63 protein-coding genes and 1 pseudogene (2 of these 64 cut by a window edge) are annotated in these 53,471 nt (G+C 72.7%); 29 read left to right on the forward strand and 35 right to left on the reverse strand.

Annotated elements, in window-relative coordinates; all coding sequences use genetic code 11:
• From BUS84_RS20525 to BUS84_RS20550, 6 genes are all read right to left on the reverse strand, one after another.
• On the reverse strand, window positions 1-294 hold the start of the coding sequence (locus tag BUS84_RS20525) for an efflux RND transporter periplasmic adaptor subunit (RefSeq protein ID WP_143728467.1). The gene continues 1,098 nt to the left of window position 1, outside the view; only the first 294 of its 1,392 coding nucleotides appear in the window; the start codon lies at window positions 292-294; its stop codon lies beyond the left edge, outside the window.
• A gap of 41 nt (window positions 295-335) precedes the next feature.
• Entirely contained in the window at window positions 336-1,625 is a 1,290-nt protein-coding gene (locus BUS84_RS20530; protein WP_074314814.1) for a hypothetical protein, read from the reverse strand.
• A 107-nt stretch (window positions 1,626-1,732) separates the two neighbouring features.
• On the reverse strand, window positions 1,733-2,071 hold the full coding sequence (locus tag BUS84_RS20535; protein WP_159451054.1) for a YrdB family protein: 339 nt from the start codon (window positions 2,069-2,071) through the stop codon (window positions 1,733-1,735).
• A complete protein-coding gene (locus BUS84_RS20540; protein WP_074314816.1) occupies window positions 2,068-2,667 on the reverse strand; it encodes a TetR/AcrR family transcriptional regulator in 600 nt (199 codons plus the stop codon). The genes BUS84_RS20535 and BUS84_RS20540 overlap by 4 nt, the downstream gene beginning before the upstream one ends.
• The gene (locus BUS84_RS20545) at window positions 2,660-3,460 is read right to left on the reverse strand and encodes an alpha/beta fold hydrolase (RefSeq protein WP_074314818.1); all 801 of its coding nucleotides are present in this window, start codon (window positions 3,458-3,460) and stop codon (window positions 2,660-2,662) included. Before BUS84_RS20545 ends, BUS84_RS20540 begins: the two co-directional genes overlap by 8 nt.
• 106 nt (window positions 3,461-3,566) lie before the next feature.
• Window positions 3,567-4,487: a proline dehydrogenase family protein gene (locus BUS84_RS20550; RefSeq protein ID WP_074314820.1), complete on the reverse strand. Its 921-nt coding sequence runs from the start codon at window positions 4,485-4,487 to the stop codon at window positions 3,567-3,569.
• Window positions 4,488-4,572: 85 nt separating this feature from the next.
• On the opposite strand from BUS84_RS20550, the gene BUS84_RS20555 reads away from it, so the two are divergent.
• The 3 genes from BUS84_RS20555 to BUS84_RS20565 are packed head-to-tail and all read left to right on the forward strand — an operon-like array spanning window position 4,573 to window position 6,619.
• Window positions 4,573-4,845 (forward strand): hypothetical protein, encoded by a 273-nt coding sequence (locus tag BUS84_RS20555; RefSeq protein ID WP_244298657.1) that lies wholly within the window; start codon window positions 4,573-4,575, stop codon window positions 4,843-4,845.
• Between the two features lies 1 nt (window position 4,846).
• A complete protein-coding gene (locus BUS84_RS20560; RefSeq protein ID WP_074314822.1) occupies window positions 4,847-6,013 on the forward strand; it encodes a glutathionylspermidine synthase family protein in 1,167 nt (388 codons plus the stop codon).
• Window positions 6,014-6,031: 18 nt separating this feature from the next.
• Complete coding sequence (locus tag BUS84_RS20565) at window positions 6,032-6,619, forward strand: CGNR zinc finger domain-containing protein (protein ID WP_074314824.1); 588 nt, start codon at window positions 6,032-6,034, stop codon at window positions 6,617-6,619.
• Window positions 6,620-6,658: 39 nt separating this feature from the next.
• On the opposite strand, the gene BUS84_RS20570 is transcribed toward BUS84_RS20565, so the two are convergent.
• A complete protein-coding gene (locus BUS84_RS20570; RefSeq protein ID WP_074314826.1) occupies window positions 6,659-7,465 on the reverse strand; it encodes a sugar phosphate isomerase/epimerase family protein in 807 nt (268 codons plus the stop codon).
• A gap of 77 nt (window positions 7,466-7,542) precedes the next feature.
• On the reverse strand, window positions 7,543-8,487 hold the full coding sequence (locus BUS84_RS20575; RefSeq protein WP_074314828.1) for a Ppx/GppA phosphatase family protein: 945 nt from the start codon (window positions 8,485-8,487) through the stop codon (window positions 7,543-7,545).
• 80 nt (window positions 8,488-8,567) lie between these two features.
• Here BUS84_RS20575 and BUS84_RS20580 point away from each other — a divergent pair, with 80 nt between their 5' ends.
• Genes BUS84_RS20580 through BUS84_RS20590 form a run of 3 tightly spaced genes read left to right on the forward strand, consistent with a single transcriptional unit; the run spans window position 8,568 to window position 9,992 of the window.
• Window positions 8,568-9,365 (forward strand): DUF3109 family protein, encoded by a 798-nt coding sequence (locus BUS84_RS20580; protein WP_074318958.1) that lies wholly within the window; start codon window positions 8,568-8,570, stop codon window positions 9,363-9,365.
• Between the two features lie 43 nt (window positions 9,366-9,408).
• Window positions 9,409-9,609 carry a ribbon-helix-helix domain-containing protein gene (locus BUS84_RS20585; RefSeq protein WP_074314830.1) on the forward strand — a complete coding sequence of 67 codons (201 nt, stop codon included), beginning with the start codon at window positions 9,409-9,411 and terminating at the stop codon, window positions 9,607-9,609.
• On the forward strand, window positions 9,609-9,992 hold the full coding sequence (locus tag BUS84_RS20590) for a type II toxin-antitoxin system death-on-curing family toxin (RefSeq protein ID WP_074318959.1): 384 nt from the start codon (window positions 9,609-9,611) through the stop codon (window positions 9,990-9,992). Before BUS84_RS20585 ends, BUS84_RS20590 begins: the two co-directional genes overlap by 1 nt.
• 89 nt (window positions 9,993-10,081) lie before the next feature.
• Here the strand turns inward: BUS84_RS20590 and BUS84_RS20595 are convergent, their stop codons facing one another.
• Together BUS84_RS20595 and BUS84_RS20600 are read right to left on the reverse strand one after the other, a co-directional pair.
• On the reverse strand, window positions 10,082-10,765 hold the full coding sequence (locus tag BUS84_RS20595) for a response regulator transcription factor (RefSeq protein ID WP_074314832.1): 684 nt from the start codon (window positions 10,763-10,765) through the stop codon (window positions 10,082-10,084).
• Window positions 10,766-10,788: 23 nt separating this feature from the next.
• Complete coding sequence (locus BUS84_RS20600) at window positions 10,789-12,072, reverse strand: sensor histidine kinase (protein ID WP_074314834.1); 1,284 nt, start codon at window positions 12,070-12,072, stop codon at window positions 10,789-10,791.
• Between the two features lie 203 nt (window positions 12,073-12,275).
• On the opposite strand from BUS84_RS20600, the gene phoU reads away from it, so the two are divergent.
• On the forward strand, window positions 12,276-12,929 hold the full coding sequence (phoU, locus tag BUS84_RS20605) for a phosphate signaling complex protein PhoU (protein ID WP_074318960.1): 654 nt from the start codon (window positions 12,276-12,278) through the stop codon (window positions 12,927-12,929).
• A gap of 58 nt (window positions 12,930-12,987) precedes the next feature.
• Here the strand turns inward: phoU and BUS84_RS20610 are convergent, their stop codons facing one another.
• The gene (locus BUS84_RS20610) at window positions 12,988-13,755 is read right to left on the reverse strand and encodes a phosphoglyceromutase (RefSeq protein WP_074314836.1); all 768 of its coding nucleotides are present in this window, start codon (window positions 13,753-13,755) and stop codon (window positions 12,988-12,990) included.
• Between the two features lie 152 nt (window positions 13,756-13,907).
• Between BUS84_RS20610 and BUS84_RS20615 the strand changes: the two genes are divergently transcribed.
• Both BUS84_RS20615 and BUS84_RS20620 read left to right on the forward strand, forming a co-directional pair.
• Complete coding sequence (locus BUS84_RS20615; protein ID WP_074314838.1) at window positions 13,908-15,194, forward strand: MDR family MFS transporter; 1,287 nt, start codon at window positions 13,908-13,910, stop codon at window positions 15,192-15,194.
• A 117-nt stretch (window positions 15,195-15,311) separates the two neighbouring features.
• A complete protein-coding gene (locus BUS84_RS20620) occupies window positions 15,312-16,592 on the forward strand; it encodes an MFS transporter (RefSeq protein WP_074314840.1) in 1,281 nt (426 codons plus the stop codon).
• A gap of 388 nt (window positions 16,593-16,980) precedes the next feature.
• Here the strand turns inward: BUS84_RS20620 and BUS84_RS20625 are convergent, their stop codons facing one another.
• The 3 genes from BUS84_RS20625 to mshA all read right to left on the reverse strand — a co-directional run bounded on the left by BUS84_RS20625 (window position 16,981) and on the right by mshA (window position 20,199).
• Window positions 16,981-18,000: a hypothetical protein gene (locus tag BUS84_RS20625; protein ID WP_084757539.1), complete on the reverse strand. Its 1,020-nt coding sequence runs from the start codon at window positions 17,998-18,000 to the stop codon at window positions 16,981-16,983.
• Window positions 18,001-18,261: 261 nt separating this feature from the next.
• The gene (locus BUS84_RS20630; protein WP_074318961.1) at window positions 18,262-18,777 is read right to left on the reverse strand and encodes a type III secretion system chaperone family protein; all 516 of its coding nucleotides are present in this window, start codon (window positions 18,775-18,777) and stop codon (window positions 18,262-18,264) included.
• 57 nt (window positions 18,778-18,834) lie between these two features.
• On the reverse strand, window positions 18,835-20,199 hold the full coding sequence (gene mshA, locus BUS84_RS20635; RefSeq protein WP_074314843.1) for a D-inositol-3-phosphate glycosyltransferase: 1,365 nt from the start codon (window positions 20,197-20,199) through the stop codon (window positions 18,835-18,837).
• Between the two features lie 215 nt (window positions 20,200-20,414).
• Here mshA and BUS84_RS20640 point away from each other — a divergent pair, with 215 nt between their 5' ends.
• Together BUS84_RS20640 and BUS84_RS20645 are read left to right on the forward strand one after the other, a co-directional pair.
• Window positions 20,415-21,182, forward strand: coding sequence for an SDR family oxidoreductase (locus BUS84_RS20640; protein WP_074314845.1), 768 nt, complete (start codon window positions 20,415-20,417; stop codon window positions 21,180-21,182).
• 10 nt (window positions 21,183-21,192) lie between these two features.
• Window positions 21,193-21,993, forward strand: a complete 801-nt coding sequence (locus tag BUS84_RS20645; RefSeq protein WP_074314847.1) for an SAM-dependent methyltransferase — start codon at window positions 21,193-21,195, stop codon at window positions 21,991-21,993.
• 16 nt (window positions 21,994-22,009) lie between these two features.
• On the opposite strand, the gene BUS84_RS20650 is transcribed toward BUS84_RS20645, so the two are convergent.
• Window positions 22,010-23,092: a UDP-N-acetylmuramate dehydrogenase gene (locus BUS84_RS20650; RefSeq protein WP_074314848.1), complete on the reverse strand. Its 1,083-nt coding sequence runs from the start codon at window positions 23,090-23,092 to the stop codon at window positions 22,010-22,012.
• A 68-nt stretch (window positions 23,093-23,160) separates the two neighbouring features.
• On the opposite strand from BUS84_RS20650, the gene BUS84_RS20655 reads away from it, so the two are divergent.
• From BUS84_RS20655 to BUS84_RS20675, 5 genes and pseudogenes are all read left to right on the forward strand, one after another.
• Complete coding sequence (locus BUS84_RS20655; RefSeq protein ID WP_074314850.1) at window positions 23,161-23,919, forward strand: maleylpyruvate isomerase family mycothiol-dependent enzyme; 759 nt, start codon at window positions 23,161-23,163, stop codon at window positions 23,917-23,919.
• Between the two features lie 65 nt (window positions 23,920-23,984).
• Window positions 23,985-24,221 (forward strand): annotated as a pseudogene (locus BUS84_RS20660) (sugar ABC transporter permease); the annotation flags it as partial.
• Window positions 24,218-25,051: a carbohydrate ABC transporter permease gene (locus tag BUS84_RS20665; protein ID WP_074314852.1), complete on the forward strand. Its 834-nt coding sequence runs from the start codon at window positions 24,218-24,220 to the stop codon at window positions 25,049-25,051. The pseudogene BUS84_RS20660 and the gene BUS84_RS20665, both read left to right, overlap by 4 nt.
• On the forward strand, window positions 25,048-26,454 hold the full coding sequence (locus BUS84_RS20670; protein ID WP_074314854.1) for a GH1 family beta-glucosidase: 1,407 nt from the start codon (window positions 25,048-25,050) through the stop codon (window positions 26,452-26,454). Before BUS84_RS20665 ends, BUS84_RS20670 begins: the two co-directional genes overlap by 4 nt.
• Before the next feature lie 20 nt (window positions 26,455-26,474).
• Window positions 26,475-27,482 (forward strand): LacI family DNA-binding transcriptional regulator, encoded by a 1,008-nt coding sequence (locus BUS84_RS20675; protein ID WP_074318962.1) that lies wholly within the window; start codon window positions 26,475-26,477, stop codon window positions 27,480-27,482.
• Between the two features lie 72 nt (window positions 27,483-27,554).
• Here the strand turns inward: BUS84_RS20675 and BUS84_RS20680 are convergent, their stop codons facing one another.
• Window positions 27,555-28,244: an LPXTG cell wall anchor domain-containing protein gene (locus tag BUS84_RS20680; RefSeq protein WP_074314856.1), complete on the reverse strand. Its 690-nt coding sequence runs from the start codon at window positions 28,242-28,244 to the stop codon at window positions 27,555-27,557.
• Window positions 28,245-28,407: 163 nt separating this feature from the next.
• On the opposite strand from BUS84_RS20680, the gene BUS84_RS20685 reads away from it, so the two are divergent.
• Window positions 28,408-28,821: a RidA family protein gene (locus BUS84_RS20685; RefSeq protein WP_074314858.1), complete on the forward strand. Its 414-nt coding sequence runs from the start codon at window positions 28,408-28,410 to the stop codon at window positions 28,819-28,821.
• A 1-nt stretch (window position 28,822) separates the two neighbouring features.
• Window positions 28,823-29,719, forward strand: a complete 897-nt coding sequence (locus tag BUS84_RS20690) for a GNAT family N-acetyltransferase (RefSeq protein WP_074314859.1) — start codon at window positions 28,823-28,825, stop codon at window positions 29,717-29,719.
• A gap of 74 nt (window positions 29,720-29,793) precedes the next feature.
• Here BUS84_RS20690 and BUS84_RS20695 read toward each other — a convergent pair whose 3' ends face one another.
• Window positions 29,794-30,309, reverse strand: coding sequence for an O-acetyl-ADP-ribose deacetylase (locus BUS84_RS20695; RefSeq protein ID WP_074314860.1), 516 nt, complete (start codon window positions 30,307-30,309; stop codon window positions 29,794-29,796).
• Between the two features lies 1 nt (window position 30,310).
• Window positions 30,311-31,141 carry an EI24 domain-containing protein gene (locus BUS84_RS20700; protein ID WP_074314861.1) on the reverse strand — a complete coding sequence of 277 codons (831 nt, stop codon included), beginning with the start codon at window positions 31,139-31,141 and terminating at the stop codon, window positions 30,311-30,313.
• 242 nt (window positions 31,142-31,383) lie between these two features.
• Between BUS84_RS20700 and BUS84_RS20705 the strand changes: the two genes are divergently transcribed.
• The 5 genes from BUS84_RS20705 to BUS84_RS20725 are packed head-to-tail and all read left to right on the forward strand — an operon-like array spanning window position 31,384 to window position 35,951.
• The gene (locus BUS84_RS20705) at window positions 31,384-32,292 is read left to right on the forward strand and encodes an ABC transporter ATP-binding protein (RefSeq protein ID WP_074314862.1); all 909 of its coding nucleotides are present in this window, start codon (window positions 31,384-31,386) and stop codon (window positions 32,290-32,292) included.
• Between the two features lie 12 nt (window positions 32,293-32,304).
• Window positions 32,305-33,039, forward strand: coding sequence for an ABC transporter permease (locus BUS84_RS20710; protein WP_074314863.1), 735 nt, complete (start codon window positions 32,305-32,307; stop codon window positions 33,037-33,039).
• 10 nt (window positions 33,040-33,049) lie between these two features.
• Window positions 33,050-34,321, forward strand: coding sequence for a sensor histidine kinase (locus BUS84_RS20715; protein ID WP_074314864.1), 1,272 nt, complete (start codon window positions 33,050-33,052; stop codon window positions 34,319-34,321).
• Entirely contained in the window at window positions 34,318-34,959 is a 642-nt protein-coding gene (locus BUS84_RS20720; protein ID WP_074314865.1) for a response regulator, read from the forward strand. Before BUS84_RS20715 ends, BUS84_RS20720 begins: the two co-directional genes overlap by 4 nt.
• 23 nt (window positions 34,960-34,982) lie before the next feature.
• The gene (locus BUS84_RS20725; RefSeq protein WP_074314866.1) at window positions 34,983-35,951 is read left to right on the forward strand and encodes a helix-turn-helix transcriptional regulator; all 969 of its coding nucleotides are present in this window, start codon (window positions 34,983-34,985) and stop codon (window positions 35,949-35,951) included.
• Here the strand turns inward: BUS84_RS20725 and BUS84_RS20730 are convergent.
• Together BUS84_RS20730 and BUS84_RS20735 are read right to left on the reverse strand one after the other, a co-directional pair.
• Window positions 35,942-36,856, reverse strand: coding sequence for an SDR family oxidoreductase (locus BUS84_RS20730; RefSeq protein ID WP_074314867.1), 915 nt, complete (start codon window positions 36,854-36,856; stop codon window positions 35,942-35,944). The two genes, BUS84_RS20725 and BUS84_RS20730, sit on opposite strands and share 10 nt — an antisense overlap.
• A gap of 335 nt (window positions 36,857-37,191) precedes the next feature.
• Entirely contained in the window at window positions 37,192-37,641 is a 450-nt protein-coding gene (locus BUS84_RS20735; protein ID WP_074314868.1) for a VOC family protein, read from the reverse strand.
• Between the two features lie 70 nt (window positions 37,642-37,711).
• Here BUS84_RS20735 and BUS84_RS20740 point away from each other — a divergent pair, with 70 nt between their 5' ends.
• On the forward strand, window positions 37,712-38,347 hold the full coding sequence (locus BUS84_RS20740) for a CGNR zinc finger domain-containing protein (RefSeq protein WP_074314870.1): 636 nt from the start codon (window positions 37,712-37,714) through the stop codon (window positions 38,345-38,347).
• A gap of 85 nt (window positions 38,348-38,432) precedes the next feature.
• On the opposite strand, the gene BUS84_RS20745 is transcribed toward BUS84_RS20740, so the two are convergent.
• From BUS84_RS20745 to BUS84_RS20765, 5 genes are all read right to left on the reverse strand, one after another.
• The gene (locus BUS84_RS20745) at window positions 38,433-39,170 is read right to left on the reverse strand and encodes an alanyl-tRNA editing protein (protein WP_074314872.1); all 738 of its coding nucleotides are present in this window, start codon (window positions 39,168-39,170) and stop codon (window positions 38,433-38,435) included.
• Window positions 39,171-39,181: 11 nt separating this feature from the next.
• Window positions 39,182-40,069: an alpha/beta fold hydrolase gene (locus tag BUS84_RS20750; RefSeq protein ID WP_074314874.1), complete on the reverse strand. Its 888-nt coding sequence runs from the start codon at window positions 40,067-40,069 to the stop codon at window positions 39,182-39,184.
• Window positions 40,066-40,380 carry a DUF2516 family protein gene (locus tag BUS84_RS20755; protein ID WP_030327754.1) on the reverse strand — a complete coding sequence of 105 codons (315 nt, stop codon included), beginning with the start codon at window positions 40,378-40,380 and terminating at the stop codon, window positions 40,066-40,068. The genes BUS84_RS20750 and BUS84_RS20755 overlap by 4 nt, the downstream gene beginning before the upstream one ends.
• A 71-nt stretch (window positions 40,381-40,451) precedes the next feature.
• Complete coding sequence (locus BUS84_RS20760) at window positions 40,452-41,135, reverse strand: hypothetical protein (RefSeq protein WP_074314876.1); 684 nt, start codon at window positions 41,133-41,135, stop codon at window positions 40,452-40,454.
• Window positions 41,132-41,764: a helix-turn-helix domain-containing protein gene (locus tag BUS84_RS20765; protein WP_074314878.1), complete on the reverse strand. Its 633-nt coding sequence runs from the start codon at window positions 41,762-41,764 to the stop codon at window positions 41,132-41,134. The genes BUS84_RS20760 and BUS84_RS20765 overlap by 4 nt, the downstream gene beginning before the upstream one ends.
• A 113-nt stretch (window positions 41,765-41,877) precedes the next feature.
• Here BUS84_RS20765 and BUS84_RS20770 point away from each other — a divergent pair, with 113 nt between their 5' ends.
• On the forward strand, window positions 41,878-42,675 hold the full coding sequence (locus BUS84_RS20770; RefSeq protein WP_208869703.1) for an alpha/beta fold hydrolase: 798 nt from the start codon (window positions 41,878-41,880) through the stop codon (window positions 42,673-42,675).
• 54 nt (window positions 42,676-42,729) lie between these two features.
• Here the strand turns inward: BUS84_RS20770 and BUS84_RS20775 are convergent, their stop codons facing one another.
• From BUS84_RS20775 to BUS84_RS20790, 4 genes are all read right to left on the reverse strand, one after another.
• The gene (locus BUS84_RS20775) at window positions 42,730-43,689 is read right to left on the reverse strand and encodes an asparaginase (RefSeq protein WP_074314881.1); all 960 of its coding nucleotides are present in this window, start codon (window positions 43,687-43,689) and stop codon (window positions 42,730-42,732) included.
• 94 nt (window positions 43,690-43,783) lie between these two features.
• On the reverse strand, window positions 43,784-44,611 hold the full coding sequence (locus BUS84_RS20780) for a beta-keto acid cleavage family enzyme (protein WP_074314883.1): 828 nt from the start codon (window positions 44,609-44,611) through the stop codon (window positions 43,784-43,786).
• Window positions 44,612-44,634: 23 nt separating this feature from the next.
• Window positions 44,635-45,747: a CAF17-like 4Fe-4S cluster assembly/insertion protein YgfZ gene (ygfZ, locus tag BUS84_RS20785; RefSeq protein WP_074314884.1), complete on the reverse strand. Its 1,113-nt coding sequence runs from the start codon at window positions 45,745-45,747 to the stop codon at window positions 44,635-44,637.
• Entirely contained in the window at window positions 45,744-46,175 is a 432-nt protein-coding gene (locus BUS84_RS20790) for a Fur family transcriptional regulator (protein ID WP_074314886.1), read from the reverse strand. Before BUS84_RS20790 ends, ygfZ begins: the two co-directional genes overlap by 4 nt.
• 66 nt (window positions 46,176-46,241) lie before the next feature.
• Between BUS84_RS20790 and BUS84_RS20795 the strand changes: the two genes are divergently transcribed.
• Window positions 46,242-47,123: an aminotransferase class IV gene (locus tag BUS84_RS20795; RefSeq protein ID WP_074314887.1), complete on the forward strand. Its 882-nt coding sequence runs from the start codon at window positions 46,242-46,244 to the stop codon at window positions 47,121-47,123.
• Window positions 47,124-47,126: 3 nt separating this feature from the next.
• On the opposite strand, the gene BUS84_RS20800 is transcribed toward BUS84_RS20795, so the two are convergent.
• Both BUS84_RS20800 and mtfM read right to left on the reverse strand, forming a co-directional pair.
• Window positions 47,127-47,717 carry a heme-binding beta-barrel domain-containing protein gene (locus BUS84_RS20800; protein ID WP_074318963.1) on the reverse strand — a complete coding sequence of 197 codons (591 nt, stop codon included), beginning with the start codon at window positions 47,715-47,717 and terminating at the stop codon, window positions 47,127-47,129.
• Between the two features lie 5 nt (window positions 47,718-47,722).
• Window positions 47,723-47,827 (reverse strand): small membrane protein MtfM, encoded by a 105-nt coding sequence (gene mtfM / locus BUS84_RS40720; protein ID WP_030327764.1) that lies wholly within the window; start codon window positions 47,825-47,827, stop codon window positions 47,723-47,725.
• Between the two features lie 12 nt (window positions 47,828-47,839).
• Here mtfM and BUS84_RS20805 point away from each other — a divergent pair, with 12 nt between their 5' ends.
• The 3 genes from BUS84_RS20805 (at window position 47,840) to BUS84_RS20815 (ending at window position 50,722) form a co-directional block, all read left to right on the forward strand.
• Window positions 47,840-48,214, forward strand: a complete 375-nt coding sequence (locus BUS84_RS20805; protein WP_074314889.1) for a DsrE family protein — start codon at window positions 47,840-47,842, stop codon at window positions 48,212-48,214.
• A gap of 79 nt (window positions 48,215-48,293) precedes the next feature.
• Window positions 48,294-48,674 (forward strand): SCP2 sterol-binding domain-containing protein, encoded by a 381-nt coding sequence (locus tag BUS84_RS20810; protein ID WP_074314890.1) that lies wholly within the window; start codon window positions 48,294-48,296, stop codon window positions 48,672-48,674.
• Window positions 48,671-50,722: an amylo-alpha-1,6-glucosidase gene (locus tag BUS84_RS20815; RefSeq protein WP_074314892.1), complete on the forward strand. Its 2,052-nt coding sequence runs from the start codon at window positions 48,671-48,673 to the stop codon at window positions 50,720-50,722. Before BUS84_RS20810 ends, BUS84_RS20815 begins: the two co-directional genes overlap by 4 nt.
• An 18-nt stretch (window positions 50,723-50,740) precedes the next feature.
• On the opposite strand, the gene BUS84_RS20820 is transcribed toward BUS84_RS20815, so the two are convergent.
• From BUS84_RS20820 to BUS84_RS20835, 4 genes are all read right to left on the reverse strand, one after another.
• Window positions 50,741-51,601 (reverse strand): hypothetical protein, encoded by an 861-nt coding sequence (locus BUS84_RS20820; protein WP_074314893.1) that lies wholly within the window; start codon window positions 51,599-51,601, stop codon window positions 50,741-50,743.
• Between the two features lie 58 nt (window positions 51,602-51,659).
• Window positions 51,660-52,172 (reverse strand): winged helix-turn-helix domain-containing protein, encoded by a 513-nt coding sequence (locus BUS84_RS20825; RefSeq protein ID WP_074314895.1) that lies wholly within the window; start codon window positions 52,170-52,172, stop codon window positions 51,660-51,662.
• A gap of 199 nt (window positions 52,173-52,371) precedes the next feature.
• Window positions 52,372-52,692 carry a DUF1416 domain-containing protein gene (locus BUS84_RS20830; protein WP_074314897.1) on the reverse strand — a complete coding sequence of 107 codons (321 nt, stop codon included), beginning with the start codon at window positions 52,690-52,692 and terminating at the stop codon, window positions 52,372-52,374.
• A gap of 2 nt (window positions 52,693-52,694) precedes the next feature.
• On the reverse strand, window positions 52,695-53,471 hold the 3' portion of the coding sequence (locus tag BUS84_RS20835; RefSeq protein WP_074314899.1) for a sulfurtransferase. Its footprint extends 72 nt past the window's final position; 777 of the gene's 849 nt are visible here — the last part of the coding sequence; the start codon falls outside the window, past its right edge; it ends in the stop codon at window positions 52,695-52,697.

Genomic DNA, 53,471 nt, shown 5'->3' on the forward strand with positions numbered 1-53,471 from the left:
GACCACGGCGAGCACCTGGCCTCGCTTCACCCGCTGGCCCGGCTCGACGCGCAGGCTGGACAGGGTGCCGTCGGCGGGGGCGGTCAGGGTGGCGGCGGCGCGGGCGGTCACCGTCGCCGGCGCGTCGATCACCTCGGTGACCGGGTTGCGGGCGGCCGAGGCGAGCGTGACGGGCGGCTGGTCGTCGCCGCACGAGGCGGCGGTGGTGGCGGTGAGGACGGCGACGGCGGTCAGGGCGGTGAGCAGGCGGGGCCGCGTGACGTGGGTAGGCCGCGGCGACTGGGTGCGGCGCACCCATCGATCGTACGGCGCACCGCCACGACCCCCACGGGCCGTCAGGCGGCGGCGGCGCGGACGTACGCCACGCACTCGTCGTGCAACGTCGACCACTGCTCCCCGAACGCCTGCTCGGCGGCGACCGCGAACGTCTTGCGCTCGTGCACGACGGCCTCGAAGAAGGTGAGCAGCCGCTGCGGCCCGTACCGGTCGACGAGATGCCGGACGGCGAGGTAGCCGACGCCGTAGCTGCCGCCGACCCGATCGGCGGGGGCGTCGTCGGCGGGGGTGACGCCCTCCAGCCGGCCGTCCCAACTGCTCCGGACCAGCTTGCGCACCTGGGCGAGCCCCTCGTACCGGTCGACCGGCTGGCCACCGGCGCCCGCGTACTCGGCCAGCCCCTCCACCAGCCACCAGGTCGTCTTGCCCGGATAGCCGCGCTCGGGCAGCGAGGCGGCGTGGGTCAGTTCGTGCCGGAGCAGGTCGTCGGCGCCGCTGCTGGGCAGCCCGTCCGCGTTGAGCACCACCTCGTGGTGACCGCCGCCCACCGTCACCGCGTAGCCGCCGGTCCACTGTGGCCGTCCGCCGCCGTACCAGCGCTGCCACTCGCTGCGCCCGGCGTAGAAGATCCGGTACCGGTCCGGTGGCGACCCGTCCACCACGTACCCGTCGGCGACCTTGGCCGCCGCCTCGGCCTGCGCGAGCAGGCCGGGCAACTTGCCGCGCAGCGCCGGAGTGGTGGCCACGATGGTCCGCGGGCCGATCGCCACGGCCAGGTCGCTGATCTCCCAGGGCCGGGTGCCGGTCTCCGCCGACCTGGACTCTTCCAGGGCGACCAGCAGGAGTTGGGCACCGTTCTCCCGCCAGCGGGTGCCGATCAGCACCGGGCTGGGGCGGCAGTCCGGGGTCACGAAGCAGTACTGGAAGCGGACCGGCAACCGCCACTCGCCCGGTTTGCCGACGACCGGCGCCGGCAGGCCGCTCGGCTCGGCCCGCCAGACGGTGACCTTGAGCGCGCGCAGCGCGGCGAAGCGGCGGCGCAGGTCGGCCTGAGCGGCGGGCTCGGCGACGGCGAGGAAGCCGGCCCGGTCGCCGCCCAGCAGCGCCGTGGACTGGCGCTGAAGTTGGGCGGTCATCCGGTCGGCCAGCCCTCGGGCGACCGCGGTGGCCGGGTCCTCGCTCGCCGAGGCGCCGATGCGTCCAACGGTGGCCCGGCCCCCGGCCTCCCGTACCACTCCCACCACGAGCAGCGCCGGCATGCCGCAGCCCAGCAGGAGGACGATCACCACAAGCCCGGTCCACAGTGGCCAAAGCCGCCGCAGTGATGGCTGATGCACCCCGTCGGTCACCCGGCGAAGGGTACGACCTGCCGGCCGATCGGGCGAGGCCGGCACGACCCCGACCCACTCCGCGGACCACGGCCAGGGACGCCGCCGGGCCCGGCCAGGGGTGCCACTCAGGCCGGGCGGCCGGCGCGGCGGAGCAGGATGGTGACGACCGCCCAGACGACGACTAGGGCGAGGCCGAGCCACGGCTGCCCGAGCAGGGCGAGCATCCCGCCGCCCAGCACGAACCAGCCGGCCTGGAAGGCGTGCTTGGCCGGTGGGCGCAGCGGGACCCGGGCACGAGGTGAGCCGAGGACGCCCCAGAGCCCGGCGAGCAGCAGCGGCACACCGACAGCGGCGAGCAGTCGGACGGCGGTGGGTACGTTCAGGGACCAGCCCCACCGAGCGCCGATGGCCAGGACGGCCAACTCCAGCAGGAAGACCAGGAGCAGCCCGAACGCCCGGATCACGGCTGGTCCGCCTGGTCGACGATGCCGCGAGCGCGGGGCCAGGACCGGAACGCGAGATCCATCCCGGCGACCAGTTGGTGGTACGAGCGGTCCACCTCGCGGGGCAGACCGAAGCCGCCCGCGGCCTCCAGCGACACGAATCCGTGCAGGGCGCTGCGCAGCGCCCTGGTGGCGTCCACCGCTTCTTCGCCGGTGAGCCCGTACCCGCGCAGCACCGCGTAGATGGCACCGACCGCCCGCTCGCCCGCCACGACGTGCTCGGGGTCGGCCGGGTCGGGCACCCGCTGGGTGGCCGGGTAGCGACCGGGGTGCCGGCAGGCGTAGTCGCGGTACGCGTCGGCGACCGCCCGCAGGGCCTCCCCGCCGGAGCGGCCGACGGCGGCGTTAGTCAGCTCGGTGGCCAGCTCCGCGGTGGCCAGCGCGGAGAGCTTCTGGGTGAGCGCGTCCGCACCCCGGACGTGCTTGTAGAGGCTGGGCAGCGCGACACCGAGTCGGCTGGCGAGCGCGGCGAGGGTGAGCTGCTGGTAGCCGACCTCGTCGGCGAGCCGGGCCGCCTCCCGCACCACGGTCTGCTGGTTGAGGCCGACCCTAGGCACCGGCGCACACCGCCAGGAACCCGAGCAGCTCGTCGGCGGTGCGCTGCGGCCGGTCCGCGTGCGGGTAGTGCCCGGACTCCTCGATCATCCGGGCCTCGGCGGTGCGGAACAGCCGGCGGGCCGCCCGCGCCTCGGCACCCGGGTCGGGAAAGTCCGGGTCCTTCGCACCCATCAGCACCAGCACCGGTTGCCCGACCTGCGGGGCGCGGGCGGTCCAGTGCGGCTCGACCGGCACCACCACGCCGCGCACCGCGGCCATCCGCCCGGGCTCGCGCAAGTTGGCAACCATCGACCGGCGGTAGACCGCGTCGTCGGCGGGCCGGTGCACCGGGAAGAGCGTCTTGTGGAACATCCCGAACAGTTGGGGGCTGCGCAGCACCAACGCCAGCGCCACCCGCATCACCGGGTTGAGTTTCGACTGACCGACGAACGCGCCGATCTGCACGATGCCGGCGACCAGCTCGGGCGCGTCGGTCGCGGCGAAGACCACCGCCGCCGCGCTCGACGAGCTGCCGACCAGCACGGCCGGCCCGGCGTCGAGGTCGCGGACCACAGCCAGCAGGTCTGCGCCGACCTCCGCCGGGGCGTACGTGGGCCAGCCGACGCTGGACTCCCCGTGCCCCCGAACGTCGACCGAGGCGACCCGGTGGCCGGCCGCGACCAGCAGCGGCACCAGGTGCCGGAAGCTGCCCCGGTTCTCCCCCATGCCGTGCGAGAGGACGACCAGCGGGCCTTCCCCGTGCACCTCGTACGCGATGTGTCCGTTGCCCCGCCGCACCTGGCTAACTGTCATAGCCGTAAAGCTAGTCTCATTAGCCAGGATCGTCAACCCGGACACGCGAAACGGGCCGGCGGGACCACACGGGTCACCGCCGGCCCGTCGGCCCGGTCCGTCCGGATTACTTCTTGGAGATCAGGGCGCGGCCGAAGAAGACGAGGTTGGCCGGGCGCTCGGCGAGCCGGCGCATCAGGTAGCCGTACCACTCGTCGCCGTAGGGGACGTAGGTGCGCACGGTGTAGCCCTCGTCGACCAGCCGCTTCTGCTCGTCGGGGCGGATGCCGTAGAGCATCTGGAACTCGAAGCGCTCCGGCCCCCGGTCGAACCAGCGGGCGCGGTCCTCGCCGATGGCGATCATGCGGGGGTCGTGGGTGGCCAGCATCGGGTAGCCGTCGCCGGACATCAGGATGTTCATGCAGCGGACGTAGGACTTGTCCACCTCGCGGGCCGACTGGTACGCCACCGACTCCGGCTCCTTGTAGGCGCCCTTGCACAGCCGCACCCGTGACCCGGCCGAGGACAGCTCCCGGCAGTCCGACTCGGTCCGGCGCAGGTACGCCTGGAGCACCGCGCCCGTCGACGGGAAGTCCTTGCGCAGCTTCTCCAGCACCTCCAGCGTCGAGTCGGTGGTGGTGTGGTCCTCCATGTCCAGGGTGACCGTGGTGCCCGCCGTGTCGGCGGCCGCGCAGATCGCCCGCGCGTTGTCGTACGCCAGCTGCTCGTCGAACATCTGGCCGAGAGCGGAGAGCTTCACGCTCACCTCGGCGGCCGGGGTCAGCCCGGCGCCGCCGAGCATCTTCAGCAGCTTCAGGTATTCGTCCCGGGTGGCGGTGGCCTGCTCGGGAGTGACGGTGTCCTCACCGAGGTGGTCGAGGGTGACCGCCAGACCGTCGTCGACGAGTCCGCGGGTCGCGCGCAACGCGTCGTCGGTGGCGGCGCCGGCGACGAACCGGCGAACGACGTCCCGGGTGAACGGGGCGGTCGCGACGAGCCGCTCGACCTGGGATGACCGGGAGGCGGCGAGGATGACGGAACGGAGCATGAGCCGAGCGTAACGCCCCTGCCAGTGCCCCCGCCGAGGGGCGGCCGGGGCTGCGGCGGTGGCGTCGATCGGCTACAACGATGCCGTGGACCAACGCCCCCGCCGCCGGCTCCGGTCGGCCTCCGTGCAGCTCGGCGCGCTCACCGCTCTCGCGCTCGCCCTCTCCGGCTGCAACATGACCTCGGACGACGATGATGACGACGACTGCGCCCTCGGGCCGGTCGGCGGCGGCGACACGGTCGCGCTCGCGATGCGGGTCGCCGACCCGGCCGCCGGCCGCGCCGTCCCGGAGCCGACGGTCGCGGCCCTGCCCGAGCGCGGGGGATTCGGCACCCACCTCGCCGCCTGCGGCGGCTGAGGTGCGCCGCGAGCAGTTCACGCCACGACCCGACTGGGACGCCACCATCCGGGCTCAGGGGCTGGTCTACGTCGACACCGAGCTACCCGACGGCGGGGTCATGTCGTACTGGGACGAGACCGCCGCGTACGCCTTCGACCTGGACGAGGTGCTGCGACTGGAGGAGGCCACAGAGGAGCTGCACCGGATGTCGGTCGCCGCCGCCGAGCACGTGGTGGCCCACCGCCGGTACGCCGAGTTCGGCATCCCGGCCTGGGCGGCCGAGGCGGTGGCTCGCTCGCTGCGCGAGGCGCCACCCACCCTCTACGGGCGCTTCGACCTCGCCTACGACGGCGTCTGGCCGCCGAAGCTGCTGGAGTACAACGCGGACACCCCGACCGCGCTGGTCGAGGCGAGCATCATCCAGTGGTACTGGCTGGAGCAGACCCGGCCGGAGCTGGACCAGTGGAACAGCCTGCACGAGCGGCTGGTCGCCGACTGGGCGAAGATCGGGGCCGGCCTGCACGACCCCCGCGTGCACGTGCTCTGGTCGAACGAGGAGGAGTCGGGCGAGGACCAGATGACCGCCGGCTACCTGGCCGAGACCGCCCGGCAGGCCGGCCTGACCGTCGAACTGCTGCCGATCCAGGACATCGGCTGGGACGGCCGGCGCTTCGTCGACGCCGCCGACCGCCCGGTGACCACCTGCTTCAAGCTCTACCCGTGGGAGTGGATGCTGGCCGAGCCGTACGGGCCGCCCGCCCTGGCCCCGGGCACCCCGACGACCTGGATCGAGCCGGCCTGGAAGCTGCTGCTGTCCAACAAGGCGCTGCTCGCGGTCCTGTGGGAGCTGTACCCCGGTCACGAGTACCTGCTGCCGGCGTACCTCGACTCGCCGCGTGACATGCCGGAGTACGTGGCCAAGCCGCTGCTGGGCCGGGAGGGCGGCTCGGTGCGCATCGTCACCCCCGATCAGGAGATCACCAACCCGGGGATCTACGGCGACGAGGGCTGGTGCTACCAGGAGTTCCGGGCGTTGCCGCAGTTCGATGGCAACCGGATGGTGTTGGGCAGCTGGATCGTCGACGGCGAATCGGCGGGGGTGGGGGTGCGGGAGAGCGCCAGTCTGATCACCGACGGCTACGCGCGGTTTTTGCCGCACTACATCGACGCGCCGCGCACCCCGTGAGTCGTCTACCGTTGGGGCGTGAACTTCGACGCGTACGCCCGGACCGGCGTTGACCTGGTCAACGCCCGCCTGGACGACCTCGACGACCTGCGGGCCCTCTTCCCCGACGAAAACGCCTGGATGCGCGACGAGGTCGCGGACCGGGATGTCGCAATTTTCCGGCGGGCACAGAAGCGGTTGCGCGACGTCTTCGAGTACGGCACTTCGGGGCGGGACGCCCAGGCGGTGACGGAGCTGAACGCGATGCTCGAGGCGTTCCCGGTCCAGCCGCGCATCTCCGGGCACGACTCCAGCGACTGGCACATGCACGTGACCAGCCGGGGCGCGTCGGTCAGCGCCGAATACCTGGCCGGCGCGGTCTGGGGACTGTCGGTCTGGCTCTGCGAGTACGGCAGCGCCCGGTTCGGCGTCTGCGCCGACGAGCGGTGCGGCAACGTCTACCTGGACACGTCGTCCAACTGCTGCCGGCGGTTCTGCTCCGAGCGCTGCGCCACCCGCTCCCACGTGGCGGCGCACCGGGCCCGTAAGCGGGCCGCGGTCGGCGAGCAGGTGACGGTCGCCGCACAGCCGACGGCCGGCGCCGACTCGCTCACCCCGGTCAGCTGACGTCGTACCGGTCGACGCCGCGGCGCCCTCGTCGAGGGGTCAGGCGTCGACCGGAGACGGCGCGGTCAGGTGCTGGCGGGCGAACTCCAACGCGGCGCGCAGGTCCGCCTCGCGCACCGCGCGGCTCTTCGCGCCCCGGGTCGCCACCTCCACCGCGACCGCACCGGTGAAGGCCCGCCCGGCCAGCGAGGAGAGCAGCTCCCCGCAGGGTTGGGTGCCGCGCCCGGGCACCAGGTGCTCGTCGCGGCCCTCGCCGGTGCCGTCGCCGAGGTGCACGTGGGCCAGCCCTGCGCCCATCCGGTCGGCCATCTCCAGCGGGTCGCTGTGCGAGGCCGCGCAGTGCGACAGGTCCAGGGTGTACGACGGGTACCCGGTGTCGGTGGGATCCCAGCCGGGCACGTACGGGACGAACCGCCGGCCCGCCATCCGCACCGGGTACATGTTCTCCACCGCGAAGCGGAGCCCGGTGAACCGGTCCGCCACGGCGGCGAGCCCCTCGGTGAACCGGCGCGCGTAGTCGCGCTGCCAGGTGAACGGTGGGTGCACCACGACGGTCGGCGCCCCCAGCGTCTCGGCCAACTCGGCGGCCTTGCGGAGCCGCTCCCACGGGTCGGGGCTCCACACCCGCTGGGTGACCAGCAGGCAGGGCGCGTGCACCGAGAGCACCGGCACGTCGTAGTGCGTGGAGAGGCCGCGCAGCGCGCCCGCGTCCTGGCTGACCACGTCGGTCCAGACCATCACCTCGACGCCGTCGTAGCCGAGCGCCGCGGCCAGCTGGAACGCCGCCGCGGTCGGCTCGGGAAAGACCGACGAGCTGGACAGGAGGACGGGAACGCGGGAAGTCACATCAGCCAGGGTAGCCCGGCGGCGCCCACACCATCGTGACGAGCGCCGGCAAACCACCCGGAACCACCCACCCCGGTTTACACCGGTTCGAGTTGATCGAGCCGGCGGAGGATGACCCCCTCCCGCAGCGCCCAGGGGCAGATGTCCAGCGACTCCAGATCCAGACGGCGCATCACCGCCTCGGCGACCACCGCGCCGGCCAGCAGCTGGTGGGCCCGGCCCGCGCTGACCCCTTCCAGCTCCATCAGTTGGGCCGGCGGAATGTGCCGGATGAAGCCGATGACCTGCCGCAACCCGGCGCGGGTCAGACTGCGCCGCGTCCAGAGCCCGGCCCCGGACGGCGCCGCCCCGGCCAGCCGGGCCAGGGTGCGGAACGTCTTCGAGGTGCCCACCGCCCGGTCCCAGCCGACCTCGGTCATCTGGTCGATCACCTTGTCCAGCCGGCCGTTCACGTACTCCCGCAGCTTGTCGACGGCCTCCGCGGACGGCGGTGCCGCGCTGGTCGGGTCGACCCGCAGCCGCTCCCGGGTCAGCCGGCCGGCGCCGAGTGGCAGCGAGATCGCGGCGTCCGGGTCCTCGTCGATCCCGGCGGCGACCTCCAGCGAGCCGCCCCCGATGTCCAGCACCAGCAGCCGCCCCGCCGACCAGCCGAACCAGCGCCGCACGGCCAGGAAGGTCATCCGCGCCTCGTCCGCACCGGAGAGCACCGCCAGACGTACGCCGGTCTCGTCGCGGACCCGGGCCAGCACCTCGGCCGCGTTGGTGGCGTCCCGAACCGCGGACGTGGCGAACGCGATCAGGTCGTCGGCCTCCAGCCCGGCCGCCGCCGCCTTCGCCATGCCGACCGCCTTGACCAGACCGTCCGCGCCCGCGTCGGTCAGCGCTCCGTCGGGGCCGATCTGCTCGGCCAGCCGGAGCACCACCTTCTCCGAGTGCGCCGGCCACGGGTGCGCGCCGTGGTGCGCGTCCACCACCAGCAGGTGCACCGTGTTGGATCCGACGTCGAGGACACCCAGTCGCATGGTGAGAACCCTAGGTGCAAGAGGTTTGCGCGGCTCGCCGGCCCGCGAAGGGGACCGCGCGTAGGCTGGGCCGGGTGACGATGGAGCTCCGCGTACTGGTGGACGATCCGGGTGACCCGCGCAGCCGCGAGGTGCCGCTGGACTTTCCCCGGGAGTGGATCGAGTTCGCCGACCCCGCGGACGAGACCCACCTGATCCGGGCCGACCTGACCTGGTTGCTCTCCCGCTGGACCTGCATCTTCGGCCGGGGCTGCCACGGCATCATCGCTGGCCGGTCCGCCGACGGCTGCTGCTCGCACGGGGCGTTCTTCACCGACTCGGACGACGAGAAGCGGGTCCGCACCGCCGTCAAACTGCTCACCCCGTCGACCTGGCAGCACTTCCGGCGCGGGGTCAAGAACTGGACCGACAACGACACCATCGACGGCAAGAACCCGGCCCGCCGGACCGCCACCCAGGGCGCCGACGGGCCGTGCGTCTTCCTCAACGACGCCGACTTCCCAGGTGGGGGCGGCTGCGCCCTGCACGCCCAGGCGCTGCGCGACGGCGTGCACCCGCTGGAGTACAAGCCGGACGTCTGCTGGCAGCTGCCGATCCGACGGGACCAGGACTGGGTCAAGCGTCCGGACAACAGCAAGGTGCTGGTCTCCACCCTGTCGGAGTTCGACCGGCGGGGCTGGGGTGCCGGCGGGCACGATCTCGACTGGTGGTGCACCTCCTCGACGGACGCGCACGTCGGCACCGAGCCGATGTACCTCTCGTACGGGCCCGAGTTGACCGCGCTGATCGGCGCGGCCGCGTACGAGCGGCTGGCCGAGCTGTGCGCGGCCCGGACGAAGCAGGGCCTGGTCGCCCCGCACCCCGCCGACGAGGTCTGACCACTTCCGCTGATCTTGGTAGCAATCTTGCTATCATTTTCGGATGGCCATGACACTCCGGCTTGACGACGAACGCGAACGGCGACTACGTCTCGTCGCGGACGAGGAAGCGCGGTCGATGCACGCCGTCGTCGTCACAGCGATCGACGACTACCTCGCACGGCGGAACGCCAAGGAGTTCGGTGACCTCGCCGACGAGATCATCGAACGGCATGCCACGCTGCTCGCTCGCCTGGCTGAGTGATGGCGGAGGTCCGTTACCCGACGCTCGCCGACGTGGCCGGCATCGCCCGTAAGCTCAGCGTCGGGATCAGGGACGCCGGCCTCGTGGAGTCGGCCGTGGCCCGACCGCAGACGAGTGTGTTCGGCGAGGACGCGTACCCCGACCTGTGGACGAAGGCGGCAGCACTGCTGCACTCACTGGTCAGCAACCATGCATTCGTGGACGGCAACAAGCGGATCGGCTGGATCGTGACGGTCGCCTTCCTGCTCCAGAACCGAGCCGTCACCGTGGACCAGCTTGACGAGACCGACCAGGACACGGCCTACGACCTGGTGATCAGCGTGGCGGAGAGCCGGTTGACGGAGGTCGCCGAGATCAGCGTCGCGTTGCGCAAGCTGTTCTGATTCGGTCTGCCGGCCGGCTGTCGTCCGCTGGCCGAGCGTCGACATGCCGAAGGGGCCCACGCCGAGCCCGGGCCCCTTCGGTACGCCGATCACGGCTCGAACTTGTAGCCCAGACCCCGGACGGTGACGATGAAACGCGGCGCGGACGGCTCCGGCTCGATCTTGGAGCGCAGCCGCTTGACGTGCACGTCCAGCGTCTTGGTGTCACCGACGTAGTCGGCGCCCCAGACCCGGTCGATCAGCTGACCCCGGGTGAGCACCCGGCCGGCGTTGCGGAGCAGCAGCTCCAGCAGCTCGAACTCCTTGAGCGGCAGCTGTACGGCACCACCGTCGACGGTCACCACGTGCCGCTCGATGTCCATCCGCACCGGGCCGGCGGCCAGGGTCGGGGCACCCGAGTCGGCCACCTCCGGGCTCTGCCGGCGCAGCACCGCCCGGATCCGGGCCACCAGCTCGCGGGGCGAGTACGGCTTGGTGACGTAGTCGTCGGCGCCGATCTCCAGGCCGACCACCTTGTCGATCTCGCTGTCGCGGGCGGTGACCATGATGATCGGAACGGCCGACCGCTGCCGGAGCTGCCGGCAGACCTCGGTCCCCGACATCTCGGGCAGCATCAGGTCGAGCAGCACGATGTCAGCGCCGGTTCGGTCGAACTCGGTGAGGGCGTCGGTGCCGGTCGCGGCGACCGAAACCTCAAAGCCCTCCTTACGGAGCATGTACGACAGGGCGTCGGAGAACGACTCCTCGTCCTCGACCACCAGAACGCGGCTCAACGGGGATTTCCTTTCCATTGCTGTCAGACCTGCCGTAGCTCGGCCGGACCGGCCTCGATCCCAGCCGGCGGCAGTGTCGCCAGCAGGTCGTCCGGTGGACGGGCGGGCAGCCGGAGGGTGAACGTCGATCCACCACCAAGAGTGCTCGACACCTCCACCCGTCCGCCATGGTTGCTCGCGATGTGTTTGACGATGGCGAGGCCGAGCCCGGTGCCGCCGGTGGCACGCGAACGGGCCTGGTCGGCCCGGTAGAACCGCTCGAAGATCCGGTCCACGTCCGTCGGCGCGATGCCGATGCCCTGGTCGGCGACGGCGATCTCGATGTGCTCTTCGTCGCCGTGGATGGTGACCCGGACCGTGGTGTCCGCACCCGAGTAGTTGATGGCGTTCTCCACCAGGTTCGCCACCGCGGTGGCGAGTTGGGTGTCGCTGCCGTACGCGGTGAGGCCGCGCTCCCCGGTCACCGACACCTCGACGCCCCGGGCGGAGGCCGTGGTGCGGGTCCGGTCGACCACCTCGGCGATCACCCAGTCCAGCGCGACCGGTTCCGCTGGCGGCTGCGGCTCGGCGCCCTGCAACCGGGTCAGCTCCAGCAACTCCTGCACGAGCCGACCCAGCCGGGTCGACTCGTGCTGGATTCGTTCGGCGAACCGGCGGGCGGCGACCAGGTCCTCGGAGAGGTCGGGTGCCGCGGCCTCGGCCGGCTCGGTGGCGTCGAGCAACGCCTCGGCGAGCAGCTGAAGCGCCCCGATCGGTGTCTTGAGCTCGTGGCTCACGTTGGCCACGAAGTCACGTCGCACCCGGGTCAGGCGGTGCGACTCGGTCACGTCGACCGCCTCCACGGCGATGAAGCCGTTGCCGAGGCCCATCGCCCGCAGGTGCACGCCGAGCGGGTTCTCCCCCGCGCTGTCGCGACCCCGGGGCAGGTCCAGCTCGATCTCGCGCCGCACCCCGGTGCGCCGCACCTGGCCGGCGAGGGTACGGATCAGCGGGTGCGCGGCGATCGAGCCCTGGGTGCTGCCGGTGCGCAGCAGACCCATCGCGCGGGCGGCCGGGTTGATCAGCACGGGCACGTCGTCGTTGTCCAGCACCACGACACCGGCCCGGAGCGAGTCGATCGTCCGGCGGCCGAGCCCGGCCTGCTGCTCGTCGGCTATCGCGGGCCTCCCCCTGCTCCAGCGGGAGCCTGCGCTCCCCGTCGATGTGGAGAGGCCCTCTCGCGCCGGCCGGAACCGGGACAGCAGGAAACCGGCGGCCAACCCGGCCACCAACGCCACGGCCACCACGACCGCCACCGCCCACTCCACCCGGCGATCGTAGGGTCATTGTTAACCTGGCTACCACACAGACCGGGACGAATCACCCTCACTTTCGCAGATGTTCACCCCCGCGTCTGGCGTCGTTCACCGGGGTTCATCAAGGGTCCGCCCGCGCCACCTACCGTTGGCGGCGCACCTGCTCAACCCCTGCGCCGGCACCCGTCGGCGGCGACCGACCACAGGACGTGATGATGCGCGACGAGTTCCGGGCCGACCTCCAGATCGTCAGCCAACTGCTGGTGGACATGGCGGAGGGCGTCCGCGCCGCCATGCGCCAGGCCACCCGGGCCCTGCTCACCGCCGACCGGCAGGCCGCCGAGACGGTCATCGAGCGGGACGCCGAGATCGACGACCTCTACCGGCACGTGGAGGAGCGGGTGTGTGACCTGCTCGCCCGGCAGGCGCCGGTCGCCTCCGACCTGCGGGCCATGATCACCGCACTGCACGTGGCCGCCGACCTGGAGCGGATGGGCGACCTCGCCGACCACGTGGCGAAGACCGCGCTGCGCCGGCACCCCTCGCCGGCCGTACCGGCTGAGCTGCGGGCGATCTTCACCGAGATGGCGGACATCGCCGACCGGATGGCGGTGAAGATCGGCTCGGTGCTGGCGAAGCCCGACGCCGACCTCGCCGGCGAGCTGGACCGCGACGACGACGCGATGGACGAGCTGCACAAGAACCTGTTCGCGGTGCTGCTCGGCGACGACTGGCCGTACGGGGTGGAGACCGCGATCGACGCCACCCTGCTGGGCCGCTTCTACGAACGCTTCGCCGACCACGCGGTCAACGCCGGTGAGCACGTGGTCTACCTGATCACCGGGGAGACCTCCCCCACCAGCAGCTGACCTGCAAGGAAGGGCCCCTTGTTGTCGCAGAGCGACAACAAGGGGCCCTTCCTAACGTCTAGCGGCCCTGGTTGGCCACGGCGGCGGCCGCCGCCTTGGCGGCGGTCGGGTCGAGGTAGGTGCCGCCCAGGGTGAGCGGGCGCAGTTGCGGGTCGAGGTCGTAGCGCAGCGGGATGCCGGTCGGGATGTTCAGCTTGGCGATCGCCTCGTCGGAGATCTGGTCGAGGTGCTTGACCAGGGCCCGCAGCGAGTTGCCGTGCGCGGCCACCAGCACCGTCCGCCCAGCCAGGATGTCCGGCACGATCGAGTCGTACCAGTAGGGCAGCATCCGCTCGACGACGTCCTTGAGGCACTCGGTACGCGGCATCAGCTCGGTCGGCAGCAGCGCGTACCGCGGATCGCCCACCTGCGACCACTCGTCGTCGTCGGCGATCGGCGGCGGCGGGGTGTCGTACGACCGGCGCCAGAGCATGAACTGCTCCTCGCCGTACTCGTCCAGGGTCTGCTTCTTGTTCTTGCCCTGCAGGGCGCCGTAGTGCCGCTCGTTGAGCCGCCACGACCGACGCACCGCGATCCAGTGCCGGTCGGCGGCGTTGAGCGCCAGCTCGGCCGTGCGGATCGCCCGGCGCATCACGCTGGTGTGCACGACGTCCGGCAGGAGGCTGTGCTCGCGCATCAGCTCGCCGCCGCGCCGCGCCTCACCCTCGCCCTTCTCGGTCAGGTCGACGTCCACCCAGCCGGTGAAGAGGTTCTTGGCGTTCCAGTCGCTCTCGCCGTGCCGCAGCAGGACCAGCGTCCCGACGGTGGGCCCCTCGCTCGCAGTCATGCGGATCATCCTGCCTCAACCGCTGCCGGGACACGCAGGCACCCGTCGTGACGACCACCACGTGAAAAAGCTGGTGACCAGCGACTCTGCACCCGACTAGGTTGTAAGGCGCTGAAGTCACATCGGTCATTACTTGCAAGCGGGGGCGCCACATGCGGACGATGCGGAGCTGGTTCCGGGACACCACCGGCGGCCTGCCAACCACTTTCTGGTACCTGTGGACCGGCACGCTGATCAATCGGCTCGGCTCGTTCGTCCTCGTCTTCCTCGCCATCTACCTGACCCAGGAGCGCGGCTTCTCCGCCTCCCAGGCCGGTCTGGTGCTCGGGCTGTGGGGTGTCGGCGGCGCGGTCGGCACCACCGCCGGCGGCACCCTGGCCGACCGGTGGGGCCGGCGACCCACGTTGCTCACCGCGCACGTGGGCGCGGCCACCATGATGCTCGCCCTCGGGCTGGCCAAGGACCTCTGGGCCGTGGCGCTGGGTGCTCTGCTGCTCGGCATGTTCGCCGAGGCGGCTCGGCCCGCGTTCGGGGCCATGATGATCGACGTGGTGCCGGCGAAGGACCGGTTGCGCGCCTTCTCGCTCAACTACTGGGCGATCAACCTGGGCTTCGCCTGCGCCGCCGTCCTCGCCGGCCTCGCCGCGCAGGCCGACTACCTGCTGCTGTTCGTGGTCGACGCGGCCACCATGCTGATCACCGCGCTGATCATCTTCACCCGGGTGCCGGAGACCCGGCAGAGCGGCCGCGCGGCCGCCGCGGCGAAGGCCCCGCGCGGCGCCCTGCGGACGATCCTCAGCGACCGGGTCTACCTCGGCTTCGTGGCACTGAACCTGCTGGCCGCCCTGGTGTTCCTCCAGCACATCTCGATGCTGCCGATCGCCATGAGCGACGACGGCCTCAGCCCCGCCACCTACGGCTCGGTGATCGCGCTCAACGGCGTCCTGATCGTGATCGGCCAGCTCTTCGTGCCCCGGCTAATCCGGGGCCGGAGCCGCTCGCACGTGCTCGCTCTGGCCGCCGTGGTGATGGGCGCCGGGTTCGGACTCACCGCGTTCGCCGGCACCGTCTGGCTCTACGGGCTGACCGTGTTGATCTGGACGGTCGGCGAGATGCTGAACTCACCGTCCAACTCCACGCTGATCGCCGAACTCTCCCCAGCCGAGCTGCGCGGGCGCTACCAGGGCGTGTTCTCCCTGTCGTGGCAGATCGCCGGTGCCTGTGCGCCGATCCTCGGCGGCCTGGTGCGCGAGCACGCCGGCAACGCCACGCTCTGGCTCGCCTGTGCCGGGATCGGCATCGTGACCGCGGTGGCACACCTGGTGTCCGGCCCGGCCCGGGAGCGGCGCGCCACCGCCCTGCGCCGCACCGGCGAGGCGCTGGCGCCGGTCAGCGCCACCCCGCCGCCAGCGGCGCAGCCCGAGCCGGCGGCCGCCTGACCGTGGCCTGATTGCCGCGCCGCCGGGTCCATGATCAGGTAATCGAGTGGCGGGACCCGTGCCGATTTCCTACCGTTCACGGGAAACAGTTAGGAAACCGAAGTGTCGGGAGGTCGGGTGCACGCCCTGCGGCGCTGGTGGCACGACACCGCGGGTGGGCTTCCCGCCACCTTCTGGTACCTCTGGGCCGGCCTGCTCATCAACCGAGCGGGCGCGTTCGCCATGCTCTTCCTGTCGCTGTACCTCACCGCCGCGCGAGGAGCCAGCGAGGCGCTGGCCGGCACGGTGGTCGGGGCGTACGGGGCGGGCGGGGCGGCCGGCGTGCTGCTCGGCGGGGTGTTGGCCGACCGGTGGGGCCGTCGGGCCACTCTGCTCGCCGCGCACCTGGTCACCGCCGTCCTGATGGTGGCGCTGGCCTTCAGTCGACCCCTGCTGTTGATCGCGGTGCTCTCGGCACTGGTCGGCGTTGTGCACTCCATGCCGAGCCCGGCCTTCGTCGCGGCGATCGTGGACGTGGTGCCCGCGCAGCGCCGCTCACGCGCGTTCAACCTCCAGTTCTGGGCGTTCAACCTGGGCATGGCGGTCGCCTCGGTGCTCGCCGGGGTGCTGGCCGAGGCGAGCTTCACCGCGCTGTTCCTGGTCGACGCGGCCGCCACCCTCGCCGCCGCCGCCGTGATCGGGTGGAAGGTGCCGGAAACCCTGCGGCGGAGTGCGCGCCAACCCACGCGGCCGACGAAGAGTCGCGCCCGAACCCGGGGCCCGGGGTTGCACACCGCGCTCACCGACCGGACCTTCCTGGTCTTCGTCGGGCTCACGTTCGTGCTGGCCATGCTCACCCTACAGACCCAGACGATCATGCCCCTGGCGATGCGCGCGGACGGCCTGGGCCCCTCGGCGTACGGGCTGGTCGTGGCGCTCGGCGGCGCGCTCATCGTGCTCGGGCAACTGTTCGTGCCCCGACTGATCGACCGGCACCGCAAGGACGTCGTGCTGGCCGCCTCCACCGCCCTGCTCGCGGTCGGCTTCGGCGCGCTCGCGGTCGCCGACGAGCTGGCCGTCTACCTGGGCGCCGCGGTGGTCTGGACGGTCGGCTCGATGCTCGCCGCCCCGCCCAACGCGCAGATCAACGCGGACCTGGCACCGCCGCAGCTGCGCGCGCGGTACCAGTCGGTCTTCTATCTGACGTTCCCGGCCGCGGCGTTCGTCGCACCCACGCTCGGCGGGGTGAGCCTTCAGTACCTCGGCGACCGGCACTGGCTGATCGTGGGTGGGCTCGGCCTGCTGGCCGCGCTCGGGCACCTGCTGGCCGGGCCGCCCCGGGAGCGGCACGTCGCCGCGCTGCGCCGGGTCGCCGACCGAGAGCCGACACCGTCCGGGGACCGCGTACCGGCCGCCTGACCGGCTCACCGACCACGGGGTACGACACACGCAAAGCGCCCACCACGGCCTGATGGTCGTGGTGGGCGCCCGCCGGCGGGGCCGGCGGCGGCGGGCAACACTCACCCCCGTAAGCGTCGCCCGCTCGCGCCGCCGGTCCAAACAGGTGGCACCGTCCCCCAACGGTTGATCCACCCGTCCCCTCGCGCCTCGCCTGGTGCGCGGATCTGATCGATCCGCCGCTCCCCCGAACGTTTCCAAGCGTGGCGCGGTGCAATAAAGTTAGTTCGCCCGGATTCTGGATTCAACCCAGATCGCTGTCTCGCCGATCACAACTGACGAGTATTCGCAGTTCGGGCCTCGGTCTGTGGCAACAGCCGCATACCCCTCGCGCATTCCCGCAAACACCTCAACCGTCCTCCCGATCGGGTGATTCGGTCCGGAAGAAGTTGCTCTGCCGGCCGTCGCGCATCTGCTCCTGGTAGATCAGGTTCAGCCGGCGCAGGTCGAAGGTGTGGAACCACTCATCCCAGGTGATCTCACGGATCCGGCTGCTCTCCCGGTAACCGGGGATGTTGAAGGTCAGAACTCCCGCGCGGCCCTCCCGCTCGGTGCCGGCGATGGTCGCCGGCTTCGCCCCGCGCTCCTGCGCCCAGCGCTGGATGACCTCGTGATTCGCGGTGATCAGGCTCCGTCCCGGGCGCTCCGGCCGGTCCGCGATCGACGAGATCACCTGCGAGCTGCGAGCCGACCGTCCGGTGTCCCGGCCCGTCCGGATCCCGACAGCCGCCGTACCGCCGCCGGCCGGTTTGGTCGTCGCCGCCGCCGCCGGCTTGGCAGGCGCGGTCCGCTTCGCCGCCGGCTTGGCAGGCGCCGTCCGCTTCGCCGCCGACGGCCGGGCCGGAGCCTTCTTTGCCGGCGCCTTGCGCGCGGGGGCGGTCCGGGCCGTCGTCGTCTTGCGCGCGGCCGTCGTCTTGCGCGCGGCCGCTGTCTTGCGGGCGGTCGCTGTCTTCGCCGCTGTCGTCTTCTTCGCCGGCGCCGTCGTCTTCTTGCCGGCGGCCGTCTTCTTGGCCGCCGCCGTCGTCGTCTTCTTCGCGGCCGTCGTCTTCCTGGCCGCCGCCGTCGTCTTCTTCGCGCCCGTCGTCTTCTTGGCCGCGGCCCGCTTCGCGGGGGCGCTCTTGTTCGCCGGTGCGGCCTTCGCACGGCTCGGCGCCGCCCGGGCCGCCGACTTCTTCGTCGCGGCGGCGCGACCCGCCGACGCCCGGGTGCCGGCGGCCCGGCCGGCCGGCCCGGTGCTGCCCCGGCCCGCGCCGCCGCCCTCGGCACGCAGCGAGCGCACCAACTGTTTCACCAGGTCGGGCTTACGCAGGGCGGAGATCCCGGAGACCCCGCGCTTGCGCAGTTGCCCGCGGATGTCGTCCACCCGCATCCCGGAGATATCCGACTCGGAAATTCCGGGAGTGTTCGGCGTCTGGTTGCCGGTCTGTCGTTTCGTCCTGGTCGCAGTCCCGCCGCGACCTGAGCTGTTCCGCTGAGCCATGGGACGCTCACGCTCCTCGACACTCCGTCCTCGGCGCGCGGGGGTCCCTTGCCGCACCGCGCGGTGCGGCATACCCGTCAGGATCGCTCCGAACCACCAGCCGGCAACCCGCCTCGTGGCGCTGCGGTCAGGCCGAGGTGCGACGGGCGGTCAGGCCGGGTCAGGGCCGGAGCCGGAGGGCTCGAAGAGGTGCGCGAAGGCGGCCAGGTTGGCGGTCGACTCGCCGCGCTTGACCCGCCACTCGTACTCCCGGCGGATGGAGCTGCCGAAGCCGATCTCCAGCATGGTGTCGAAGGACTCGTCGGCGTACGTGAGCACCGCACCGAGGAGCCGGTCCAGCTCGTCGGCGTCCACCCCGGCCGGGTTGACCCGCCCGGTCAGGTACACGTCGCCGACCGCGTCGGTGGAGAAGGAGACCCCGTACATCCGGGCGTTGCGCTGCAACAGCCAGGCCCACAGCGCCTCACGCCGCTCGTCCGGCTGGCGCATCACGAACGCCTCGATCCGCAGCGCGTGCTCGCCGACGATCAGGTTGCAGACCGTCTTGAGCTTGTGGATGCCCGGCAGGGTCACCGCGTACGAGCCCGGTCCGGTCGACTCGCAGGCCAGCTCGCGCTCGGCACAGACCGACTCGATCAGGGTCGCAAGATCGCTCCTCGGGCTCACCGGACCCACTCTACGACCGGCCCGGCCGGAGCACCGGGTGGCGACCAACGCCTCCGGTCACCAGGAGCAGGAGAGCGCCGGGTTGCCCGCGAGGTCGGCGACGAGGCGGGCGCGGTGCGCGGCGGTCGCCTCCCCGTAGACGGCGAGCAGGCCGGCGACGGTGCGGTCCCAGGAGAAGTGCCGCGCGTGCTGCTCGGCGCCTCGGGCCAGCGCCGCCCGCCGGGCCTGATCCGGCAGCAGGCGGGCCAGCGCGAGGGCCCAGTCCGCCGGGTCGTGCCCGTCGATCAGCACCCCGCTGACCTGGTCCCGCACGGCGGTGACCAGCCCGCCGACGGCGGCGGCGAGCACCGGCGTACCGCAGGCCTGCGCCTCCAGGGCGACCAGCCCGAAGGATTCGTTGTGCGACGGCACCGCGACCAGGTCGGCGGCCCGGTACAGGGCCGGCAGGTCGTCCCCGGTGAGCGGCGGCAGGAAGCGCACCCGGTCGGTGACCCCGAGCGTGGCGGCCAGCTCGATGAGCGCGGTCGGCCGGTCCAGCCCGCTGCCGCTGGGCCCACCGCAGATCGCCACGGTCACCTGGTCGGCCAGCGCCGGATCGCGCTCACGCAGCGCGGCGACCGCGCGGATCAGCACATCGGGCGCCTTGAGCGGCTGGATCCGACCGACGAAGGCCACCACGTACCCGTCGACCGGCAGCCCCAGCCGCTCGCGGGCGGCCCGGGCGGCCGCGGACCGGTCACCCGGCGCCGGCCGGAACCGGTCCAGGTCGACGCCCGGCTGCACGACGGCGACCTGGTTGGGGTCGGCGTCGTACCGCTCGACGAGGTCGCGGGCCTCCACCCGCGTGTTGGCGACCAGCCGGTCCGCCTCGGCGACCACCTGCTCCTCGCCGATCACCCGGGCCTTGGGCTCCGGCCGGTCACCGGCCGCGAGCTGGGCGTTCTTGACCTTCGCCAGGGTGTGCGCGGTGTGCACCAGCGGCACCCCCCAGCGCTCCTTGGCCAGCCAGCCGACCTGGCCGGAGAGCCAGTAGTGGGAGTGGATCAGGTCGTAGTGCCCGGGCGGGCGGGACGCCTCGGCGCGCAGCACCCCGGCGGTGAAGGCGCAGAGCTGGCCGGGCAGCTCTTCCTTGGTCAGCCCCTCCAGCGGGCCGGAGGTGATGTGCCGGACCTGCACGCCGGGTGCCATCTCGACCACCGGGGGCAGGTCGCCGGAGGTGGCGCGGGTGAAGATCTCCACCTCGACGTTGGCCTCGGCGAGCCGCCGGGCGACCTCCAGGATGTAGACGTTCATCCCGCCTGCGTCACCCGTGCCGGGCTGGTGCAGCGGCGAGGTGTGCACCGACAGGGTGGCGATGCGGCGGGGCCGGGGCCAGGGTCGGGCACCTCGCTGACGACCGACGCCGGTGTGCAGTTCCGCCACGTCCGCTCCTTCTGTCACGGTTAATGCCGTCTCGCACGACCGGCGCTTCTCGGTCAACCTGTACGCCGGATCTCATCTTCCCCATCGGCCTACGGAAATTCGTCGGCGCGGGCCCCCGGCGTGACGGACCTCATTACCGCCCACCCTCTTGCCCGCCTGCGACGGCCGCCACGCCCGCCCGGACCGGGTCGGAGGGCCGGGGTGACAATGACGGGATGACCTCTGTCGCCATCGTGACCGGAGCCTCCAGCGGGATCGGCGCGGCCACCGCCCGCCGGCTCGCCGCCGAGGGTTTCCACGTGCTCGCCGCCGCCCGCCGCGCCGACCGGCTCGCCGATCTGGTCGCCGAGATCACCGCCGCCGGTGGGCAGGCCACCGCGGTGACCTGCGACGTCACCTCGGACGAGTCGGTGGCCGGGCTGGTCGAGGCCGCCGCGCGGGCACCGGGGCCGGTGACGCTGCTGGTCAACAACGCCGGCGGCGCGCGCGGGCTGGACCCGGTGGAGTCCGGTTCGATCGACGACTGGCAGTGGATGTACGACGTGAACGTGCTCGGCACGCTGCGGGTGACCCAGGCGCTGCTGCCGGCGCTGGAGGCGTCCGGCGCGGGCACGATCGTGGTGGTCTCCTCCACCGCCGGCCTGACCGTGTACGAGGGCGGGGGCGGCTACGCCGCCGCGAAGCACGCGCAGACCGCCATCGCCGGCACGCTCCGGCTGGAGCTGTGCGGGCGACCGCTGCGGGTGATCGAGATCGACCCGGGCATGGTGAAGACCGACGAGTTCGGGCTGGTCCGCTTCGACGGCGACGCGGATCGGGCCGCCGCCGTCTACGCCGGCGTGCCCGGGCCACTGGTCGCCGAGGACGTGGCGGACTGCATCGCCTGGTGCGCCACCCGCCCCGAGCACGTCAACGTGGACCGGCTGGTGGTCCGGCCCCGGGCGCAGGCCGCCCAGCACAAGGTGCACCGGGTCGGGCAGTGAAGCGCGAGGAGTGAGCGGGGCGGCGCGGCGGCGGCCGCTCGGCGTGGTCACCCGGGGCACGACCAACCCCAACCGACTCCGCCGAGTGGACAACTGGATCGTCTCCACCTGCGCCGACCGGCTGCTGGCGGCGTCCGATCCCCTGGTGGTCGACCTCGGCTACGGCGCCACCCCGGTGACCGCGGTCGAGCTGCGGGCCCGGCTGGCCGCCGGGGTCCGCCGGGACGTACGGCTGGTCGGGCTGGAGATCGACCCGGCCCGGGTGGCAGCCGCGATGCCGGCCGCCGATCCGCCCGGGCTGACCTTCGCCCGGGGCGGATTCGAGCTGGCCGGGCTCCGGCCGGTGCTGGTCCGCGCGTTCAACGTGCTGCGCCAGTACGACGAGCGCGAGGTGCCGGGCGCCTGGCGGACGATGACCGCCGCCCTCGCCCCCGGCGGGGTGCTCGTCGAGGGCACCTGCGATGAGCTGGGCCGCCTCGCGGGCTGGCTGCTGATCGACGCCGGCGGCCCGCGGACGCTGACCCTGGCCGCGAAACTCACCACCCTGGGCAGCCCCGCCGAGCTGGCCGAGCGGCTACCCAAGGCGCTGATCCACCGCAACGTCCCCGGCGAGCCGGTGCACGACCTGATCCGGGCGCTGGAGGGTGCCTGGCAGGCCGCCGCCCCGTACGCCACCTTCGGCCCTCGTCAACGCTGGCTGCGCGCCGTGACCCACCTCAGGGACAGCGGCTGGCCCGTCCTGGACCGCCCGCACCGCTGGCGCCACGGCGAACTGACCCTCCCCTGGCCCAGCGTCGCCCCCCGCACCTGACCAGGCGGGGCCGGGGTCAGAGGATGCAGTTGATCAGCACGGGTTCGGGGTGGAGGGTCACGCCGAAGCGGGTCTGCACGGTGTCGCGGATGTCGGCAGCGAGGGTGAGCAGGTCGGCCGTACTGGCCGTGCCGCTGCGGTTGGTGAGGGCCAGGGTGTGCTTGCCGGAGATCGCCACGCCGTCCGGGCCGGGGTGCCCCTTGGTGAACCCGGCCTTGTCGATCAGCCAGGCCGCGCTCACCTTGACCGTGTCGTCGTGGCCGGGCCAGGCCGGCGGCTCGCCCAACTCGGCGGCGCGCTCGCGGAGCAGCTCGTACGTCGCCCGGTCGAGCACCGGGTTGGTGAAGAAGGAGCCGACCGAGCGAGTGTCCGGGTCGGTGGCGTCGAGCACCATGCCCTTGCCGGCGCGCAGCCGCAGCACCGTCGCTCGGGCATCGGCCAGCGACACCCGCTCGCCCACCTCGACGCCGAGCGCCCGCGCCAGTTCGGCGTAGCGCACCGGGCCGGAGAGCGGGGACCGGGCGAGCCGGAAGTCGACGGAGAGCACCACCATCCGATCCCGGTACTTGAAGATGCTGCCCCGGTAGGCGAACTCGCAGTCGGCGGCGGGGATGAACTGGCGGCTGTCCTCGGCCCGGTCGTACACCTCGACCCCGGTGATGGTCTCGGAGACCTCCTGGCCGTACGCGCCGACGTTCTGGATCGGGGTGGCACCGGTCGAGCCGGGGATGCCGGAGAGGCACTCCAGCCCGGCCCAGCCGTTGGCCACCGTCGCGGCGACGAGGTCGTCCCACGGCTCGCCGGCCTCGACCCGTACCGTGACCGAATCAGCGTCCTCGGCGACGATCCGCAGGCCTCGGGAGCGCACCAGGACGACCGTTCCGGGGAAGCCGGCGTCGCCGATCACCACGTTGCTGCCGCCGGCCAGGATCAGGAGCGGGTCGTCCGTGGCCCGAATGGCCCGGACGATCTCGTCGGCACTGCCCGCGGCCACGATCCGCCCGGCCGGCCCACCCATCCGCAGCGTGGTGTAGCTGGCCAGCGGACCAGGGATGGCACGATCGGCTTCGGTTGTCGGTTGGGCGTAGGCGTCTGACACGTCTCTCACCTTAGGCTGGGGGCAGCCGTGGCACCCACTGGTGGCCCGGCACCCCCGGGAGGATGGCGATGAGCAGACTGCAGGGCAGCAAAGATTTCTGGATCGGAGCGCTCCGGACGGAGGGACCGGCCTTCGCCTCGGCGGTGGCCGAAGCACCGCCGGAGACACCGGTGCTGTCCTGTCCGGGCTGGACGGTCAACGATCTCACTCTGCACCTCGCCGGCATCTACCACTGGGTTTCCTCATTTGTCGGCTCCGGCCTGACCACCGCGCCGGCCCGCCGGGAGCGGATCGAGGCGGACCCGGGCCAAAACGCCCTCCAGCTCTGGCAGCAGGGGTACGACCAGCTGATGACCCTCTTCGACGGGCTCGACGCGGAGGCCCCGGCGTGGAACTGGGCCCCGCAGCCGAAGAAGGCCGGTTTCTGGCCGCGCCGGATGGCGCACGAGACGGCGGTGCACCGCTGGGACGCCCAACTCGCCATCGCCGCCGGTGAGCCGGTGGAGGCGAAGCTCGCCGCCGATGGGGTGAGCGAGGTGCTGGACACCTGGCTGCCCGCGGGCCGACGGCGGGACCCGGGCGAGTGGCGCGGCGTGGTGCAGCTCTCCGCGACCGACGCGGCGCAGGAGTGGTATCTGCGGCTGCGCGGGGAGGGGGTGGCGCTGCTCGACACCGCGACCATCTTCGACCACGACGACCACCACGCCCGGGCGCAGGTCAGCGGCACCGCGAGCGATCTGCTGCTGGCGCTCTGGGGCCGGATCAGCTTCGAGACGCTGGACGTCGCCGGCGACCGCAACCTGCTCGACGGCCTGCGCACCCGCTGACCGCCGCCCGGGCCGGCCCGGGACGAAACGAGGAGGGCGTCACCCCCACGGGGTGGCGCCCTCCGCTCACCGAGCCCCGGCTGTTCCATTCCGGCACGATCCGGGGCGGACCGCTCCGCGAATCACAGACAGTGACCATGTACATGTTCGAGAACGCCTTCGCCCCGCACTACAACTTCGGGTACGGCTCGGCGATGGCCTGGCTGCTCTTCGCGCTCATCGCCATCGTCGCGGTGGTCAACGTACTGGTCCTGCGCCGGCTGGGCGGCGGATCGGACGCCAGGAAGGGAGCGACCCGATGAGCCGGCTCTGGCGGGCCAGCCCGCTCACCTACCTGGCCCTGGTGGTCGCCGCCGGGATGTCGCTCTTCCCGATCTGGTGGATGTTCGTGGTGGCCAGCCGGTCCAGCGACGCGATGGGTCAGCTGCCGCCGCCGATCACGCCCGGCGGCAACCTGGGTGCCAACATCTCCCGACTGTTCGACAACACCGACGCGTACTTCCTGACCGGCCTGATCAACTCGACGATCGTGGCCGGCACGGTGACCGTCTCCGTGGTGTTCTTCGCCAGCCTGGCCGGCTTCGCCTTCGCGAAGCTGCGGTTCCGCGGCCGCAACGCGCTGCTGCTCGTGGTCATCGCGACCATGATGGTGCCGACGCAGCTCGGTGTGATCCCGCTGTACATGCTGATGACCCGGCTGCACTGGAACGACCGGCTGCCGGCGGTGATCGTGCCGGCGCTGGTCACCGGGTTCGGCGTGTTCATGATGCGGCAGTACGCCGGCCAGGCGGTCAGCGACGAGCTGATCGAGGCCGCACGAATGGACGGCTGCGGCACCGCCCGGATCTTCTGGCACGTGGTGCTGCCCGCGCTGCGCCCGGCCGCCGCCGTGCTCGGCCTGCTCACGTTCATGACAACCTGGAACGACTTCCTGTGGCCGTACGCTGTTCTGAACGACCCGGCGAACCCGACCGTGCAGCTCTCCCTGCGGGCGCTGTCGGACGGGTACTACCAGGACATGTCGCAGGTGTTAACCGGGACGGCCATCGCGACGCTGCCCCTGCTGCTGGTCTTCGTGCTGTTCGGCCGGCAGATCATCGGTGGGATCATGGAAGGTGCGGTCAAGGCGTGAGCGAGCGAACCAACAGGCACGGCGCGGGTGACCTCCAGTTTCCCGAGCACTTCCTCTGGGGAGCGGCCACCGCCGCGTACCAGATCGAGGGCGCGGCCCGCGACGACGGACGCGGCCCGTCCATCTGGGACACCTTCAGCCGCACGCCGGGCAAGGTGTACCAGGGCCACACCGGCGACGTCGCCTGCGACCACTACCACCGGTGCGCCGACGACGTGGCGCTGATGGCCGAGTTGGGGCTGCGGGCGTACCGTTTCTCGGTCGCCTGGCCGCGGATCCAGCCGGACGGCACGGGCCCGGCCAATCCGCGCGGGCTGGACTTCTACGACCGGCTCACCGACACGCTGCTCGACCGGGGGATCGACCCGATCGTCACCCTCTACCACTGGGACCTGCCGCAGACGTTGGGCGACCGGGGCGGCTGGACCAACCGGGAGACCGCCGAGCACTTCGCCACGTACGCCACGGCGGTGTACGCCCGCCTCGGCGACCGGGTGGACGTCTGGACCACGCTCAACGAGCCCTGGTGCTCGGCGTACCTCGGCTACGGCAACGGAGTGCACGCGCCCGGCGAGCAGGACCCGGCGGCGGCCTTCACCGCCGTACACCATCTGCTGCTCGGGCACGGCCTGGCGGCGCGGGCGCTGCGGGCGGCCGGCGCGCGCAACGTGGGCATTACCCTCAACCCCGCCGACGTGCGGCCGGCCGATCCGCAGAGCGCGGCCGACGCCGCCGCGGTCCGCCTGGTCGACGGCCTGCACAACCGGATCTTCCTCGACCCGCTGCTGGCCGGCGGCTACCCGGACGACGTACGGGAGCACGTGGCGCGCATCGTCGAGCCGACGTTCATCCGGGACGGCGACGAGAAGCTGATCGCCGCCCCGATCGACCTGCTCGGGATCAACTACTACGCCCCCAGTTACGTCGCCGGCCGTCCCGACGGTGCCGGCGACGGCGCGTACCCGGGCACCGAGGGGGCCGTGCAGTTCCTGCCAGCGGCCGGGCCACTCACCGACATGGGTTGGATGATCGAGCCGGCCGGGCTGACCCGGCTACTGGAGCGGATCGCCACCGACTACCCGGGCATGCCGCTGCTGATCACCGAGAACGGCGCCGCGTTTCCCGACAAGCCGGGCGCCGAGTCGCCCGACGGGCCGGGGCAGGTGATCGACACCGACCGGATCGCCTACCTCGACGGACACCTGCGGGCCGCGCACGAGGCGATCTCCCGGGGCGTGGACCTGCGCGGCTATCTCGTATGGTCGTTCCTGGACAACTTCGAGTGGGCGGAGGGCTACCGCAAGCGGTTCGGGATCGTGCACGTCGACTACCTGACCCAGCGGCGCACACCGAAGGCCAGCGCCCGGTGGTACCAGGAGGTGATCTCCCGGAACGGGCTGTGAACGAGCGGGGGGAAGTCGCGATGACGACGGCGCAACGGCCGACGCTCGAGGCGGTGGCGGCGCGGGCCGGGGTGTCCCGGGCCACCGTCTCCCGCGTGGTCAACGGCTCCACCACCGTCGCCCAGCCCATCCGCGAGGCGGTCAACCGGGCGGTCGCCGAGCTGGGGTACGTGCCCAACCTGGCCGCCCGCAGCCTGGTCACCCAACGCACCGACTCGATCGCTCTGGTCATGCCGGAGGCGGCCACCCGGGTCTTCTCCGACGACCAGGTCTTCCCCGGCATCATCCGCGGGGTCAGCCAGGAGCTGGAGGCGGCCGACAAGCAGCTGGTGCTGATGCTGGCCGGCTCACCAGCCGGGCACCACCGGGTCGAGCGGTTCACCACCGGACGGCACGTCGACGGGGTGCTCTTCGCCTCCCTGCACGGCGCCGACCCGCTGCCCGGCACGCTCGCCCGGCTCGGCATCCCCGTGGTGTGCAGCGGTCGGCCGCTCGGAGACGTGCCCGTGCCGTACGTCGACGTCGACCACGTCGGCGGGGTGACCGCGGCCGTCCAGCACCTGTTGGACAGCGGTCGCCGGCGGATCGCCACCATCGCCGGGCCCCAGGACATGGTCGCCGGGATCGAACGGCTCACCGGCTACCGCACCACGGTTGCCGCCGCCGGGCTGCCCGAGCTGGTCGCGATCGGGGACTTCACCCGAGAGTCCGGTGCGGCGGCGATGCGGCGGCTGCTCACCGAGCACCCCGACCTGGACGCGGTCTTCGCCGCCTCCGACCTGATGGCGCACGCCGCCCTGCGGACGCTGCGCGAGGCCGGCCGGCGGGTGCCGGAGGATGTCGCGGTGGTCGGCTTCGACGACATCGAGACCGCCGCGTACACCGAGCCGCCGCTGACCACCGTCCGGCAGCCGATCGTGGAGATCGGCCGGCGGATGACCCGGCAGCTGCTCCGGCTGGCCGCTGGCGAGACCATCGAGCCGGCGGTCATGCTCCCCACCGAGCTGATCCTGCGCGACTCGGCGTAGCCCGGGGCCCTCCTCGACGAGGAGGGCCCCGGGGACACGGCCGGAGGGTCCGTGTCCGCTGCGTGCTGGTGATCAGCCCTCCGCGTCCCGCCGACGGCGTACGGCGATGAACGTGGCACCGAGCGCCACCGCGCCCAGGCCGAGGACGGCCATGGGCAGCAGGCTGCCCGCCGACGTGCCGGTGACCGGCAACTCGCTCTTCGTCGGCTTGGCCGTTGGCGGCGCGGTGGTCGTGGGCGGCGGGCTGGTCGGCGGCTGGGTGGTGGGCGGCGGCGTGGTCGGCCGGGTTCCCGCCGCACAGGTGTGGGTCAGCACGAAGAACTTCGCCGTACCGGTGATCACCGCGGTGGCGTCGGTCAGCGTCCAGCCGGCGGGCAGCCGGATCCACGCCTTGCTGGTGCCCATGTCGTTGACGATCGCCCCGCCGTCGGTGGGGATGGTCCGGGTCACGGTGCCGTCGTTCGGGATGCTCCAGGTGCCGGTGACCGTGACGAACTGACCCGTGGGCTCCGGGTTGCCCGGCAGGTTGAACACCCACACGTCCCGGTCCGGGAACGGCCCGCCGCCGAGGTTCGGGGCGCACTTCTGGGTGAACGCGGCCGCGGTCGTGGGGACGTTGCCGGGGTTGATGTCGATGGTGCTGACCTGGGGCGGCGGCTGGGTCGGATCGGTCGGCTGAGCCTGGGCCACACCCGCCGCCCCGACCAGGAACGCTCCGGCTGCGGCACCGGTGGCGATGAGTTTGACGAGTCCTTCTCTCACAATTCCCCCTGCTCTTGACGGCGATCGGTCGCCTTCCAACCGACAAGGAGGTAGGGCGATTTGCGACGTTTAGTGGGTTTTCGCCTATTCGGTACTGAAGGGAGAGGTTCAACGGAGCGTTAATCCGTCGCCCGGGCACCCGATCGTCGTTAGCCTCGCCGGCATGCCGAATCCCGTCGCGCTGCTGCACGTGCCCGATCTCGCCGATGTCGCCGACTACGCGTACACGGCCACCGTCGAACCACCCGCCCGACTGGTGTTCACCGCCGGCGCGTGCCCGCTCGACGCGGAGGGGCGGACCGTCGCGCCGGGCGACCACGCGGCGCAGGCCCGGGAGGTGATGGCGAACCTGGAGACCGCCCTCGGGGCCGCCGACGCCCGGCTGACCGACGTGGTCAAGACCACCGTCTACGTGGCGTCGGCACGGCAGGCGGACCTGGTGACGGTCTGGGAGGTGGTCCGGGACTTCTTCGGCGACCACGACCCGCCCAGCACCCTGCTGGGGGTGGCCATGCTCGGCTACACCGACCAGCTCGTCGAGGTCGAGGCCGTCGCCGCCGTCCGGATGGCGGCCTGACATGCGGATTCGTGTCGCACAGCCCGACGATGCCCCGGCCGTGGTTGCACTGCGGGCGATGGTCTACCCGTACCTGGTGCGCGGGGTGGACTCGACCCGCAAGATGATCGCCGAACCGCCACCGGAGGAGGGCTGGACCGCCTTCGTGGCCGAGGTGGACGCCCAGGTGGTCGGCTGGGTGTCGGCCCAGCGCAACGGCTCGACCTCGACGGCGGACGCCGGTGACATCGCACTGCTGCACGTCCGCCCGGAGCACCGGCGGCGCGGAATCGGCACCGCGCTGCTGACGACCGCCACCGATCACCTCACCTCGCTGGGGATCCGCCGGCTGCGCGCCTGGGCGCAGCCGGACGCGTTGCCGTTCGCCCGGCGGCACGGCTTCGAGCCCAGCCGCGAGCTGCGCTACTCAGCGCTCGACCTCGATCCGGCGCCCGCGCTGCCCGAGCCCCCGCCGGGCGTACGGCTGCGTCCCATCGCCGAACTGGACCCGCGCCTGCTGTACGCGGCGAACGTCGCCTCGGCGGTGGACGAACCCGGTGACGTGCCGGTCGACGCGGTCAGCTACCCGAGCTGGCAGTACGACGTCTGGGAGAACCTCGGCCTGGACAAGGCGGCCAGCACCGCCGCCGAGATCGACGGTGAGGTGGCCGCGTTCAGCCTGGTGAAGCGGGACGGGGACCGGATGTGGTCGGACTACACCGGCACCGTCCCGGCGTACCGGGGCCGAGGGCTGGCCCGGCTGGCCAAGACGGCGGCGCTGCACCGGGCCGCCGCCGGCGGCGTCCGCGTCGCGTACACCTCGAACGACGAGGCGAACGCGCCGATGCTGGCGATCAACGCCCGGCTCGGCTACCGGCCGGTCGCGACCCAGTGGTCCTGCCTGGCCGAGCTGGCCTGATCAACGAACGTCGAGCTGGTCAGCCGGCGTCGAGCTGTCAGCCCGGCGTCGAGCTGTCAGCCGGCGTCGAGCTGTCAGCCGGCGTCGAGGACCTGGCGCGCGATGGCGTGGGTGTCGGCGCCGAAGAGCACCAGGCGGGCCTCGGTGACGGCGGCCGGCTCGGCCGAGCGCAGCACCGACAGCGCCTGGCGGACCGCGTCATCCACCGGCCAGCCGTAGATGCCGGCGGAGATCAGCGGGTACGCCACGGTGCCTGCACCCAGCTCGTCCGCCACCCGGAGGCTGTTGGCGTAGCAGTCGCGCAACAGCGCCGAGCGGTCCTCGGTGGCCGACCAGACCGGTCCGACGGTGTGGATCACCCAGCGGGCCGGCAGGTCTCCGGCCGTGGTCGCCACCGCCTGCCCGGTCGGCAGGCCGTCCGGGTACCGCGATGCACGCACCGCCCGGCACTCGGCCAGGATGGCCGGCCCGCCACGCCGGTGAATCGCACCGTCCACCCCGCGGCCGCCGAGCAGGGACGAGTTCGCGGCGTTCACGATCGCGTCCACCCGCTGCGCGGTGATGTCGCCCTCGACCACGTTGATCCGCATGTCAGCGGCCCTCAACGGGCTGGCCGGCCGGCGGCACGGGCACCCGTTCGTCGATGGGCTGGCCGAGGGATCGGCGGGCCAGCAGGGTGGCACCGGCGACCGCGGCCGGCATGATCAGTACCGCGCCGAGCGGGATCAGGAAACAGACGAAGACCGCCACGCCGAAGCCGAGCGCCATGGGTCGGTCCGCCTTCAGCACCGACCGACGGTCGGGCAACCGCATGCCGCGCCGGTAGAAGGGCGCCCCGACCAACTCCAGGACGAGGAACCAGCCACCCACCGCCGCCCCGATCACCGGAACGACGGTCTGACCGAGCACCGGGATGAAGCCGGCGGCGAAGAGCGGAATGCCGACCAGCGCCGTGAGGGCCACCAGGCGTACCGAATCCGCGAGGCTGCGACGCAGCGACGACCAGAAGGAGACCTCCACCGCACCCGGGGTGCCGCCGTACCGCGCCTCCACCCGCTCCGAGATCTGCTCGTAGAACGGGTCGCCGATGACCAGGGTGACGGCGGTGAAGCTGACCACCGCGAGTAGGCCGCCGAGGCCCAGGAAGGCCAGCCCGGCGATCACCCGGACCAGGTTGCGGACGGTGGTCGACCAGTCGTCGGCGAACGGGGTGACCAGGGCGGCGATGTCGTCCACGAAGTACACCAGGGTGGCGAACGCGGCCACGAAGAGCGCACCGGAGATCAACGCGGGCACGATGCCGAGCAGCATCAGTTTCGGGCTGCGCACGTAGAGGCCGAGACCGCGCAGGAGCAACGTGGCCCCGGCGAAGAAGCGTCCGACGGCCCCGGTCACCGGGCTGGCGATTCTGCTGGCGTCCACGATCGAGCAGCCTAGCGATCAGTGCGAACGGCCGCCGGGCGGCGCGGTGACGCCAGGGCGTCAATAGGGGTTCCCTGCTCTACCGGAGGCGTTGACAGCGGTCCCTTCCTTGCACATCAACCGGTTGGTGGAGCGGCGGGGTCAGCCGCCGCCACGAAAGATCAGCAACGGCTGGTTGATCCGCCGCCGGGCCGCCGCCGCGAGGCTGGTGAGGCACAGGTACGACGGCGGAGGGTGGCGGGATGCCGGTCATTGAGGTGACCAGTCTGCACAAGCGGTACGGCGACCTGACGGCCGTGGACGACGTGTCGTTCACGGTGTCGGCCGGGGAGATCTTCGGGGTACTCGGTCCGAACGGGGCCGGCAAGACCACCACGGTGGAATGTGTCGCCGGGCTCCGCGTCCCCGACGGGGGCGGGGTGTCGGTCCTCGGGCTCGACCCCCGCCGGGACGCGACCCGTCTCCGCCAGCAGGTGGGGGTGCAGCTCCAAGAGAGCCAACTGCCCGACCGGCTCCGGGTCGCCGAGGCGCTGGAGCTCTACGCGTCCTTCTACCGGGACCCGGCCGACCCGGCCCGGCTGATCGACGAGTTGGGCCTCGGCGACAAGCGGAAGACGCCGTACAAGAAGCTCTCCGGTGGCCAGAAGCAGCGGCTCTCCATCGCGCTGGCGCTGGTCGGCAACCCGAAGATCGCCATCCTGGACGAGCTGACCACGGGGCTGGACCCGCAGGCTCGACGGGAGACCTGGGGCCTCATCGAACGGGTGCGGGACACCGGGGTGACGATCGTGCTGGTCACCCATTTCATGGAGGAGGCCGAGCGGCTCTGCGACCGGGTCGCGGTGATCGACCGAGGTCGGGTCGTCGCGCTGGACAGTCCCGCCGGCCTGGTGTCCAGGGTGGTCCCGGAGCAGCGGGTCCGATTCCGGCCGTCCGCGCCACTGGCCGACGACCTGCTGACCGGCCTGCCCGAGGTCAGCGGGGTGACCCGTACCGGCGGCAACATGCTGGTGACCGGCACCGGCGAGCTGCTGCACGCGGTCACCTCGGTGCTCGCCCGCCACCAGATCATCGCCGCCGACCTGCGGCTGGAGCAGTCCACCCTCGACGACGCCTTCGTCGAGCTGACCGGGCACCGGCCCACCGACTGAGATGGAGCCAGCATGCGCGCCTTCCGTCAGATCCTGAGGATCGAAGCGCGGCTCTACCTACGGGACCTGCCGACGCTGCTCTCCACCATCGGGCTGCCCACCCTGATCCTGGTGGTGCTCGGGCTGATCCCCGCGCTCCGGAAACCAGACCCGAACTTCGACGGGCAGACCTTCGTCAGCTACTTCGCCCCGTCGCTGCTGGTGGTCACGCTGGCGATGGTCGGGGTGAACATCCTGCCCGCCGTGCTCGGCACCTACCGGGAACGCGGTGTGCTGCGCCGGCTGGCGACCACCCCGGCGAGCCCCGCGGCGCTGCTCGCCGCCCAGCTGGTGCTGGCCCTGGCCGGGATTCTGGCCAGCGCGCTGCTGCTCGTCCTGGTCGCTCGGCTGGCGTTCGAGGTGCCGCTGCCCCGGCACCCGGTCGGCTTCGCCGCCGCCTTCGTCCTGGGCACGGCGGCCCTACTGGCGCTGGGCCTGCTGGTCGCCGCGGTCGCCCGGACGGCGAAGGCGGCCCAGGCCCTGGCGGTGCCGCTCTTCATGGTCGTGATGTTCTTCGGCGGGGTCTACCTGCCCCGGTTCCTGCTCCCGGAGTTCCTCGCCCGGATCGGCGACTACACGCCACCCGGCGTGCAGGCGCTGCTGGACGCCTGGACCGGCACCCCGCCGCAGCCGCTGCACCTGGCGATAATGGCGGTGGTCGCGCTGGGAGCCGGTGCCGCCGCGGCAAAACTCTTCCGCTGGAAGTGATCGGAGACCGATGACCAGCACCGCCGAACAGGTCGACCGGCTGGCCGTGTGGGAGGCGCGCGAGGCGAGCCTCTACCGGGTTGTGCCCTATGTCGGGCTGCTCGTCGGGACGGTGCTGGCCCGCTTCGCGCCGGCACCGGGCAGCCTGCCGTTTCCGCCGACCCTGGCCGTCGCCGTGGCGGCCGGCTGCTGGGTCGCCTGGTTCATTACCCTGCACCCGCAGTGGATCACCCGACGGGCGCTGATGGCGGTCTACTACCTCGGGCTGCTCGCCTCCAGCGCTGTGCTGGTGGTGGCCAGCCCGTGGTACGGCTTCTTCGCCTGGGTCGGCTTCGTGCACGCGTTCCTCGTGCTTCCGGGCCGGTGGCGGTTCGCCGGGGTGGCCGTGACCGGCTTGCTGGTCGCCACCGCGCAGAGCGCGGGCCCACCCTCCTCAGCGGCACACTGGCTGCTCTGGTCGGTGCTGGTGCTGTTCAACGCCGGGGCGGCCGGCGCGGTGAGCTGGTTCGGCACGGTCACCGAGCGGCAGAACGCCAACCGCAAGCTGCTGGTGGAGGAGCTGGCCCAGGCGAACCGGAAGCTGGCCGACAGGGCCAGGGAGAACGCGGAGCTGCACGCCCAACTGCTCACCCAGGCCCGCGAGGCCGGTGTGCTGGACGAGCGCCAGCGGATGGCGCGGGAGATCCACGACACGCTGGCGCAGGGGCTGACCGGCATCATCACCCAGCTGGAGGCGGCCGAGCAGACCCGGGACCGCTCGGACGACTGGCGCCGGCACGTGGACAACGCCCTCGCCCTCGCCCGGGAGAGCCTCACCGAGGCCCGCCGCTCGGTGCGGGCGGTCCGCCCGGAACCGCTGGAGACCGCCCGGCTGCCGGACGCCCTCGCGGACCTGGGCGGGCGGTGGACGGCAATGCACGGGGTGCGGGCGGAGGTGGCCACCACCGGCACGGCCCGTCCGCTGCACCCGGAGATCGAGGTGACCCTGCTGCGGGCCGCGCAGGAGGCGCTGGCCAACGTGGCCCGGCACGCCAAGGCGTCCCGGGTCGGACTGACCCTGTCGTACATGGCGGACGTCGTCACCCTGGACGTCCGCGACGACGGGGCGGGCTTCGATGTCGGCGGCCAGCCGACATCCCGGGAACCCGACGGCGGGTACGGTCTGATCGCGATGCGCCAGCGGGTGACCCGGGTCGGGGGCCGGCTGGCGGTCGAGTCCGAACCGGGCTGCGGCACCGCCGTGTCGGCGTCCGTCCCCGCGCTTCCCGGAGGTGTCGGTTGAACGTTCCGGTGCGGCTGCTGATCGTCGACGACCACCCGGTGGTGCGGGACGGGCTGCGCGGCATGTTCACCGGCGACCCCGACTTCGAGGTGGTCGGTGAGGCCGCGGACGGGGCCGAGGCGCTGGCTCTGACCGCGACGCTGCGCCCCGATGTGGTGCTGATGGACCTGCGGATGCCCGGGATGGACGGGGTGACGGCCATCGGCCGACTGGCCCGCGCCGGCAGCGCCTCCCGGGTACTGGTGCTCACCACCTATGACACGGACGCGGACGTGCTGCCGGCGATCGAGGCCGGCGCCACCGGCTACCTGCTCAAGGACGCGCCGCGCGAGGATCTGGTGCGGGCGGTGCGAGCCGCCGCCCGAGGCGAGTCCGTACTCTCGCCGAGCGTGGCCGGCCGGCTGATGGGCCGGCTGCGCGCCCCGGCCGAGGAACCGCTCAGCCAGCGTGAGCTGGAGGTGCTCACCCTGGTGGCTCGGGGCGCTTCCAACCGGGAGGCGGCCGCCCGGCTGTTCATCAGCGAGGCCACCGTCAAGACGCACCTGCTGCACGTCTACGCCAAGCTCGGGGTCAACGACCGGGCCGCCGCGGTCGCCACCGCGTACGACCGGGGGCTGCTGACGCCCGGCGGCCGGTGAGTGGGGCCGGGCAGGATGGGCGGGTGCGTGCCTCCCGACTGATCTCGCTGCTGTTGCTGTTGCAGGCGCGCGGGTCGATGACCGCGGGCGAGCTGGCGCGGGAGCTGGAGGTCTCCGAGCGGACCGTCTACCGGGACGTGCTGGCGCTCTCCGCCGCCGGGGTGCCGGTCTACGCCGACCGGGGGCGAGCGGGCGGGTACCGGCTGCTCGGCGGCTACCGCACCCGGCTGACCGGGCTGACCCGGGACGAGGCGGAGGCGCTCTTCCTCGCCGGCCTGCCCGGGCCGGCCGGCGACATGGGGCTTGCCGACGCGGTCGCCGCCGCCGAACTCAAGGTCCTCGCCGCGCTGCCGCCCGCCCTGCGGGACGCCCCGGCCCGCGCCGGGCAACGGTTCCACCTGGACGTGCCGGGCTGGTTCCGGGAGACCGAACCGCCGCCGTCGCTGGCCGAACTGGCCCGGGCGGTCTGGCGGGACCGGGTGGTGCAGCTGCGCTACCGGCGCGGCGACCGGGAGGTGACCCGCCGGATACGGCCGTACGGGCTGGTGCTCAAGAGCGGGGTCTGGTACCTGGTCGGACGGGTCGGCGACGACACGCGCACCTACCGGGTGGACCGGGTGACCGGGGTCGAGGTGGGTGAGGAGAGCTTCGCGCGGGACGAGGACTTCGACCTGGCCGGGTACTGGCGCGAGCAGGCCGGGTCGTTCCTGCGGACCATGCTGCGCGCCGAGGTGACCGTCCGGCTCAGCCCGGCCGGCCTGTGCCAGCTCCGGCACCTGGTGGACGCCCCCTTCGTGTACGAGGAGGTGGTCGCCGCCGCCACCCAGCCCGACGGGCAGGGATGGGTGGCGACCACGCTGCCGGTCGAATCCGTCAAAGTGGCGTACCACCAACTGCTCGGACTCGGCCCCGAGGTGGAGATTCTCGATCCACCCGAGCTGCGGGAGCTGTTCGCCGAGGCGGCCGACCGGTTCCGCGCGCTCTACCGGTAGCCCGTGACGTCCGCCGGCTTACCGGCGTCGACCACCTCGACGATGTACCGGAAGGCTTCCGGCTGGCTGCCGTCGAGATCGGTGAACCCGTACACCTTGGCCAGCGTGCCGGCGTCGACGGACATGCCGGTCCAGCGGGCCTTCTCCTCGTCCGCGGCGAGCGCGGCCACCGCTCGTCCGACGAAGGCCGGGGTCTCCGAGATGAGGAAGTGCGGGTCGGTGGCCGCTCCGTCGCGCCAGTTCTCCTCGGTCACGCCGAAGTGCTCCAGCATGGCCTCGGAGCGGATCCAGCCGGGGGTGAGCGCGACGGCGGTGCCGCCGTGCGGCTTCAGCTCGTGCGCCTGACTGAAGGCGATCCGGTTGACCGACGTCTTGGCCAGGTCGTAGAAGACCGACAGCCGGTAGTTCTCGTCGTTGTACGCCTTGGTGCCGTCGCCGATCTCCACCACCAGGCCGCCGGGCTTGCGGATCAGCAACGGCAGCGCGAAGTGGCTGGTGATGATGTGCGTGTCGACGGCCAGCCGCAGGGTGCGGAACCCCGCGTCCAGTGGCTGCTCCCAGACCGGCTTCTCCCAGGTGACCAGCGGGTCGCCGCCCCAGATGTCGTTGACCAGCACGTCGAGGCGGCCCTGTTCGGCGTCGATCCGGGCGACCAGGCCGCGGACCTGCTCGGGCACCAGGTGGTCGACCCGGACCGGGATGCCGACGCCGCCAGCGGCGGTGACCAGCTCGGCGGTCTCCTCGATGGTCTCCGGCCGGTCCATCTCGGAACGGCCGGCGCGGCTGCTGCGGCCGGTGGCGTACACGGTGGCCCCGGCGGCACCGAGCTGGACGGCGAGTTGCCGCCCGGCACCCCGGGTAGCGCCGGCGACGAGCGCGATCTTTCCTGTCAGCGGTTGCGTCATGTCTGTGAGGCTGTCAGCAATACCTGACAGCTGCCGTCCGAATTCATGGACCAGCTGGCAAGCGGCGGGTGAGCATCCGCACGGCCCTGTCGAGCTGCCCCATTTCCGGGGCGGCGCATCAACAGCGGCACGGACAGGCGGCACCGCACGGGCGGCACCGCACAGGCGGCACCGCACAGGCCGCACCGCACAGGCCGCACCGCACAGGCCGCACCGCACAGGCCGCACCGCACAGGCCGCACAGCACGGGCGGCGACCCACCCGTGCCATGCCCCGGATCTGGGGCAGCTCTACAGGGCCACACTCGGGTCCGTCCGCCCGACCCCGGCCGGGTGTCACTGCACGTCGAATTCGTTGCCCTCCGGGTCGGCCATGGTGGTGTGCACGCTCCCCCGCTCGGCGACCTCGCGCAGCACGGTGGCGCCGAGCCCGACCAGCCGCTGCACGGTCGCCTGCCGCGCCTCCGGGCCGGCGTGCAGGTCGATGTGCAGCCGGTTCTTGACCTGCTTGGGCTCCGGCACGGCCTGGAACAGCAGCCGGCGACCGAGACCGATGCCGCTGACCGGCTGGACCGGGTCCTCCGGGTGGCGGATCGCCGCCAGCTCCCGAAAGGCCCGCCGCCCGTCGATCTCGACGTAGGCCTCCGGCCCGACCCTGCCGGCCGCCACCAACTGGTCGATGAGGGCGCTGTTGTCCTCGATCTCGTAGCCGAGGGCATCCGCCCAGAACCGGGCCAGCGCGATCGGCTCCGCGCAGTCGACGACGAGCTTCCATGCCAGGGCCATGGGGGTCCCCTCACCTTCACCGGCGACCCGCGTTGTGCGGATCACTCCTGTAACCGTTTATAGTGGTTACATGACCGACGTCGCAAGTGGAATCACCCTGGTGTCCCTGCAAGGGGCCCGCTTCCTCTTCGACCCTGGCGCGCTCTGCCTGGAGTTCCTCACCACCGGCGGGCCCGGCATCGGCGCCCGCTACGAGGTGCTGCGCCGTCCGGCGGATCTCGCCGACTGGCTGGCGCGGTCCCGGCTGCGCTTGGACCCGGCCCAGGTCGACGTCAGCCCCGCGGAGCTGGCCGCCGGCCGGCGGCTGCGGGACGCGCTGTGGCGGCTGGTCTGCGCCCGCACCGGCACCCGGCCACCGGCCAGCACACCCGGCGACTTCGACGCGACGCCCGCCGACCTCGACGCCCTGAACGAGGCGGCGGCCGATGCGCCGCTGGCCCCTCAGCTCAACCCCGACGGGACGCGACACTGGAGGCTCCCGGCGAGCGGGCGGCAGGCCCTCGCGAGCATCGCCCGGGACGCGGTCGACCTGTTCACCGGACCGTACGCCGACCGGATCCGGGAGTGCGGCGCGCACAACTGCTACCTGGTGTTCGTGGACACCTCACGCCCGGGACGACGCCGCTGGTGCTCCATGGAGCGCTGCGGCAACCGGCACAAGGTCCGGTCGCTGCGTTCCCGCCGAGACGCCGACCCGGCGGACTGAGCCTTGGTGGTCAGTCCGCCAGGCGACAGCGCCGCTCAGTCCGCCAAGCGACAGCGCCGCTCAGTCCGCCAGGCGACAGCGCCGCTCAGTCCGCCAGGCGGACGCGCACCCGGCGGTTGGCCCGGCCCTTGCTCTCCACCTTGACCACCTGCACCTTGCCGATCTGGGCGGTGGACGCGACGTGGGTGCCGCCGTCGGCCTGCACGTCCAGGCCGACGATGTCGACGATCCGGACCTCCTGCTCGTCCGGGGGGATGAGGTTGGACTGGGTACGGATGATGTCCGGCAGGGCCAACGCCTCGGTGCGCGGCAGCACCCGGACGGCGACCGAGCGGTCGGCGGACACCTCGGCGTTGACCAATTCCTCGATCCGGCTCTTGAAGTCGGCCGGCACCTCGGGGAGGTTGAAGTCCATCCGGGCCTCGCCCGGCTCCATCGAGTTGCCGGTGACGAGCGCGCCGAAGTCGCGGAACACCACCCCGCAGAGCACGTGCAGCCCGGAGTGGGTGCGCATCAGACGGGTGCGGCGCTCGTCCTCCACCGCGCCGACGACCTCGGTGCCGGCCGGCGGCAGCGGGTCACCCTCGGCGGGGATCAGATACGGGTCGTCGCCCTTGCGGGTGCCCACGATCCGCGTCTGTACGCCCTGCCAGAGCAGCACGCCGTGGTCCGGTGGCTGCCCGCCGCCGCCCGGGTAGAACGCCGAGCGGTCGAGCACGATGCCCTGCTCCGGGTCGGCGTGCAGGACCGTGCAGGTCCATTCGCGCAGGGTCGGGTCGGCGAGGTCTAGCCGGTGAGTCCGGCCATGCTGTGTGACGCCCATGGCAGGGGACGTTACTCGTTGAGGAAGCCGGAGATGCGCTCTCGCAGATCGGCGCGTTCCGTCCAGAGCACGCCGGGCCGGTCGTACACGTGCAGGGTGGCCTGGGGCAGCGCGGCGGCGAGCTGCTCGGCGACCTCGACCGGGTGCAGGTCGTCGCCCGCGCAGCCGATCACCAGCGCTGGCGCGGTGACCGCCGACAGGGCGGTGGCGTCGCGCAGCGGCGCCTGCTCCGGCAGGGTGGCCAGACCGTCGGCCAGACCGTCGCGGAGCAGTTGGTCGAGTCGCTGCCGCAGGTACGACCAGCCGGCCGGAGTGTTACGGACCGCCGTCGGCAGCTCCAGCGAGACCACGTCGGCGACCGCCGAGGCGTCGCCGCTCTCGACCGCCTCCAGCAGGTCCGTGAGGCGTTCGCGGGCGACCGGGCCACGCGGCTGGTCGAGCACGGCCGGCAGGAAGAAGACCAGCTTCTCGAAGCGCTCCGGGCTCTCGGCCAGCAGCCGGCTCAGCGCCCCCGCGCCGAGGCTCGCCCCGAACGCCCGGCTGGCCCCGCCGAGATCCGCGATGGCGCGCAGATCCCGGGCCAGGTCCAGGTAGCTCCACGGCCCGGCCGGCGCGTCGGAGCGGCCGTGCCCACGGAACTGGAAGAACAGCTTGCGGCCGGTCACCCCACTGCCGAACGGGCGGGTGGTGGCGATGCCATTGCCGAACCCGTGCGCGAACACGGTGACCGGATCACCGGTGCCGGTGACCAGCCGCTCCAGCCGTACGCCGTGCGGGGTGGCGACCAGCTCGGTCTCCGGCTCCGGCAGGGCCGGCCGACCGGTACGCGGCCCACCCGGGCCGGGCCCCCAGGTGCGGGGCCCGCCGTCCGGCGGGGGTGGCCAGCGGAAGCCTCTCACCAGAACCCTTTGCCGTCACTCAGGTCGCGCAGGCCGACCCGGACGTCGAGCAGGTAGATGAGCGCGGCGGCGATGCCGATCAGTCCGAACAGGCTGATCGGACCGAAGCCGAGCAGGGTCAGCACCAGGCAGACCGCCAGGATGGCGATCCAGCCACCCTTGGGCAGCGTCCCGATGGCGGGGAAGGCGTCGGAGCGCTGCGTGACGGCGTGCACCAGCGCGACACCCTGGATGATCAGCGCGAAGACGAGCAGGATCAGCTCGATCACGTAGCGGACTTCGAACGCGAAGATCGGCGCGGCGTTGGCCATGCCGGCAAGCTTATGTCGACGACCCCGACTACGTCCGACAAGGACGCCGCCGGGGTCGTCGACACCACGAACTACTCGGCGGCCGGACGGGTCCGCTTGGTGGCCCGGGGCAGCTTCGCCGACGGGGTCGCGGCGGGCTTGGCGGCCTTCGGGGCCCGGGCTGCCTTCTTGACGGTGGCCGGCTTGGCCTCGGCGATCTCGGCCACGTCAGCCGGGGTCGGCACCTCGGCCACGGCGGTGGCCTCGACCGGGGTCGCGGCCGGCGTCACGGCCTGGGTCGCCTCGATGTCGGCGTTGACCGTCTCGGCGGCCTCCAGCACGCCGGCGCCGACGACCCGCTCACCGCGGGCGACCAGTGCGCCGTACGCGGCGAACGCCCGCTCCTGTGCGGCCTGTGCGCCAGCGACGACCACGGCGGCGTTGCGGGTCGCGGCGGCGCGCAGCCGGTCCAGGTCGGCGACCTCGCGCAGCTTGGCCAGGTCGGTCGACTCGCGGAGCTTGGCCAGATCCAGTTCGGCCTGGGCCCGGTCGCGCAGGGTGCCGGCGGTCTCGTTGGCGGTACGCAGCGTCTCGGTGGCCTTCTGACGCAGCTCGAAGCCGGTCAGCACGGCCCGGCCGCCCAGGTCGGCGACGACCCGGGTGCCGAGGACGCCGACCACGGTCGGCAGCTTGCGCAGCTGTTCGAGGGCCAACTCCCCGGCGCCGGCGGCGGCGTAGATCGGGGCGGGGATGCGGTTGGTCTTCGGCTCGGTCATGACGTCTCCTCCTCGGCCGCCTCGGCGGCCTTCCGGACCGCCGGACCGGCGGCCTTCTTCTCGGGGGTGCTGGTGCTGGTCGGGGCGGGAGCGGTGCCCGCCTCGGTGACGGCGACCGACTCGAGCACGGCCTCGGTCGGGGTGCCGCCCGCGGTGGTGGGGCCGGTGGCGGCCAGGTTGGCCACGTCGGCCGGCTGATCGGCGACATCGGTCGGGGTGGTCACCTCGGCCGCGCCGCCGGTGGTGTCCGTGCCGGCGCCCTCGGCGGCGGCCCGGGCCTCGGCCAACCGGGTGTTCTCCCGGCGGAACGTCTCGTAGATCTGGCTGAGCGACTGCTTCTGGGCCATCGTCAGGTCGGGGTCCACCGCGATGGCGGCGAGCACGCCGTGGCCCTCCTTGTCGTCGAGCAGCCCGGCGCGCAGGTACATCGCGGGAGTGGAGACCCGCAGCGCGCTGGCCAACTGCTGGAGCACCTCGGCGCTGGGCTTGCGCAGGCCGCGCTCGATCTGGCTGAGGTACGGGTTGCTGACCCCCGCCTGCTCGGCGAGCTGCCGCAGCGAGATCTTGGCGTTGCGCCGCAGGTCGCGGATGAACCCGCCGACGTCGGGAAGGTCCTTCGGTGTGGCCATGACAGCGACGCTAACCGCCGTTGCTAGCTCTTGCAAGCAAAACGCTAGCCAGAGTTAGCAAGGTCTCAGCATCCTGCTTGCGTGCGGCTCGTGCGATTCCGTACCGTCCGTCCGTGCACAAGATCACAGTCAATGGAGCAGTCATCGCGTACGACGAGGCCGGCACGGGTTCGCCCGTCGTGCTGCTGCACGCCGGCATCGCCGACCGGCGGATGTGGCGGGGCCAACTGTCCGCGCTCGCCGCCCGACACCGGGTGATCGTCCCGGACCTGCGCGGCTACGGCGAATCCGAGCTGCCTCCGACGCCGTTCGCCCACCACGACGACGTGGCCGGCCTGCTGGACGCACTCGACCTGCCCCGAGCCGCCCTGGTGGGTTGCTCCTTTGGCGGGTCGGTCGCCATCGACACCGCGCTGGCCCACCCGGACCGGGTGAGCGCGCTCGCGCTGTTCGACACGGCTGTCTCCGGGAACCAGTGGTCCGAGGAGGCCAACGACCTCTGGGACGACCTGGTCGGCGAGGTCGACCCCGACGACTTCGTCGCCGGGGCGGCCGGCGAGGTGCGGTTCTGGGTGGTCGGCCCGGGTCGCCAGCCGGCCGACGTCGACCCCGGGCTGATCGCGTTCGCGCAGGAGATGGACCAGCGTGCGCTCGCCGCCGAGCAGGCGCTCGGCGCGGTGGAGGTGGGCGAGCTGACGCCGCCGGCCATCGGCCGCCTCGGCGAGCTGCGGGTGCCCGTCCTGGTCACCGCGGGCGCCGCCGACGTGCCGGACATCAGCCGCCTCGCCGACCGGATCGCCGCCGAGGTGCCCGGCGCGGTACGCCTGCCCGACGTGCCGGACGCCGCGCACCTGCTGCCGCTGGAGCGCCCCGAGCCGGTCAACGCGGCAGTGCTCGACTTCCTGAGCTGACCCACCCGGCTCCTCCCGCCGGCCCGGCGACAGACCGGGCCGGCGGGCCGACGGTCACCAGAGCGGGCGGACCGCGCCGACCGGCACGCCGCCACCGAAGAGCGGCACCTCGGCGTACTCGGTCTGCACCGGGGCGTCCACGCCGAGCCGGCGCAGCGCGGAGACCAGCACCGGCATCCTGGCCCGGTCGGCCCCATCGTCGATCTTCAGCGCGACGGCGCCGACGCCCGGCAGCCCCACCGCGATCACACCCTCGGCACCGACCTTGGCCAGCAGGCCCGGTACGCCGCGCATCAGCCGGGTGTCGTCGGCCCGGGTGCCGCCGACGATCTCCGGGTGGGCGCGCATGGCATCGGCCACCGCGCGCGGCACCGAGCCGGGCTCGGCGTCGACGAGCCGGAGGTACGCCCCGGCCAGGCCGGTCAGCGACACCGCGAGGACCGGAGCTCCACAGCCGTCCACTCCCACCGCCGCCGCCTGCTCATCGGTGAACTCCTCGATGGCCGCCCGCAGCCGCTGCTGCAACGGGTGCTCCGGCCGCCAGTAGCCGTCCAGCGGCCACCCGGCAGCCTGGCAGGTCAGCAGCATGCCGCTGTGCTTGCCGGAGCAGTTCATCTGCACCCGGGTCGGGCCGCCCCCGGCGCGCAGCACGGCCTCGCGGGCGGCCGCGCCCACCGGCAGGTCGGGCGGGCAGTGCAGGGCCGACGCGTCCAGCCCGGCCCGGTCCAGCAACGCGCCGACCCGAGCGAGGTGGAACTCCTCCCCCGCGTGGCTGGCCGACACCAGCGCCAGGTCGGCCGGGTCGGTCAGCGGCAGGCCGGCGCGGAGCATCCCGATCGCCTGCAGCGGTTTGCTGGCCGAGCGGGGAAAGATCGGTGCGGTCACGTCCCCGGCGGCGGCCACCGGCACGCCGACGGCGTCCAGCACCACCACCGAGCCGCGATGCATGCCCTCGACGAACCCGGACCGGACCACCTCGGCGAGCGGCGCGCCGCCCTCGTACGTCTTTCCCACGTGCTGGACGGTACCGACGGACCGAGGGTGCCCGTCGGCGGGGTGACCTGCTGGTCCACCGCCCGGGTGACAGGGGCGCCGGACAGGCTCGGGCTTACAGCCCCAGCAGCTCGCGGGCCTCGACGGTGGTCAGCGGGGGACGCTGCGCGAGCTGGGCGAAGCCGACCGCGCGGGCGACCAGTTGCATGTTGGACTCCACCGGGCGGCCCTTGGCGTACGTCACGGTGTCCTCCATGCCGACCCGCAGGTGCCCGCCGGTCGACAGCGAGGCCAGCATGACCGGGATGGTGCTGCGGCCGATGCCGGTGGCCGAGAAGGTGGTGCCCTCGGGCAGGTCCCGCAGCATCCGGTGCGCCGCCACCAACGTCTCGGTGGTGCCCGGCATGCCGCCCGGCACACCCATCACGAAGTCGACGTGCACGTGCCCACCGGCCGGTGGTCCGTACTTGCCGAGCAGCCGCTGCAACGCGGACAGGTGGCCGAGGTCGAAGATCTCGTACTCCGGCACGATCCCGCGTTCCTGCATCCGGGTGTGCAGGTCGACGATGAACTCCCAGCGGTTGAGGAAGACGTCGTCGCCGAAGTTGACCGTGCCCATGGTGCACGAGGCCATGTCCGGCCCGGCGTCGAGCACGGCGAGCCGGGAGGCTTCCGGATCGGTCACCGCGCCGCCGGAGGAGAGCTGCACGATCAGGTCGGTGCTCTCCCGCAGCGCCGCGACCGTCTCCCGCAGGCGCACCGGGTCGAGGGTCGGCCGCGCCGCGTCGTCCCGGATGTGGACGTGGATCACGGCGGCGCCGAGCGCCTCGCACTCCTTGGCGGTGCGCACCAGCTCGTCGAGGGTCACCGGCAGCGCCGGCACCTCGGCCTTGGCAGACTCCGCGCCCGTCGGGGCCACCGTGATCAACGTCCCTGTCGTCATGCCGGCGATCCTAGACGGCCCGGTCAGGACGGGTCGATCGCTGCGGCGGTCTCGTTGATCAGCAGCGTGGCGTCCTCCGGGACGTTCCGCTTCAGCACCGCGAGCGCGATCTGGCCCAGCTCGTGGTGCAGCACGGCGGTGCCGACGAAGCCCACGGTCCGGCCGTCGAGAGTCACCGGCGTGCCGGCGGTCGGCGGCTGGTCGGTGGTCACCCCGTCCAGGTGCAGCAGCACCAGGCGGCGCGGCGGCCGGCCCATGTTGTGCACCCGGGCCACCGTCTCCTGCCCCCGGTAGCAGCCCTTGTCCAGGTGCACCGCCGGGCCGATCAGGTCCACCTCCGCCGGAATGGTCCGGTGGTCGGTGTCCACCCCGACACGGGGTCGCCGGGCGGCCACCCGGATCGCCTCGTACGCCCAGAGTCCAGCGACCGGCACGCCCGCGCCGCGCAGCTCCGCCACCACCTGGTCCATCGCCGACCGCGGGACCAGCAGATCCACCCCGAGCGGGCCGCGCCGGGCCCAGCCACCGACCGGCAGCGGTCGTACGTCGTAGCGCACGGTCGCCCGGGGCGGCACGGCGCCGGCGGCGAACTTCGGGCCGGGCACCGCGACCAGGTCCGGTGCGGCCAGCCCGGTCACGCCGAGCGTGCCCAGCACGTCCGGCGCCGCCGGCCCGACCAGCGACAGCAGAGCCCGTTCAGCGGTGGCGTCGCGCGGTTCGACCTTGCTGAAGAACCGCATCTTCTCCAGGTACGCCAGCAAGCCCGCGGTCGCGCCCGGCTCGGTGTCCAGCCAGGTGGTCTCGCCGTCCTCGGCGACCAGGGCGTGCTGCTCGACGTGCCCGTGCGGGCTGAGCACCAGCAGCTCGGTGCCCTCGCCGGCGACCAGCGTCGCCAGGTGCTGCGAGGTGATCGTGTGCAGCCAGCCAGCGCGTTCCTCCCCGGGCACCGCGATGACCCCCCGGTGCGACCGGTCGACCAGGCCGACCTCGGTGTCCAGGATGCGCTGCTCGCGCAGCGGGTCGCCGTAGTGCGCGGCCACCCCCCGCACGCCTGCCGCGACGTGCGCCGGCTCCGGCTGGTCGCGACTGGCCTCGTCGATGCTCTCGACGGCCACCGCTCCCGCGATGTCGATCATTTCTGGTCCCCGTTCTCGCAGCGTTCGCAGACGCCGAAGAGCGACACGTGCCCGATGTCCACCCGGAACCCCCGTTGCGCGGCCAACTGGTCGGCGAGCGGGCGCAGCAGCTCCGGATCGATCTCGTCGATCGCGCCGCACTCCCGGCAGACCAGGTGGACGTGTTGGTGCTCACCGGCCGCGTGATAGGTCGGCGAGCCGTGCGAGAGATGGGTGTGGGTCACCAGGCCGAGCCGTTCCAGCAGCTCCAGCGTGCGATAGATGGTGGTGATGTTGACGCCGGCGGCGACCTCCCGGACAGCGGTGTGCACCTGCTCCGGGCTGGCGTGGCCCAGATCGAGCACCGCCTGGAGGACGAGCTGCCGCTGGGCCGTCAGCCGCAGCCCACGGGCCCGGAGCATTTCCGCGAGGGAGGATTCGGACACCATCCGATCATAGTTCGGCAACCAGGCCGACCTCCCTACGCCGACGGACCGCCGCTACGCTCGACGGTCATGGTGATGTCGTCCGTCGGAAAGGTCGCGGCCGATACGACCGCGCGGATCGCCATGCTCGGGCGTGGCCCGGTCCCGGCCGGCGAGCCCGTGCTCCGCGGCGACGACCTCGGCGTGCTCCGCGGCGACGGCCTCTTCGAGACCATGCATCTGCGCCAGGGCCGGCCGTGGCTACGCGACGAGCACCTGACCCGGCTGGCCGTGGCGGCTGCCGCCGTCGACCTGCCACTGCCACCCACCGCCGTGCTGATCGAACTGCTCGACACGGTGCGCGCCGGGTGGCCGGCGCAGGTGGAAGGGGCTCTGCGGCTGGTCTGCACCCGGGGCCCGGAGGCCGGCGGCCCACCGACCGTCTACGCCACCCTGACCGAAGTGCCGGCGCCGTCCCGCGCGGCCCGCCGGGACGGGATCAGTGTGGCGACCCTGCCGCTGGGGGTGCCGGCCGACGCGCGTACCGGGCTGGACTGGCTGCCGGCCGGGATCAAGTCCACCTCGTACGCGGTCAACAGCGCCGCCCGCCGCTGGGCCCGGAAAGCCGGGGTGGACGACGTGCTCTGGATCTCTTCCGACGGGTACGCGCTGGAGGGCCCCACGGCGAACGTGGTGTGGCTCACCGGCGGCACGCTCTGCACCGTGCCCGCCACCACCACCGGCATCCTGCCCGGCACGACGGTCGCCTGGCTGCTCGGCCACGCGGGCGAGCTGGGCCTGACCGCCGCCGAGCGGATGGGCACACCGGCCGAGCTGCACGGGGCGGACGGCATCTGGTTCAGCTCGTCGGTGCGCGGGATCACCGAGGTCCACACCCTGGACGGGGTGCGCCGGGACCGGTCCCCGCGCACCGCCGCCCTGCACGCCCTGCTGGGCTTCTCCGTTGCCTGAGGGTCAGCCGCCGACCCGAACGAGCCGGGCGGAGAGGTGGGCGCTGAGCGGGTGCCCCATCGCGGCCATCTCCTGGGCGTAGAGCAGCGCGCCCTCGACGATGCCGAAGAGCCGGTGCCCGCCGGTGACCTCCTTGGCGGTCGCCGTCCGGACCACCGCGTCGGTGGCGAACTCGACCTGGGTGCCGGTGCGCTTGCCGAGGTGCAGCTCCATCACCCCGGACGGGGTGCTCAGAAGTGCCTCCAGCTCGTCGGTGGCCCGGCCGTCCACCAGCACCGGCCGCCACCAGCCGACCTCGCGCCCGGCCGGACGGACCGGCTGGCTCTGCTCGTCGAGGATCCAGGCCCGCGACTCGTAGTGCAGGAACGGCCGGCCGTCGTGGCTGATCCGGATCTCCTGCGCGTAGTCGAAGTCCTCGATGGTCGGGAAACCACCCTTGCCCCGGCCGCGCCACAGCCCGATGTAGGGCAGCAGGCCGTCCAGCGCGGGGTGCAGCTTCGGCCCGACCCGCAGGTCGTGGCTCTCCTCGAACGGGTACGGGTCGACCGGCGGCGCGTTCAGCCACGGGGGCTGCAGCGGGTTCTCGTCGCTCACCAGTGTCACCAACGTCCTCTCGATATGCGTACGGCGAGGTAGACCAGGCCACCGGCGAGCCCGCCCAGGCCGGCGACCAGCAGGCTGACGAACCCGATCTCGGTAACCATCCCGACCATCCTATGCTGGGCCCCATGGCCCGCACTCTCGTCGTCAAGGCCACCGCCGGGGCGGACGCCCCGGAGCGGTGCGCACAGGCGTTCACCGTCGCCGCGACCGCGGTCGCGGCCGGGGTGGACGTGTCGCTCTGGCTGACCGGCGAGTCGACCTGGTTCGCGCTGCCCGGCCGCGCCCAGGAGTTCGAGCTGCCGCATTCGGCGCCGCTGGCCGAGCTGCTGCACGTCATCCTGACCAGTGGCAGGGTGACCGCCTGCACCCAGTGCGCGGCCCGGCGTGAGATCGGGCCGGACGACGTGCTGCCCGGCGTCCGGATCGCCGGCGCCGCGGTCTTCGTGGAGGAGTCCCTGGCCGAGGGAGCGCAGGCGCTGGTCTACTGACCGGCGGCGGCCCGGCGGGCGGTCGGGGCGGAGTGCCGATACCGACCCCACATCCCGGACGGCTGCCTACGATTCGGTTGTGACCGAGGTGACGGAGAGGTTCTTCGAATCACTGCCGGCGCGCGCCCCGGAGGTCCTCGGTGGCCTGGTGGACGGCACCCTCCAGATCGACCTCGGCACGGACAACATGACCGAGCACTGGCTGGTCCGGATGCGGCCGGGGTCGGTCCACGTCAGCCGTCAGCGCGGGCCGGCCGACGCCATCTGGTACAGCAGCACGGCCCTGTTCGACCGGCTGGTGACCGGCGAGGCCCAGGGGGTCGCGGCGGTACTGCGCAACGAGAGCACGTTCAGCGGGAACGTGGTGCTCTTCCTGGCCTTCCGGCGGTTCTTCCCGGACCCACCGGGCACCCGCGACCCCCGCGAGGTGGCCCGGAAGCAGGCCGGGCGGCAGGCGTGAAGGATCTGGTCAGCATCCTGGACGGCAACACCTTCCTGGTCAGCGACCGGACGGGAGACATCGAGCCGTCCTATGACTTCCCGACCGGGCTGTTCTCCTTCGACACCCGCTTCCTGTCCAAATGGATGCTGACCATGAACGGTCAGCGGCTGCACGCCCTATCGGTGGACGACAACGAGTCGTACCGGACCCGGTTCTTCCTGGCCCCCGGTGAACCGACGCACTACCTGGACGCCAAGGCGTCGGTGATTCGCAACCGGGCGATCGTGGGCAGCTTCGAGGAGGAGCTGACCGTGCTGAACCACGCCGGCGAGGAGGTCGAGTTCACCGTCCGGATCGAGATGGCGGCCGACTTCGCCGACCTGTTCGAGATCAAGAACGCCCGGCAGAAGGTGGGGCGGACGACGGTCTCGATGACCGACAGCGAGCTGCGGCTGACGTACCGCCGGGAGGCGTTCCACCGCGAGACGGTGATCAGCTCGAGCACGCCGGCAACGGTCGACCCCGCCGGAATGACCTTCCAGATCCGGGTGCCGCGGAACAGCGAATGGACCACCACCCTGCACGTGTCCACCATCGTCTACGGGGCTCGGGGGGAGGACATCCGGGCCACCCTGCCGTACGGCGGCAGCCGTAGCGCGGACGCCATCCGCGCGGAGCAGCAGGAGCTGATCGACCGGGCGCCGAAGCTCGGCTGCGACTGCGAGCCGTTGGCCGGGGCGTACCGGCGCAGCCTCAACGACCTGGCCGCGCTGCGCTACGAGTCGATCGCCCTGGGCGTGCGGCTGCTCGCCGCCGGGCTGCCATGGTTCATGACCCTCTTCGGCCGGGACAGCATCATCACCTCGTTGCAGGTGCTGCCGTTCCTGCCGGAGCTGATCCCGCCGACCATCGTGATGCTGGCGGGGTTGCAGGGGCACCGGGTGGACGACTTCCGCGACGAGGAGCCGGGCAAGATCCTGCACGAGCTGCGGTACGGGGAGACGGCCGGTTTCGAGGAGCAGCCACACTCGCCGTACTACGGGTCGGCCGATTCGACGCCGCTGTTCATCATCCTGCTCGACGAGTACGAGCGCTGGACCGGCGACGTCCAGCTGATCAAGCGGCTGGAGCCGCACGTGCGCGCGGCGCTGGAGTGGATGGACACCTACGGCGACCTGCTCGGCACCGGCTACCTCTGCTATCAGACCCGTAATCCGGAGACCGGCCTGGGAAACCAGTGCTGGAAGGATTCCTGGGACTCCATCTCGTACGCCGACGGTCGGATACCCGGCTTTCCCCGAGCCACCTGCGAGTTGCAGGGCTACGCGTACGACGCGAAGATCCGGGCCGCCCGGCTGGCTCGGACGTTCTGGGGAGACCCGGCGTACGCGGACCGGCTGGAGCGGGAGGCGGCCAGCCTCAAGCAGCGGTTCAACCACGACTTCTGGATCGCCGACCGCGAGTACTACGCGCTCGCCCTGGACGCCGACGGCCGGAAGGTCGACGCGCTGTCGTCGAACATCGGGCACCTGCTCTGGAGCGGCATCGTCGACGAGTCCCGGGCCGGCAAGGTGGTCGGGCACCTGCTCGGGCCGCGACTGTTCTCCGGCTGGGGTGTGCGAACCCTCGCCGAGGACCAGAGCCGGTACAACCCGATCGGCTACCACGTGGGCACGGTCTGGCCGTTCGACAACTCGATCATCGCCTGGGGGCTGTGGCGGTACGGCTTCCGGGACGAGGCCGGGCAGATCTGCGACGCGATGCTGGCCGCTTCCCGCTACTTCCAGGGGCGGCTGCCGGAGGCGTTCGCCGGCTATGCCCGTGACCTCACCGACTACCCGGTGGAGTACCCGACAGCGTGCAGCCCGCAGGCCTGGTCGACCGGCACCCCGCTGCTGCTGCTGCGGGTGATGCTGGGGCTGGAGCCACAGGGCGAGCACCTGATCATCGATCCGGCCGTGCCACCGGGGATGGGGCGGATCGAGCTGCTGGACATTCCCGGCCGGTGGGGTCGGGTCGACGCGCTGGGCCGCAGTCGCGACCCGGACGAGCCGCTGGGCGGCTGACCCGGCGGAAGACCGGGCTCAGCCCGGGCAGCCGACGGTGGCGGCGAGCCGGGCGGCGTCCGGGGTGAGTTCGGCCAGCACCGTGACCGGGCCGGCGCGGTACGCGTACACCGGGGGGCTGTCCAGCAGCGGCGCGCCGCCGGCCAGCGGGGTGAGCCCGCCCGCCGAACCGGCCGTGCCGGAACCGGCGGCGGACCGCGCGGTACGGGCCAGCACGCCGCCCGGGCAGGGCGCGGTGACCAGCTCCGGCGCGGCGTCGGTCGGCCGGCCGAGCGCTCGCAGCGCGGCCGTCAGGGCGGCGGTCTCCGGGCCGGCAGGGGTGGCCGGCGACGGGGCGTAGCCGGAGCCGACCGGCCGGCAGCCGGTGTCGACGGTCAAGCGGATCCGGCCGTCCCCGGTTGGCCGGCCCTCGACGGCGACGAACTCCCCGGCGTCGGCGCGCAGCTCCGGGCCGTACAGCCCGGCCCCGACCCCGGCCCGCCAGCTCGCGGGGAGTCGATCGGCGATCCCGGACAGCACGGCGCGCTCGGTGCCGACGGCCGCGAGCACGCCGACCTCACGCCGCAGCGTGGCGCCGTCGGCGAACGGGGTGACCCGGCAGCCCGACTCGACCCGCGCCGCCCCCAGCTCCAGCAGCCCGGCCGCCCCGGACGCCCGGGCCAGCTCCCCGACCGCCCGGTCGACCACCGGACCGGCCTGGTCGAGGGAGCGCTGCTCCCGCACGGTCGGTGGGTCGTCGCGGACCGACGTCCAGGTGAGCGCGGTCAGCAGTACGGCCCAGACCGCGGTCGCGACCAGCAGCCACCGCCGCCGCCGGGCAGGTGCCGGGGCGGCGGGACCGGTCGACGGGGCCCACCCCGTCCGGACAGCTCCGCTCACCCGGCCATGGTGTCACGGGCGGCGCGGCGGCGATCGGCGGCGTCGGGCACGCCCACGGTCAGGTGGGCCGGGGCGGCGGATCGACGCGGTAGCCGACCCCCCGCACGGTGTGCACCTGCGGCCCGCCCGGCAGGCTGCGCAGCTTGCGCCGGAGTCGCTTGACCGCGGAGTGCAGGAACGCGGTGTCGCCCAGGTACGCGCCGCTCCAGACCTCGGCGAAGAGCTGTTCGTAGCTCCACACCACCAGCGGCGGGCCGATCAGCCGGGCGAGCAACTCCCGCTCGGTGCGGGTGAGCGGGAGCGGCTCGCCGCGCCAGGTGACCAGGTGCCCGGCGGGGTCGACCACCAGCTCACCCCAGCTGACCGGCCCCTGCTGGGCCGTGGGTGGGGTGACCGGCGCGACGGTCAGGGCCGCATCCCGCGGCGGCGACGGGAACAACATCGCGCGCAGCTCGGTCAGGTCGGCGCAGCTCACCACCGGGCCGACCCCGTCGAGCTGGCGCACCACCTGCTCGCGCACCGAGACGTCCGCGCTCACGCAGACGACGATCGGGACCTCTTCACCGGACACGCCGCCTCCACCCGCACCAACCGTATTGAGCGTGACTTCCACCCGAAGATAGTGACGCATGCCGATGGATTCCGGGGGTCGGCCCGATTCGCCCCTGCCGCCGACCGGAGCAGGACGCGGGCCCACTGGACCTTCGGGAGCGGCTGGGGCCGGTCACCCGGGAGGGTGACCGACCCCGGACCGATCAGAGGGTGGGCTGTCAGGCGACGGTGACGCTGACCTCGTTGATGCCCCGGCCGGCGGTGACGGCGGTGTCGCCGTTGCCGTGCCGGGAGAGCGCCCGCAGCGTCCAGGCACCCGGCGCGGCGAAGAACCGGAACTGGCCGGCCGCCGAGGTGACCACCTCGGCCGTGAACTCACCGGTCGAGTCGAGCAGCCGGACGTACGCGCCCGGCACGGCCTCGTCCGCCGCCGAGCGGACGACGCCGGTGATCACGGTTTCCTTCTCCAGGTCCAGACTGGCCGGCAGCGGCGCGGCCTGGTCCGGCGCGGCGCAACCCGCAGCGGTGGGAGCAGTCATGGTCAGGCCTCCCCGGGCTCGTCGCCGAGCGCGACCGGCACGCCGACCAGCGAGCCGTACTCGGTCCAGGATCCGTCGTAGTTCTTGACGTTGCGGTGACCGAGCAGCTCCTTGAGCACGAACCAGGTGTGCGAGGAGCGCTCACCGATCCGGCAGTAGGCGATGGTCTCCCTGCTGTCGTCGAGACCGGCGCCGCCGTAGATCTTGCGGAGCTCGTCGTCGGACCGGAAGGTGCCGTCCTCGTTGGCCGCCTTGGACCACGGGACGCTGATCGCGGTGGGGATGTGACCGGCCCGCTGCGCCTGCTCCTGCGGCAGGTGGGCGGGGGCGAGCAGGCGACCGGCGAACTCGTCGGGGCTGCGCACGTCAACCAGGTTCTTGCTGCCGATCGCGTTGACGACCTCGTCGCGGAAGGCCCGGATCGAGGCGTCCGGCTCCTGCGCCACGTACTGCGTCGCCGGACGGGTAACCGTCTCGGTGACGAGCGGACGGGCGTCCAGCTCCCACTTCTTGCGACCGCCGTCGAGCAGCTTCACGTCGCGGTGGCCGTAGAGCTTGAAGTACCAGTAGGCGTACGCCGCGAACCAGTTGTTGTTGCCGCCGTACAGGATGACGGTGTCGTCGTTGCTGATGCCCCGCTCGGAGAGCAGCGCCTCGAACTGGGTCTTGTTGACGAAGTCCCGGCGGACCTGGTCCTGCAGGTCGGTCTTCCAGTCGATCTTGATCGCACCGGCGATGTGGCCGGTGTCGTAGGCCGAGGTGTCCTCGTCGACCTCGAC

The sequence above is a fragment of the Micromonospora cremea genome, from assembly GCF_900143515.1.
Classification (GTDB): Bacteria; Actinomycetota; Actinomycetes; order Mycobacteriales; family Micromonosporaceae; genus Micromonospora; species Micromonospora cremea.

Excerpts from the sequence above, each read along its gene's own strand:
- BUS84_RS20590 (WP_074318959.1), top strand. The coding sequence starts at position 9,609 with ATGGCGGAGGTCCGTTACCCGACGCTCGCCGACGTGGCCGGCATCGCC.
- BUS84_RS20805 (WP_074314889.1), top strand. The coding sequence starts at position 47,840 with ATGCTGGGCCCCATGGCCCGCACTCTCGTCGTCAAGGCCACCGCCGGG.
- BUS84_RS20790 (WP_074314886.1), bottom strand. The coding sequence starts at position 46,175 with ATGGTGTCCGAATCCTCCCTCGCGGAAATGCTCCGGGCCCGTGGGCTG.
- BUS84_RS20675 (WP_074318962.1), top strand. The coding sequence starts at position 26,475 with ATGACGACGGCGCAACGGCCGACGCTCGAGGCGGTGGCGGCGCGGGCC.
- BUS84_RS20580 (WP_074318958.1), top strand. The coding sequence starts at position 8,568 with ATGGAGCTCCGCGTACTGGTGGACGATCCGGGTGACCCGCGCAGCCGC.
- BUS84_RS20615 (WP_074314838.1), top strand. The coding sequence starts at position 13,908 with ATGCGGACGATGCGGAGCTGGTTCCGGGACACCACCGGCGGCCTGCCA.
- BUS84_RS20795 (WP_074314887.1), top strand. The coding sequence starts at position 46,242 with ATGGTGATGTCGTCCGTCGGAAAGGTCGCGGCCGATACGACCGCGCGG.
- BUS84_RS20585 (WP_074314830.1), top strand. The coding sequence starts at position 9,409 with ATGGCCATGACACTCCGGCTTGACGACGAACGCGAACGGCGACTACGT.
- BUS84_RS20755 (WP_030327754.1), bottom strand. The coding sequence starts at position 40,380 with ATGGCCAACGCCGCGCCGATCTTCGCGTTCGAAGTCCGCTACGTGATC.
- BUS84_RS20545 (WP_074314818.1), bottom strand. The coding sequence starts at position 3,460 with ATGACAGTTAGCCAGGTGCGGCGGGGCAACGGACACATCGCGTACGAG.
- ygfZ (WP_074314884.1), bottom strand. The coding sequence starts at position 45,747 with ATGATCGACATCGCGGGAGCGGTGGCCGTCGAGAGCATCGACGAGGCC.
- BUS84_RS20640 (WP_074314845.1), top strand. The coding sequence starts at position 20,415 with ATGACCTCTGTCGCCATCGTGACCGGAGCCTCCAGCGGGATCGGCGCG.
- BUS84_RS20735 (WP_074314868.1), bottom strand. The coding sequence starts at position 37,641 with ATGGCCCTGGCATGGAAGCTCGTCGTCGACTGCGCGGAGCCGATCGCG.
- phoU (WP_074318960.1), top strand. The coding sequence starts at position 12,276 with ATGCGCGACGAGTTCCGGGCCGACCTCCAGATCGTCAGCCAACTGCTG.
- BUS84_RS20695 (WP_074314860.1), bottom strand. The coding sequence starts at position 30,309 with ATGCGGATCAACGTGGTCGAGGGCGACATCACCGCGCAGCGGGTGGAC.
- BUS84_RS20655 (WP_074314850.1), top strand. The coding sequence starts at position 23,161 with ATGAGCAGACTGCAGGGCAGCAAAGATTTCTGGATCGGAGCGCTCCGG.
- BUS84_RS20550 (WP_074314820.1), bottom strand. The coding sequence starts at position 4,487 with ATGCTCCGTTCCGTCATCCTCGCCGCCTCCCGGTCATCCCAGGTCGAG.
- BUS84_RS20780 (WP_074314883.1), bottom strand. The coding sequence starts at position 44,611 with ATGACGACAGGGACGTTGATCACGGTGGCCCCGACGGGCGCGGAGTCT.
- BUS84_RS20745 (WP_074314872.1), bottom strand. The coding sequence starts at position 39,170 with ATGGGCGTCACACAGCATGGCCGGACTCACCGGCTAGACCTCGCCGAC.
- BUS84_RS20760 (WP_074314876.1), bottom strand. The coding sequence starts at position 41,135 with ATGACCGAGCCGAAGACCAACCGCATCCCCGCCCCGATCTACGCCGCC.
- BUS84_RS20730 (WP_074314867.1), bottom strand. The coding sequence starts at position 36,856 with ATGACGCAACCGCTGACAGGAAAGATCGCGCTCGTCGCCGGCGCTACC.
- BUS84_RS20625 (WP_084757539.1), bottom strand. The coding sequence starts at position 18,000 with ATGCGGGTGGACGACATCCGCGGGCAACTGCGCAAGCGCGGGGTCTCC.
- BUS84_RS20685 (WP_074314858.1), top strand. The coding sequence starts at position 28,408 with ATGCCGAATCCCGTCGCGCTGCTGCACGTGCCCGATCTCGCCGATGTC.
- BUS84_RS20665 (WP_074314852.1), top strand. The coding sequence starts at position 24,218 with ATGAGCCGGCTCTGGCGGGCCAGCCCGCTCACCTACCTGGCCCTGGTG.
- BUS84_RS20710 (WP_074314863.1), top strand. The coding sequence starts at position 32,305 with ATGCGCGCCTTCCGTCAGATCCTGAGGATCGAAGCGCGGCTCTACCTA.
- BUS84_RS20740 (WP_074314870.1), top strand. The coding sequence starts at position 37,712 with ATGACCGACGTCGCAAGTGGAATCACCCTGGTGTCCCTGCAAGGGGCC.
- BUS84_RS20690 (WP_074314859.1), top strand. The coding sequence starts at position 28,823 with ATGCGGATTCGTGTCGCACAGCCCGACGATGCCCCGGCCGTGGTTGCA.
- BUS84_RS20575 (WP_074314828.1), bottom strand. The coding sequence starts at position 8,487 with ATGCGACTGGGTGTCCTCGACGTCGGATCCAACACGGTGCACCTGCTG.
- BUS84_RS20610 (WP_074314836.1), bottom strand. The coding sequence starts at position 13,755 with ATGACTGCGAGCGAGGGGCCCACCGTCGGGACGCTGGTCCTGCTGCGG.
- BUS84_RS20830 (WP_074314897.1), bottom strand. The coding sequence starts at position 52,692 with ATGACTGCTCCCACCGCTGCGGGTTGCGCCGCGCCGGACCAGGCCGCG.
- mtfM (WP_030327764.1), bottom strand. The coding sequence starts at position 47,827 with ATGGTTACCGAGATCGGGTTCGTCAGCCTGCTGGTCGCCGGCCTGGGC.
- BUS84_RS20715 (WP_074314864.1), top strand. The coding sequence starts at position 33,050 with ATGACCAGCACCGCCGAACAGGTCGACCGGCTGGCCGTGTGGGAGGCG.
- BUS84_RS20765 (WP_074314878.1), bottom strand. The coding sequence starts at position 41,764 with ATGGCCACACCGAAGGACCTTCCCGACGTCGGCGGGTTCATCCGCGAC.
- BUS84_RS20705 (WP_074314862.1), top strand. The coding sequence starts at position 31,384 with ATGCCGGTCATTGAGGTGACCAGTCTGCACAAGCGGTACGGCGACCTG.